Raw genomic sequence first — 57,671 nt, 5'->3', positions numbered from 1 at the left:
TCGCTATATCCGTAGTGATGGATGGCTTCTTTATTTACAGCAAGAAAACGTAATGTATCTAGTTCATAGATCCACATGGGTAGCGGGACTAGGTCGAATATGGCCCGGTCGAAATCGGATCTTTCGGTAGTTACACTAAGCATATAGATTCATGGGTATACTTATACACAGTAAAAAGTTGTGTATCTAAAAATAGAAAAAAAATAGATAGATTATATCAACCGCGGTGAAAAAATCGTATATCTGCATCGAATTTGATCTTCGCCATTACCAACCTATGGTTCGGTTGTCGTCTTTGACAACAGTCCACGATTCCTGTGGTGCTACACTTTGAAAAGGCTGAGGCTGAGATGCTGCTGCGATTCGTTGCTCTGACTCGATTTCCAGTGTAAAAACGCGCGGGCTGACACCATTATTTTTATTGGTATAATCAAGCATAGAAATTAACTACATGTAATCTTTTTTCTACCGCTACCTGCTCCGACCATGGAGTGATAATGTTAAAACCGCTTCTGAATTTTTGTTGGGTAATTGTATTGTAAAGAGCTGCCCAATCTATTTGGACAGCTCCTGATCTGTATGAGATTACCGCGTTTGTGCGGAAATTAATGGCAGGCTACGGGCTCTGGGTAATCGGCTGTTGCCATTCCTTTGACCAGCTCACCACACTTGCGCATCGACGCTGCATACGGATTTTCTATCGTCTTGTCGTAACTTAGCCAATAGCCTTTTTCCATAGGGCAATACTGCAGGTACATCGCCTCATCGGTACATTTCATCGTCTCCATAATGGTAAATAGGGATTGTGTGACTGCAGAAAACGACGCTTTCATAGCCGTTAGATCTTGTGCGGCTTTCAGGCCGGCTGCATCGGCCTTCATGGTTTGGCTTACCTTCTTTAGACGCATCATATCGTCGAGCTGCAATCCTTTCAGCCGAAAGTTCTGCACTTCTTTTTCCAGCTGAACGGCATGTGCTTTGCCGCTGGCAAAGTTGTCTGGATTAAATCCGTAACAACGGCAGGGGAGTCCGTTATGTAGACAAGCTTGTGAAGGTATTTTTAAAGGATGGCCGCGAACAGTTCGTACTCTGCCATGTGAGATTCAGAGCAATAAAGGCAGGGGAGATTTGGCCGAGCGTATGTTTCGCTATTTTTATAGAATATGGGATCGTTACAAAGTTCCAATTACAGCTATTGCAATTTTGGCAGATGAAAACAAAGGCTATCGACCAGTGGTATATAGCCAGGAGTTTATGGGAACTTCATTACGCTACGATTTTAATAGCTATAAGATCCTCGATCAGGAAGAATCGGAATTGCGAGCAAATGAGAATCCATTTTCAGTGATTGTCCTTACTGCACTTTTGGCTGTAGTAAACAAGAAAGTGACCGATGATGGACTGAAAGAAATAAAACATGATCTGTATGATGAGATGATGAAAAGGAAGATGGATAAGGATACCCGACAGGGGCTATATGATTATCATTGATTTAATTTTTTTTAATAGGAAATGATGCTGTAATGAGCATAGCTCATTGCGGTTCCTTACTTACTACGTAAGTTTTGATAATGAGGAAGTTTTAAGTATATTTCCTCAATATATTAATTCTCAATGGCAGAGGAGAGATCGATAAATTGCTTTTTGTATACAATTTATCTAAGTTTGAGCAAGAAATTAAATCAAAAATAGGAAGGAGCGATACAATGGGCACTCAAGAATATTTTTGACTGGGCTAAATTCAGGAGCACCAAAGGTGCCGTAAAGCTGCACACTGTCTTGGATTATGATGGCTGCCTACCTGTTTTTATGCAGATTACCGATGGAAAAGTACATGAGAGCCAGCGAGCCGGTAGTTACAGTTTTTCCAAGGGAAGCGTGGTGGTAGTGGACCGTGGCTAGGTGGATTACAGCTGGCTTGGGGATTTGGACAGCAGGGGGTGTTACTTCGTTACCAGGAGTAAAGTTAATATGAAGTACAAGGTTATCAAGTCCTATCAGAGTGAAGCACTCATGGAAAAGGGGATCCTTAAGGATGAGCTCATTGAGCTATCCGGTGCTGCCTGCAATAAATACAACGGCAAGCCGCTACGCCTAGTCCACTTTTGGGACAGCACCACTGGTTGAACATCGGGAATTGGGACCCGCAGCTAAGGTAAATACCTATAAGTTGGTCAATGGAACGCTGAGTGGAGATGATATCATGATCGGTGCCGAAAAAGACGGTTTGGGAAATCCAATTAATGGCGAACGTCAATGGGCTTCAGGCCAGTACAATCTGGTGATCTTATATAAAAACACAACCTTTAATATGAGTACTTTCAAATCAATTCCTATTACTATATTGTACGAATAAAGCTATACTTTAAAGGAGACCAGTTATATTCCTAATAATCTATTATACATTAACGAATCTATATGTGCCTTGGGTGAGCTTAAAAAGGCTAAACTTTTTCTGTTGCAGACTTGTTGATAAAGTATATGAAAAATATGATGTTATCCTATCCCCTTAGAAAGTGGGTTACCACCTATGTATGCGGAAGCTTCCTCGCGATTGTTATGCTGGCGGGTTGTCATGACCGTAATGCCAAGCAGCAGCCGAAAAGTAAAGCAGAAAAGACAATGACCGAGCAGGCGGAAAATACTGACTTTACCCTAGCCTGGCTCAATGCTCTTTTTTATGAAGAAGATTTCGAGCCCGCTTTAAAATCGGATCTGCAGCTCAATAAAGAACAGATCAAAGCCTTAAAAGAGGCGGCGAGTGCCGCTGTTGGAAAGCTAAGTGAGGACGCTGAACCCTCGACCAAATCATTTAAAGAATCTATCAAACAGGCGACAACAGAGATTGTCCGGATCCTTGGTGAACAGAAAGCTGGTCAGTTCTTTCATTTTATTGCAGCACGTTATACGGACGAGCAGAATACACTGCCCTTAGAACCCAATCAGGTACCCGAAGATACACGGGTAGTTGTGAATGCACCTGCCTTCCGTATGGATGTATTTCAGCAGGGCAAGTTGATCAAAACCTACAAGGTGGGTGTCGGCTACCCGGAGTTTCCATTGCCGACAGGCGTACGTAAGGCAACCAATATCATTTTTAATCCGACCTGGACACCACCGGATGAACCTTGGGTAAAGGGCAAGGTAAGTCCTGGTGAGAAAGTACCTGCCGGAAGCAAATTAAATCCACTGGGACCGATCAAAATTCCCATTGGCATGCCATCGTTGATTCATGGCGGAAAAGATGTGTCCAAACTTGGTGCTTTTGCTTCCCATGGTTGTGTGGGCCTCACGGATGGACAGGTGCAGGATTTTACCCAGCAGCTTGCTCAAGTATCGGGAAGTCCAATTTCAGCGGAGAAAATTGCCGACTATGAGAAGAAAAACACCAAAACAGAATCGGTCAAACTTACACAGCCGGTGCTGGTAGAACTGCGTTATGAAACCATCGTTGCGCAAGATGGTCAGCTGCATATTTATAGAGATATATACGAGCGTGGTACCAATACTGTCGAAAATGCGACCCGTGTACTCGATAACTATGGCGTCAAATTTGAAAAACTCAGTGAGCAGGAAAAAAATAGCCTGACCCAAGCCTTGGCGGAAATGAATACCGATGCGCGTGGCAACAAAATTGCCGGGGCTGATCATCCCGATCAGGCCACAAAAGGAGACAGTGCGCAGAAAAGAGATGCGGACAAAGAAAACCGGAAGGAAAAGGGGCAGGTGACCAGGAAAGTCATCGGTCAGCAGGAAATGGCTATACCCATTGCCGCACTACGTGGAAAGGGCTATCCGATTCCGGTTGCGTACAATATAGGAAAATAGTTTCCAAACATAGGTTGCTTCTGGTAACGGAAGCAACCTATATTTAAAATAGAAAATTTTATTTGACCTTGATCAATTAGATAATTAAACACTCAACTCCGCTTTATTAGATAAAGCTGAAAAAAAAGGAATTCAGAAAGGCATTGAAAAAGGTCTTAAGACTGGTATTGAAAAAGGTAAGCGTGAAGAAGCTATTGCCATTGCACTAGAGTTTAAGAAAATGGGTTTACCTATTGCTGATATTGCCAAAGGAACCGGGCTTTCGATCGAAGAAATCGAAAAACTGTAATCAAATACTTTTAAAGTTTATAGATATTTATTTTAAGCCATTTCCGAAAGGGAGTGGCTTTTCATTTTAAAGATGTTATATGCTCAAAAAAACTCCCCTTTCGTCGCTGATAAAAGGGGAGAAACTTTATAAATCTAAATTATGAAAAATCTTATCGTTAATAATAAAGCGCCCTAATAAATAAGGCGCTTCGCTAGATGTTGGTATATTTCAACCGGCTGATCTAATATAGAAATAATTTTTTGGAATTGGAAAAATAAAAATATTTTTTTATGTCTGCTTCTCCATTTTTTTTGGCTGGCTTAGCTTAACCCAATTATTGGTCGCTCGTCATCGCCGTGGAAGTAGTCAAAAAGTTGACTTGGTTTTATTTGTAATATTTTTGCTAAAGCATACACTTGATAGGGGTAAAAACCGGTATCATCATTTTCATGTCGGATTTTTCTTATTGGGTACACTTGAGGTCCAATTTTCGGTGTCATATCTTTATTTTTACGGCTGGCAACGAAAATTACCTTAGCGAATTTACTTAAGCTTTCATTGGTTTGTGAATTTTTCCGTACCCGTCATTGGCTAAGCCTACACGTTCAATACCAAGTGATGTGTTTCTATTTTTTATCAGATAGGGCCTCTATCAATATCTTTTGTGTAGAAATTAATTCCTTTTGAGTATGTATAGTTTCATCCTGCATAGAGATTAATCGATTAGCCTGATCTAATTGCTCGTTCAGAGAATTGATTTTTTCATTCCATTGTTTATACTCTTCCTCTCGATAAGTTTTAAATGGCTCATCGTTATAGTAATATTGTATGAAATTATGGTCTAATGCCTTTGAATAGGTTAATAGTTTATCAATGGAAAGAGAAGATCTTTTATAATCATTTCCAACATTTTGCTGGTTTTCATTTATCAGATCACCAACCAATTTCTGCGACAAGTTTTTTCTATCCGCGATTTCCTTAATCTTTTCTCCGATATTCATTAATTTTATTTGTTGTTTTTACAAAATATTTTGTTGATAATTTTTATTTAATTATATTTGTATCATAATCAGGTAATCTGATTTAGTCTCGGATATCGAAACGGCAAATTTCAAATGACACGAGATGTAGGGTTTGCGAACCCCCCAGCTTTTTGTATCTTTACAACAAGGAGGGGCGAGCACTCTCTATTGGAAACTGTGTCAAGGCTCTTTGCCGTGCCCGATGTTCGGTGGAAGATAGTGAGGCTCGCCCCTTTTATATTTAGCCATGCCTTTCATATCTTCCCCCCTTGAGACTCTTTTTGTTAACCATATTGTAATATTATGAGATCAAAAGAGCTAAGAACATTTACAGAACGACGGCAGATCAAGGATCAGCTTCGTCGGCTTGCAGTATCACTGCTCATCAAGAACAAATACTGCCCGCCAGAATAGCTTCTCAAAAGCTTAAAATCAGCAATGGCCCTTTACCTCGGATGAGGAATGTGCATACAAAAGCCAACAAAGGCCTGTGGATAGCACCGCCACTGTTGATTTTGCCGACCGGTACTTTTTTAAGATCTATGCCCCAAAAATGCACGGCTCCCTTCTCTTTTATCTTCGCACTTTAAAAGTAAGGGTTTCCGAAATCAAAAGCAAAGATTAAAGAAAAATACGATTGTAGATTATCTATATATAAGGTCGGTTTTTTATTTTACCAACGGACGCGGTATCGTCTCTATCAAATTACGTGTAACTGTCCTGCACCGCGCCCGATAACCTATTTCTTATTTTTTCACCGCTGTGACCTGAGTTCATTCAGGTTCCCGCAAAAAACTGATTTCGGTCGGACAGGGAGAGCTATGTGCTATGGTTACAGCCAAAAACTAAACACATGAAAGCCATTTATGAAGATCTCTTGCATCTTGACAGGCCATTCTATGAGATCCATGAAGACAGTTACGATCCATTGAAATGTATCGAAAGCTTTTGGGATAATTATCCGCTAGTCACGATACGCGAATACCTATATGCTTTGGATTTCAAATGCAAAACCCTCGGCGAAGCTACCGAATGCAAATTAGAGGCTGTACAGCAAACGCTGTTTTTGGCCGATATTCTACGTGCTCTGATGGCGTATTTCCTAACGCATAGCCGCCATTTAGATACAACCCAATTAAAACTGTCAACTCTGAAAGCCAATATGAAGGAACTCCTGCTGACCAAACAAATCACCGATTTTTTTCAATCCATTAACCAACCAAAACCTTAAGATGATGAAAACAATACTATATAATTTGTACAAGGCTTTTAAGAGCAAACGAGCACGAGCGATACTGCTGTGTTTGGTTTCTATGTTTAGTTTATCTGCTCAGACGCCCCGCAAGGACAGCGGGGCGGATGGGGCCGATATCGTTGAGCCAGTACTCGTCGGAAATAAATTACCCCAAGATTTCTGGTCCAGAAAAGTAAAAATCTATAATCAAGGGGATACAGCACTTGTAGAACTATCCAAATACAAAGGCAAATCTTTTCTTCTTGACTTTTGGTCTACCACCTGTGGTACTTGTATTAGTGGTATGTCAGATTTGATTAAAATCCAAAAGAGTTTTGGAAAGGAGCTTAATGTTTTGCTCGTAAACTCATATGGAAAATTAGACACCTATCAACGTATTCACAAGATGCCGATCGATGTTCTGCGAACAAACGACCTCAGCACTGTGTATGCTGATGATTATCTGATAAAGCTGTTTCCTCATCGTACGTTCCCATTTTATGTTTGGGTGGACCAAAATGGTACAGTGGTAGCAGTAACCTTAAAACGGTTGGTTGAAATGGAAAATGTTGAAACATTTATCAAATATAATCGTCTCTATGAAAAGTCTAATTAGTTTGATCTTAATGATGGTCTGCTGTAAATCAGTCTTTGCGCAGGGTAAATATAGAGGAAATGTTATTGATCAGGATCATAATCCCATTGCTTTCGCTACGTTTAAACTGGATGGAACTGCCGCTGCTTATCGGACTGATTCCTTGGGTAGATTTGAGTTCTCCACTTCCAATGCGATAAGGTTTGTTACAGTTTCGGCGCTGGGATTTGAAACCAAAAACATAAACTGGGATACCAATGTGACAAATCGAACCATCATATTGAATAGAAAAGAAAATAGACTCGATGAGGTACAAGTGAATACGGGATATCAGGCCATCCCGAAAGACCGGACGACGGGTAGCTTCGGGTTGGTATCTAATAAAGACTTCAGTAAAATCCCGAGCAGAGGGATCTTGGACCGTATAGAAGGTAAAGTTTCTGGACTGCAGTTTGATAGAAGGAGTGGAAAGTCGGTGCTAAATATACGGGGGATAAACACCTTTTCTGAAATAGCGGCCCAACCCCTCATCGTGGTCGATAATTTCCCTTACGATGGTACATTGGATGATCTTAATCCTAATGATGTGGAATCTGTCTCCGTATTGAAGGATGCGGCTGCTTCCAGTATTTGGGGGTCCCGAGCAGGAAATGGCGTGATTGTCGTGACGACCAAAAAAGGAAAGGCAGGCAATAAGCCGATTATCAATTTTACAACGACAACAATGGTCAGCAGAAAGCCTGACCTGTTCTATAACAAGACGATCAATAGTAGGGATTTTATCGAAGTGGAGCGTTTTCTCTTTGATAATAAGTATTATGATGATGCATATAATAGCGCCTATAATCAGACGACGATATTTTCGCCTGTCGTGGACATGCTGTATGCAAATAAAGCGGGGAGCTTGTCGGATATTGATCTGAATACGCGATTGAAAGCGCTAGAAAGGAACGATTACCGAAATGACCTGCTGAAATATGTTTATCAAGCTGCGGTAAATCAACAGTACTTTTTGGATATTTCCGCAAGTAATGCAACCAATAGAAATCGCTATTCGGTTGGCTATGATCGCGGTACAGGGGATACAAAAGGAGCAAATAATGACCGTTTAACTTTGAGGGCTACAAATAGCTGGAAACTCGGACAAAAGTTGTCTATAGAAAATATGATTTCTCTGATCAATGGACGGGATCGGGTTTTCTCTTCGACACCACGCTATCCGATGATTCCCGGGGGTGGAAAAAATAATTTGTATCCTTATGCCTCGCTAGTGGATGACGAAGGTAACTTCCTGTCGATCCCGAGATTTTATAATTCATCTTTTCTTGAAAGGGCAAATGCTGACGGTCTATTGGACTGGACCTACCGACCTTTAGCGGATCGGGATAAGTCGACTTACAAGTCCTGGAATCGGCATCTTTATTTAAATTTTAACTTGCATTATGACATCCTCCCCTTCTTAAAGGCCGATGTGATCTATGGTTATGAGAATAGTAGTAGCAAATCAGAATCGCTTTCCGGAGAGGATTCTTTTGAGGTGCGGGATTTGATCAATAAGTATACGCGAATTGTCGATGGGGCAAAACTGTACGATTTTCCATTTGGTGCTATACTGCGAAATGGTGATAATGAGATGCAATCGCATCGGGGAAGGGTGCAGGTGAGCCTCAACAAATCTTTTGGAGACGAGCATACCCTGAATGCGTTGATCGGTACAGAGCTGTATACCAGGAATATCGACCAGCGCTCTTCGGGCTCCTATGGTTACAATGCCGAAGTGCTCAGCCGCAAAAGTGTTGATTACAACACCATCTATAACTTGTATGGAGGTCTGGGATATGGGTATATGACACCCTTGGATGCTTATTCGGGTACATTATCCAGAACCTTATCAATGTATTTTAATGGTTTGTATGAATATAAGGCTAAATACGGGCTTTCTTTTTCTGCCCGTAAGGATGCTGCGAATTCGTTCGGAACGAATGTCAACAGCCAATGGAATCCATTATGGTCGGCAGGTTTACTTTGGCAGGTGGCAAAGGAAAAATTTATGCAAGGTGCAGATTGGATTGATTATCTTAAACTACGGTCAACCTTTGGCTACGGCGGTGTACAGCCCGCTGGAGCCCTCAATAAAACTGTGATCGGTTATGTCGGCAATGCTAAATACTCAAATCTACCTTACGCCTTGATCGGAAGCCCGCCAAACCCCGGGCTCAAATGGGAAACTGTACGTACCTTAAATTTTGGGTTGGATTTCTCAATATACGATGGTAAATTAACGGCTAATCTAGACTATTATCGGAAAAAGTCTTTCGACCTGCTTTCTGATGACCCCTTTGATCCGACTTCAGGTTATTCCCTGTTGACAAAAAATGTTGGTAAAATAGCAACCCATGGGATCGATTTGACCATCGCCTCAAATGGTAGGTTCGGAAAAGGCTACTGGCAGTCTTCCATCAATTTTTCCTATAGTAAAAATAAAGTGACTGATTATAGAGGGACCATCGGAGCGACAAGCCTGTATCTGGATGGGGGGAGGACGCTGATGCCGCTATTGGGTAAATCTCTGTACCCTGTTTTCTCTTATAAATCCGCTGGACTGGATCCCGTCAATGGCGATCCAAGGGGATATAAAAATAGCGAAATATCGAAAGATTATCAGGCGCTGACCACGGATTCACTGCAATACCTAAATTATCATGGTACAGCCTTACCGCCAATATACGGAGCATGGAATAATACCATCGGCTATGGCAAGTTTTATCTAGATTTTAGTCTGCTCTTTAAATTTGGACACTATTTTAAGAAGAAATCCATTGTCTATGGTAGTTTATTTGACTCATGGGATGGACACGCTGATTTTGCCAAAAGATGGCAGCAGCCGGGAGACGAATTGGTGACAACAGTTCCAGCGATGCAATACCCCAACGATAGTAATCGCGATCTGTTTTATCAGCACTCTTCGAATAATATCGTCAAAGGTGATCTCATTAGGGTGCAAAATATTAGACTCGGCTACAGCTTTGCGATAAGCAACAGTAAGATAAAAGGCCAACTTTACATTGGAGCAAATAACGTGGGATTGATCTGGCGAAAAAATAATGAAAATCTCGATCCTGATTATTTGGATTTGCCTGCTCCGCGCGTAATTTCAGTCGGTGGGAATATTAATTTTTAATACTTGTGACATGAGACAATATATTTACAAACTACTCATAGTAAGCCTATTTTGTATGGCTTCATGTAATAAATTTCTGGAGGATAAAACAAATAAAACAAGTACAGTGCCATCCACATTGGAGGATTTGCAAGCTTTGTTAGATGCAGGAAATCAGCTGAATCTCGGAAGTTATCCTTTTTTCTTGGAAGCTTGCACGGACGATTTTCTCCTTACGGATGCTGGTTATAATAATCTTGATGTGTTTGACAGACAGGTGTATACCTTTCAAAATCCAGAAATATATTCGGCAACGGAGAAATTGATATTATGGCGGGATGCTTATAAGGCCATTGCTGTTGCCAATACTGTATTAGACGAATTGTCGGATATTAAAATTTTAAAGGGCCTCGATCCTGACAATATTAAAGGACAAGCACTATTCCATCGAGCTTTTATGCACTTTATACTCTTGCAGATATATGCTGCACCCTTTGATCAAAAAGGCAATAATAATGTACCGGGAATACCCATCAAGTTAAGCTCAGATATCAATGACAAAACCAAGCGGTCAACAGTAGGGGAATGCTATCGTTCGGTTATTCAGGATTTGGAGGAAGCAGCTGGCTTGCTTCCAAATGAATTAGGGATAGTGACACGACCTAATAAAATTTCGGCTCATGCTGCACTCTCAAGAGTCTACATGGCGATGGAAGATTACGAAAATGCAAAGAAATATGCTGAATTGGTCTTGATACGGTACGATAAGTTGATGGATCTCAATACAATGAGTGTAGATGCATCTTTTCCTTATCCAGCTATGAATGCAGAAACTTTGTTTTTTGCGTACTCAAATGGTACAACCATGTTTGGTGGAAGCAGAGGCTCCTATATGACTGATGATTTATTGAGTAAGTATGATACTCATGACTTAAGGTTTCGGGCGAACTATAAAAAAGGAACCGATGGACGCTACACGTTTAAGGGTCATTACGTAGGTTCGGGAACCTACCTTTTCTTTGTTGGACTTACAACTTCTGAAGTCTTATTAAATGCTGCTGAAAGTAATACGCGACTGGGCAATGCGACGCTAGCTAAGCAACAACTCAATGAGCTCTTACAAAATCGGATTGAGAAGCAATTCTTTGTGCCAATAACGGAAAGTAACATCGAAGCCTTATTGAAGACAGTTATTCGGGAAAGGCGCAAAGAATTGGTCCGCAGAGGGCTAAGGTGGTCGGATTTGAGACGGCTAAATAAAGACGAACGTTTTAAAAAGGAAATCGTTCGCAAGGTCACGATTGACGGAAAGATTCAAGAATTTAGCCTGAAGCCCATTAGTAAAGACTATATTTTTAATATTCCCATTGAGGTTAAAAATATAACTGGGATAGAATAGATAAGAAAAGTAGCGAAGGAAATTTCCCTCGCTACTTTTTTGATGTCCAGCTTACATTAAAACGGCCTGAAATCGGTGACAGTTTCATTTGGTGTTTTACTACTATTGGCAGTGCTGATGCGAAGTGCGATAGTTGTTGGTGTAGATGATCCCGATGGGGTAACAAGTGCCGTCATATCGGGTTGTGAGGGATTTGATGGATTGGCAGGGGCATTGATCTGACAAACAGTTTGTTTAGCACCTTCACATTCTTCACTTGGCCCCAAGCTGTATTTGCTGGGATCGGTAGGAGAGTCTGAGGACGTGCCATGGTATGACCACACCTGATTCGCCGCTATTATCTTTACTTCTTTCTCTCCTTTAACTTCTTTTTCACTTTGAATACTTTGCGCATTTGCACTCAACGAAATTCCTAATGCCATCACACCAATGCTCATGGTGCCGATGATTCTTTTTGCTAATGTTTTCATTTCTAATGTTTTTAAGTTTATTATTTTTGCTTATCCTTATTATCCTCCTGGATCGGCCGTGGAGGTGTTTCCTAATGACCGGACGGGCATCTCCCTGTCCTCCGATCTGTTATCTTATGCTAAAGTTAGCGCAGTAATTTTCGAAAGATGTTTGAATTTTAGGTAGGCCGTTGTATGATTTTTTGTGCGGTGGTGCCCCGTCTTTTCTTCGAGTTTGTATTTTTATTCTTTAGTGGAAGAGCGCATTTTTGGGACGAAATGTCTGATACAAGGGACGAATGCCGAATATTGGGGATAAATAGGCGGTTTTATTATTTATATGCGCTCGGACAGACGCCCGTATGTTTCCGAAAAAAAGCTGAAAAATTCTGCTGGGATCCGTACCCGCAATAATTGCTGACTTCTTTAACCGAATGTCCTGCCAGCAATAACTCTTGTGCTTTAAGGATAAGATGCCTAGTCCAGGTCTGTTTCGGACTTTCACTATAGATGGCTTTATAGATTTTGTTCAATCTGCTCATGTCTACCTGCAGCTGTTCTGCAATCGCATGAATGGAGCAGCTGCTAAAAGTCTGCGTCACCTGATCCCTAATCATTCTCTCGGTCCTTTCGGCTAGGAATTGAACGGAATCTATCTTTTCATAGTGTTCAAAATTTTTATAAATGGCGATATCAAATAGGTCATAGACAAGTTTTACAGCCATAGCTTCATTGTCTTTATGATAATTGAAAAAATGCTCTTCAATTCTAGAAAGCTGATAGCTTGTCTTTTCTTTGATTGGCCATAGTGCACTTTGGTAGAGCCGCTTTTTGTCGCGTAAATGTGATGTACTGAATTTAAAGAGGAAATGGTCTTTTTTAAATATTGCTGATCGAATATACCCTATATCGACCAGAACTCCGTAGATCAAATATTCTCCCTGCACCAGAAGAATTTGCATCTTCCCTTTGGGAATGTAGGCATAAGTATCATATCCAGAAGGCAACTGCACGTGACTATTATCTGCTGAATGTTCTATGTTAATGGTCGAAACGGAATACCTATTATACAGCAGATGATAATCGGATTTATCGGTTTGCACGGACAATTGAAACGTTCTTTGTACCTGGGCCTGCACGCGATAAAATAGGACGCTATGGTAATCAATATATTCTTCTAGCAATTGGATGCTCGCATCCTCATAGCGCTGTAACTGTGAATCGGGAAGCTTGGGCAAAAATGCTCTTACTTGCTTGGTAAATTGGGGCACCTGGGGCAATATAAAATGAAAAGTTTTGATCATTGGATATGCAGTTAATCAGGTTTTATAAAAGGCTCAATCCATGTTTATAAAAGTAAAATCGAGGTTTGAGAAATACTTAAAAAAATGATAGATGACCGATTTCTATCGAAATCATGCAAAAAAACAAGGATATCTGACCTCTTTTCTTATCCCTTACCTCGGCGAAGGCAATTAGCTTTCTTTTTGGGTAACATATCATTCTTTTCCTCTTTTTTAAGGATTTCAGCCATATTTGATCGTTAGCTAATACAATTTTAGTGCATGTACAGCCAGCGGGAGTGGCCTGACCCGTATCGTTGCAGGCCGATGTTTAATTCAATTCAAACATGAACGACAACATACAGACAAGTGATCTTATCGTCGAACTGGGGTTAACTTTGCCTCAGATGATGCAGCTATTTCCGGAAATGGGAGATGTCGTTGACGATGAAAAATGCTGGGTAGAAATACCTTAACGCTAATTCAGCATCGCTTTCTGCCTGGAGGCGATGCTGTTCACTGATCGAATAATAACCTAATTTTTTTTAGACCACAATTTAAATGAACAATAATCAATTGACCAAACCGTTTTGGTTTGCCAACGTATGGAATTTTTTTCCGGAATTTACGGTAGAAGATCTTGAAATAAATTACCTGAGATGGAGCGCTTACCGAAAGTCTTTTGCCAAGATGCTGCAACCCTTCCAATTGGACCGAATGTTGGACGCCTCTTGTCTTGAAATGCTTCCAACTGATCTTACTGGGATTGTCATCTCTTTCCATTATGGCCCATACCGTCTGATACCGCGCTATCTGCTTGCAGCAGGCTATAAAATCTCTGTACTAGCTTCGCCCAGTATTATACAGAAGGAACAAAAAGAGGCTGCACACCTGCTACAGTTTAACAACCTCGAAGCAGATTGCTTACGTTATATCGACGCCTCAAGAAGTACAGTGCTCAAAAATGTCGTATCCGATTTGAATGAGAAGCGTTTGGTTCTGGTATACCTTGATGCGGACGAAGGGGTGAATCGCCTAGCTGCTAAAGGGAGCCGATCTTTGCTCAACGTCCCCGTCGCAGCTAGTAGACTGTATTTCCACGCGAGTATAGCACAGCTTGCCTTCCGGTTTCATATTCCCCTCGCTTTTCTACTGATGGAAAAAAGTGAGAACAATGGACTATGGAATCTGGCTTTATCAAAAAGGCTGCGCTGTAAAAGAGCGGAGCAACTTGATGGATATATGAAAAGGTTTAAGGGAAAATTAAACAGGGCGATAAACCGCATCCTCATGAAGGAATGGACAGCATGGGAAAACTGGCCCTTGATTCATTTTTATCGTCCGGATCTTGAAGAGAAAAAGGTCGTTTCACAAGATGCGCTCACGTGGGTAATGCCTATATATTTACAAGAACGTGCCTTTTTTTTCGACGTGAAAAACCGTCAATTTTTCGAACTAAAAACGGATAATTTGCTAAAAGGGTAAAAATTATGAAATCAAGTAAGTGAGTTGATATAGAATTTCTTGATAAGGATGATGTTTCCTTTTGACGAAATATTATTTTTAATTAATTTATTCTTTACGCTTTGTTTTTTGTAATTTAAGTGTTCAAAGTACACCAATTATAGAAAAAACAATTTCGCAATCGTTTTAAATAGGATATAATGGAAGATAGACGGACCAAAATAACCCAGTTTTTCACGCGGAGATACATCTTATTTTTTATTGGAACAGGATTCCTGCTGCTGCTGCTACTCAAAATGAATATTCAGGTATGGCATCGATTGACCATGCGACATCTGTTGGCCTTAACCGGACCATACCTGCTTTCATTCGCTATGTATTGGCTGGCCATAAAATTATTGCAATTAAGTTCTATTTATCTTAAACTGGTAATATTACTTGTGCTGGCCTGCTGGCAATACCTGAGTATAGATTTCTGGGTGGATTATACCTACTCGTGGCTTCCTCTTCACGGCATTTCATTTGCCGGAAAGCTGACGGATTATCATTTGATGCAATTCCACAATCGGATCATGGTAGGCAATTTATTGGCACTGGGGACAGCCTTAATTGTACACGTCGTTTATAGAGATTGTTCCTATTGGCTAAGGTTTCAATTGCTCACAATGGAATTGAATGCCGGCAGGCTGGCGGGACGTCTCTCTAAGCATTTCGTGAAAGAATGGATCAAGATCGTGCAGCATAACAAATTGCTGTACCGAAACGATACACTGGAACTATTTCGATACATCATCGCAGTGACGGCAAACCGAAAAGTAAAAGTAGCTATTGCTGAAGAATGGAAGCAGCTCAAGGTGATGGCCTCCTGTTTTACAGACCGCTTGATGCTATTTAAGGGGGAAGAAGTCCTCTTTGCGACCGATTGGAGCCGCTCTATCATTGCGGCATCCATGCTCTCGTGGTTTGAAAATGCCCTGAACTATAGTCCTCCGGGAGCACAGGGTCAAATTATCATGGAATGGACCCGGGTAGATGGTCAGTTGCATTTCCAGATGATCAATTACGTCAGCGGAAAGCGCTCAGAGGGGCATTCAGGGGTGGGCAATAAGTTGCTGCAGGAACTATTCGATGCGGTATTGCCCGGAACATATCGGATTGAATATCGCGAACAAAATCCCATTTTCAGCGTCCAGCTTACGCTGCTCCAAAACTACCGGAAAGCGATTTAACTGAGTATTTTACAAAATAATACCATATGCCAATAATCCCTATTCTTATCGTTGAAGATTTTCGACCTGATGCTGAAAAATTAAAAACTCTTTTAGAAGAAACAGATTTGGATCTCCTTATCGATGTGGCGGATAATAAAAAAGATGCCTTACAGAAAATCAACTCCGGCAAGTATGATGTGCTTTTTATGGATGTTGTGCTGGACCAAAGGGCCGACGATACCTTGCTCAATGGAATGGATCTTTACCAGTCTATCGATGCCAAGAAAAGGCCTGAGGTCGTATTTGTGACGGAGCATGAAGCGTTTTCGCTGCGCTCTTATGATTTGGATGCGGCCGACTTTATGCCTAAACCGGCTACGTTTCCGATGGTCTGCAGAGCGCTAGAAAATGCTTTTCGCCGTTTGGCTGTTCCGATCAATCTCAAATTTGTGCCACAGCCTGAATTTGCCTTTATCGAAATGACCGATAAAATGTGTCAAAGAGTACAGTTTAGTGATATTTACTTCGTGCAGAAAGTGAAAGGGGACAATGAACTGGCTTTTTTTGAAAGAAATATGAAATTGGATGTGTTTGGCAAACCAGTTCCGCGAAAGGCAAAAAAGACCATAAAAGAAATTGTCGATTTTTTACCAGCAACCGAATTTGTTCAGGTGGATCAATCGACCCTAGTCAATATGAACTTTATTGTTTCCTTTTTGAAGCGTAAAATTGTGGTGAGCGAGGGCCCTCAGCGCTCGTTCGCTGTGACCCGCAGCTATATCAAGGAACTCCGGCAGAAGCTGCACGTGTTTGAATGAGCAGACGGATAGTGGGGATGAATTAAACTGAATTAATAAACCGAATGATAGTCAAAATAAACTAAGATTATGGAAAAATTTTTTGAAGAAGTAAGATCCGAACTACGCGCGCTCGTACAGGCGGTGCAGGTGATCGCCAAGGAAGCGCGCCAGGTAAGCCAAAACCTGATCAATACAACGTCCGAACTATTGGATAATACCGATATAAAAGAATTACTGCATATCAGGGATACCAAATTGGGGCAGATCAAACCCCAGCTCCCGGGCTACAATCTGGACGGTAAGGATTATTACTTTAAAAATGAAATCATTGCCTATATTAAGGCAAATCCCAAAAAGTACAAGTAGCGTGGAAGAGACAATTGCCCGGATTTTATAAGTACCGGATCTGGGCAATTTTACGCTCCACTCTAGCTTGGCACAAGAAACACACTACCTCGACTAAACGATCACCCTACCTTATCCCTTGTTAAGCTCAAGGATAACCCATGTGCAGGTGTCGTTTTTAACCGTTTTCCATCGTATTCCGCCGTATTTCACCGCAGTTACCTGTAGCTATTGACATGGCTTGATTTGGCCTGCATATTTGTATCGTCAACGCAATGATGGGCGCCCTTTGTTGTGACAGTCAACAGATTATTTAACATTTAAAAACACAAGTAATGGCAAAATCAAAAGGTAATGTCGTCATGGAGGGAGCATCAGGGACAGTAGGCAAGATGCTCGTATTTCGGCAACGTGGCGATCAGACAATCATCGCCCGCAGACCGACTTTTCACAATAAAAAAGCACCCACAGTTAAACAGCTTGATGTACAAAATCGCTTTATGGATGCTTCGTTGTATGCACGTACGGCGATACAGGATCCTGACCTAAAGGCGGCCTATCAGGCCAAGGCTAATATCAACCAGACCGCCTTCAATGTAGCCTTTAAAGATTACTTTACGGCACCGGTCATTCGTCGTTGGGACGATAGTGGTTACCAAGGCAATGCCATGGATCAGATTTTATTTATGGTAAAGGATGTGATGAAGGTGGTGAAAGTACAGGTCGGAATTTTCGATGCAAATGACTTGGAGCTGGAAGTAGGGATGGCGCAGGACATGGACGGACAAGGGATATCTTGGATGTACCAGGTGCAGGCCGATAATTCGAATTTCGAAAACGCGAAGTACCGGGTAACCCTAACGGATACGCCCGGGCATGAATATACCTATGAATTAGTATATGGCAATCCGTAACGTATGGAACTGACACTCAAACGTGTTCGGCAGGGGAATAATAGTACCCTGTCCGAACTCTACATCAACGGAACCTTCCAGTGTTATGGTCTTGAAGACACCGTGCGCGATGTAAAGATAAAGGGCCGGACAGCTATTCCTGCGGGAACCTACAAACTCGGGATCAACAGGAAGGGCGGGATGAATACCGCTTACAAAAAGCGCTTCCCGGATATGCACGAGGGGATGATCGAAATTAGTGCTATCCCCAATTTCAGTCTCGTTTATATTCATATCGGCAATACGCATGAAGATACGGAAGGCTGCCTGCTGGTCGGAACCTATTTTCATAAAAGTAATGACGATTGGGGTGTCTATCAGTCGGCCGAAGCCTATAAACAGTTGTATGAGACAATTATTGAACAGGTAAAAATGGGGCAAGTCACCTTAACGATCGAGAACAAGTTTACAGCCTAACGCGAGTTAAATACAAATGAGATATGAAAAAAATCATAGATAAAATTACAAAGGTCCTACAGGTGATCCTGCTGGCGCCTGTTAAGTTGCCAAATAAGGCGTTGAATATCGCTAAATATATCGCGCTCGGGCTTGGTATTGTGGACTCGGTCCTGGAAAAGGATACGGGCGAACCAGCGACAGAAGAGCGGACAGCTTCGGCAAATATGCCGGACGGACGGAGCCAAGTTGATGTACTGGATTATAGCCCACAGGCTGATCATCCCGATATGGATAAAAAGGCGGTTAAACGGACCCGCAGGAAGGGAGGGGCAGATGCGCTGGAGTGATGTTAAACTTTCAACAATTGGCGGCACTATTTGCGGGCTATGGGCTTCGTTCTCCGTGGGCGGACTATTGTACAGTGCATTGACTGCCCTTGTCGGGACACTCGTCAGCTTTCTATTGAGCCGATGGTTAAATCGTATGTTCAGGAAGAAATAGCTTGTATTGGACTCCACCAGAATTAGAATCCACCTTAAAATGAACTTTTTAAGGTGGATCTTAATCTTTAACTCTTTTTTGCGTATCGTGGTTTTTTGAGGATATTTCGTAGCTCCTCTTCGGAATATGCTTTGCTTCTTGCTGGTATTAGTTCGAAACCGCAGACCAGACGTAGTCCATTCATATTAAAAAAACGACTTTCGTAAATATCTCTGGTGTAGCCTGTTAGTTCGGTTAGTTTTGAGCGTGGCATACCGTTGGTGTAACCATGTTCGATACTTTTACGTTTATAGAGGTCGGCTAGCTCTTTTTTGCTCAGTTTGCACTTACAAGGGGACTGGCGGGCTGGTTTCAGACCAACGGACTGCAAAAATTTATTGAGTGGAAGGCCTGTTTTCCAGACCATAGCTCCTGAGGTAACCCCCATTTTGGCTTCTAGTTCCTTAGTCGTTGGTGTGCGCTTCAGTTCTTTTGCCAAACTCAGATAATGATCTTTTATGCTGAATTTGGTGACAGGAATTTTTGTTCCGGCTATATAACATAAATTATTCCATCCGAATTTTTCTTTAATGTACCACACGGATGGGTAATTATCGGGTTTAAGGCGTTGGTAATCTTTGTAATATTTAATTTTATGTTTTTTTATCAACCTGATCACATTTTCTTTCGCCTCAGATTCCGTCATGGTGGTTAATCTAAAGTAGGCGTTCAATCCTGCATATTCAAGGACGTCGGCCCATTTATTGACTTTAAAATGGGTAAAGTATGATTGATCATTATATAGTCCATTTTTACGGAGACAGTCTGAAATAGTTGGGGAGCGATGGTGTTTGATATAGAATCTGACCAGTGAATTTTTGAGTTTTCCGATAGATGGTACCCGACGGTCATTGGGATCAAAACCTCCCGCTGCAATAAATTTGTTCCATGAGCCGAAATATTTATTGATGCTTGTGGCTTTTGATGAAAACTCCTTGTTCATCGGTATGCGGCCCTGCTCATTGTAGAAGTCGTTTAATAAGGCCAATAGTTCGGGTTTAATTTGTTCGGGCGTCTTGTTTACATTGGGTTTAAGACCAGCCGCAAGAATAAAATTGTTCCAGGTGCCAAAATGGCGCCGGGCAATTGTATTGATATTTTCCATTTCACGGCGTACAGGGGAGCGTCCATGCTGCCTATAAAATTCCTGCACTTTTGAAAAAGCATCTTGTATTGTCTTCTCCTCAATAGGTGTCAAATTGTATTTCTTTTTAGTGGTTTTTAACTATGGTTTATTTTATTAAATATAATGATTGATTTTAAAGACATAAAATTTTACTGGTAGAATTGTGTTCATGTTCGAACGAGAACTAATGTCATCCCTGCTGATACTTCTTTCGTGCGGACGATGCTACCAGAGGTACAGCTGTAAATTGAGGGGTGAATGGCAAATATGAGGGGTGAACAGTAAATATGAAGGGCGAATGACCACAAAAAACAAATGCCCCTGTTTCTACGCAGGGGCATTTGCTTGTTAAGTAGATGTAGGTCGGTTACATTAATTTGCCGTCAAAGCAACGGTGTTGAGCTGTCTGGAAGTTCCATCTGGACTCACAGCTACTATGTTGTCGCGGATCACGAGGGTGCCTGAATACCGCTTTAAGGTCTAAAATAGGTGTTACCTTAAAATGTAATGTTTTTTAAGGCGATGAATCTGCTAAATGGCAACTTTAAGGTCTAAAATAGGTATTACCTTAAAATATAGTGTTTTTTAAGGTAAGCTTGGTAAATTTGTCATATGGCATTATATTATTAGTCCCGATAGAAATACCCCATGGAATGGGCTTCCTGAATTGCCGATAGCTCCCGAATACTATCAGACTGTCGAAATATATGAGCAACTGGGAAATGCTAAAGCGGCAATAGGCCGTCTACAGGGGCGAAGTATTGTCATACCAAACCAGGGTATTTTAATCAATTCCATTAGTTTGCAAGAGGCTAAGGCGTCGAGTGCGATAGAAAATATCTTTACGACAGACGATTAATTGTATCAAGCATTCAGTGAGTCTCAGCAGCAACAGACGCAGGGAGCTGCTAAAGAAATTTTAAATTATCGCGAAGCACTGTGGGATGGGTATCATTATCTATCCAATGGGGGAAATCATTGAGCGCGATTATTTTATCCGCATGTATCGCATCGTTAGCCAGTTTTCCGCACAGTAGTCATCGAACCGCCTGTTTTACCAGCAAACTTGGCAATAGTGTCTGGAATACGATCATCCTTTGTCTTGGAGTTTCTCTTCTTAATGCCATTGTTTTTGATTTAAGTGATACAAGAATTAATTACACACGCGGCTGATTCATCGCGCTCAACATGTTGCCATAAATGGCATTCAAGGCATTGAGGTTTTTCGCAAGCTTGCCCACTTCATCTTTAAATGCTTTGGAATCATCCAGCGATTCGTTGAAGTTTTGCATAGTAAAGCGTAGGTTCTCATAAAACTTGTTCATCGATTGTAAATGTGAGGCCGAATCGCGTAGTTCACGCTCGTACATTGCATTCAATTGACTTAGGTTGGTTGTTAGACTTTTTACCTGTTCGTGGTAATTGGACGTATCGCCAGAGGTATTCGACATGGCGACTAGGTTTTGCGAAGCTTTTTCAAACGCTAGGCTCAGGTTATCAAACTTAGACGTTGCTGTTCGGAGCCTATTGGTGAATTCTCCTGTCGCAAGTGAAACATCTGAAAGCTTATTCATAACAGATACTTTTTCGCTGAAATCACGCAGCCCAGTGAAATTATCGTCCAATTTAGGATAGACACATGTCCAGTCTGGTTCTGCAGGAGGGGGATTAAAGCCCATTAGAAAGAATAGGAAGGCTTCTACAGCCAAACCGATTCCGATCATATAATTGGCTGTGGTGCCACCGATATGTAGAATCTTTAAGTTAAGGGGATCAAATTCTTGGACATATTTGTGGTGATTTGCTAGATATTGATTGGATTTTGCTGTAAAGAATGTTCAAAGAACATATTTTTTGATGGTTAAATATAAAATAAAAAAAAGGTTTTCAATCGGGGAGATGAAAACCTTTAAATAACCAATTATAAACCTATTAAGGTGTTGTAAATATAGGGTATATTATTGTTTTTGCAAAATTTAATCTGTTTTTATTTGATTTTTTTGGTAAAATTTATTTTTATTTGATTTTTAACCTCTTTTTACCTCTATTTCTTTTGTTTTAGCATATAATTTCTGTTTTTTTCATTTTATTTTTCCGTTTATGCTTATTAATATTGGTTTTTTTGTTTTATCACTTTATATTATTGTGTACTACTGTTTTTTTTAATTTTTATTTTGAAGAATTCTTGATTTTTGGTATTGTGAATGCCTTTTTATTATGGCGCATCAACACTCATGTGCTTAGCAAAGTGCATGGCCGTATTCTTTGCTGTTTATTTAGCCAATCTTTTTCAAAATAAAACAAACGTTAACCCTGCTGAGCAGTTATACTTTAATAAAGACAAGTGTTAACACAAAGAAAGAATAGTATGATGAACGAAACATTAATTCAACTTTCACAGAAATGGCCCGCATGGCTCTGGAATATTGCATTAATTCTATTTTCATTTTTGATTGGTATTTTGATTAAGCTGATATTTATTCCTTTATTGCGCAGGCAGGCCATTGAACAGGAATCGTATTCCCTTTTCCGTTCATTTATCCGTCGCTTTAACCGTGTGCTGAGTGTATTTATCCCATTAATTGTTTTTAACAGTTTGTTGCCTTTCGCACAATTTAACGAAAGGACCCTCCGCGTCGTGACCAAAACCAATGAACTTTTATTGGTCGGTTTCTTTGCTGTTGTGCTGATACAGGGGATTAAGGTTTTTGAAGATTATCTCTATCATCGTTTTGATATCAATAAGGAGAATAACCTGCGCGAACGAAAGATTAGAACGCAAATCGTCTTTATCCGGAAAGTGGTCGTCACCCTGATCATCGTGATCTCCCTTGCGATAATCCTATTAAGCTTTGATAGCATGCAGAAAATCGGTGCTGGCTTGCTTACTGGCGTGGGGGTTGGCGGTATTATCATCGGTTTTGCTGCACAGAAGTCCTTGGGGAATTTACTTGCTGGCTTTCAGATTGCTTTTACACAGCCTATCCGAATGGATGACGTCTTGGTTGTTGAAGGGGAATGGGGCCGCGTGGAGGAAATAAACCTGACCTATGTGGTCGTCAATATTTGGGACAAACGCCGTTTGGTATTGCCCATCACCTATTTTATCGAAAAACCATTTCAAAATTGGACACGCACGACTTCGGAGATATTAGGAACCGTATTTATCTATACCGATTTTACCGTACCTGTAGGGCTACTGCGTGAGAAATTGACAGCCTTACTTACCGGGCATCCGCTTTGGGACGGGAAAGTTAATGTGCTTCAGGTGACAGATTTTAAAGAACGTACCATGGAGATCCGATGTCTGGTGAGTTGCCGCAATTCAGGCCAGGCTTTTGACCTACGCTGTTATATACGCGAACAGATGATTGCCTATATCCACACGAATTTCCCGAATGCATTAGCCAGAACACGGGTAGATTATCAGGAGAGCGAGCAATTGGGTATTTAATAGCTGAGGAGCGCTTGATAAATGATGGTCTCTTGAAAATAGTAGGGGTAGGTGATGGATGATCTAGAAATGTGTTTTAAATGCTCTACTCATTAATTCTTTTTCTGCTCTTGATATGCCAATCTTATCTGCAAATCAATATCATACAAGAAGGGGGCTTTTCGCCACGCTCTTTCGCCAATTGAGCATCGCGTCTTTTCATGAGTGTTCGCCCCCAAGTGTCGGGCATACTGTCTAGAAATATACCGAAGTTTCCTTTTTCGCTAGCATATTGTGTTCCTGAAAAAAACTGTATTTCAGGGTCTAAGATTTGAAGTTGCTCCGATTTCAACCATATTTTATCGTATTCAAAACTGAATGCCTTTTTACCTTTAGCAAAATGTGCTGAGAGGGTCCCTATAAGTTTAGGCTCCGCCATCCCTTTCCAGTGCGCATATACGTATATATCAAACTTGTTGTGTGCCATTGATTGCTACTTTAATAATTCGAGATCTTGTAGTTTTCTTCCTAAATCATCGTCTGCTGCTAATTGCAAGACATCATTTTGTAGCCCCAATACCCGGAGCACATTTAAATATGCGCCAAATGCGACGCTTGTATCTCCTTTTTCAATAAGGTATAAGGTTGAACGCGCAATTCCAGCTCGCTCTGCAACTTGAATAGTTGTTAATTTACGACGCTTTCTTGCTAACTTAATATTTTCGCCTACTTGTTCCATAAGTTTGGCTAACTTAGGGAAAATGATTTGTTTCTTAGAGCTCATATATTATTTTTGTTCGCTATTATAAACAAAAGTAGTTAAAATGATTGAAATAGCAATCATTTTTTATTTTTAGCTTTGTTTTATCTAAGCTGTTATATTCGGGAACAAATGATTGCGTATATCCACACGAACTTCCCGAATGCATTAGCCATGACACGCGTGGATTATATGAAGGGCGAGCAATTGGGTATTTAATAGCTGAGGAGCGCTTGATAAATGATGGTCTGTTGGAAATAACCGTAATTTGTTTAAGTTTGTTTAAAATGTTTGCTCGAACGATATGCTGATTTTCTATACTGTTTTCTCAGGGTTATTAATTTTACTGAGTATATTACCCTTTGCCCAAAGCCAGCATTGGATCTTTCGGGTAGCTGAATTTGTGAAGCTGCAGCTGCTGGTATTTCAGGTGCCCACATTGGCTTTGGGCTTTTATCTTGTGACTGAAGACCCCTGGCTATGGTGGTTGCAAGGTGTACAGTTGGCGTTGATTGTATACCATGCCTATCTATTGATACGTTACACCAAATTTTGGCGTCGCGAAAAATATGAAAAGGGCAAGGATGCTTCTGATAGTATCAAAGTGATCTCCTGTAATGTACTGCAATTCAATACGGCTTATGATCGCTTTATTGACCTTATAAGGGAAGAAAAGCCAAATATCTTTTTGACCATGGAAAGTGGTGCCGCATGGGAAAAAGCCTTACGTGTACTGGAAAAGCCTTATCCCAATTTTGAGAAGGTTACGCTGGACAATACCTACGGAATGCATTTTTATACCAATCTTAAGATCAACAAATGTCAGGTGCATTATTTTGTAGCAGATGATATTCCCAGTATTGAAGCTGAACTGGAAACTGCCGATGGACATCGTTTTGTCTTTTTTGCTGTGCATCCACCGCCGCCGAGTCCGACAGAAGAGGAAACTTCCAAAGAAAGGGATGGCGATCTGCTCAGTGTGGCTAAACGGGTGCGCGATTACAAAATGCCCGTAGTTGTCACGGGAGATTTTAATAATGTGGCCTGGGCCAAATCTTCGCTTTTGTTCAAGAAAACCAGCAGATTGATCGATGCACGCATCGGACGTGGCGTTCTTTCCACCTTTCATGCCAATTATTGGTTTTTCAGAGTGCCTCTGGATCTATTGTTTCATAGTCCGACCGTATTTATCGACAAGTTGTTTATTTATCCATCTGTGGGGTCTGATCATTTTCCGATGGGCTGTACATTCTTTATTGATCGCTACTCCGAAGAGCAGGCGGAAGATATTGAACATTTGGAAGCTGGGGATATGGCCGACGTCAATGCGATGATTGCTGATGGCAAAGAGGAAGTAAGTGATAATCGGTGTTAACGGTTAATCGTGCCAACATTTTGCGCTGCATTATTGTATGTTTGGTCGGGCTTATGATCAATATATCTTAAGGAATTATACCTTGCTATTTCTTTACTGAAGCAGGAAAAGAACATTCCCAAGTCTTTCCATATTTCACATCGAGGTTTGTGATATGGAAAACAATAAACTTACATCTCGGTGCTTGCGCGCATGTTTATTTATATGTGCCCTCGTCACTTCAGTTGCTGGCCTTGCCCTAGAAAATAAATCCCTGCCCGATAAAGTACATCATGCCGAACCTTTATATAATGATCTTGTACGGGATCTTGGCGCGCGGAAGGGGGAGAAGGACAGACAGACCATTTTATCGGTATTGAGGTCAATCAGGAAATTTCTTCCGATGAGATAAGAACAATTTTGCATCCCCAGATTAAGTTAGGACTTAACAACAAATTGGCTATCGGTATGGCTGTGGGATTGCCTCTTAGTGGCTTTTGGAGGCTGATCTATCAATTATAATTTGTGAAAAATAATGTATGAAATGTGCTTCTGATGACGTGAATACCTGCTTCCTTACCGTAAGGTTGCCTTGAAAATGAAGACAGATAAAACTGTGATACAATATGAGGCGAGTTTTTGTGTTCGGGATTTATTTACTAAATTGCTTCACGCCTAAGCACGTAAAATGTTTTTCAGGCATTACATGCGGTAAATAATTATTATGGAATTTGGAGTTCATCGGGTTATTGGTGTAGAACGGGAGTCTTCGGAAATTAAGGATGCAACAGCAAAAGAGAACTATGTCGTTCTTTTTGTGTCAAGTGGCGGCTGTAGCATGCAGATCAATAAACAGATCGCTGAGATTGAGGAATATAGTCTAGTTTTGATTCCGCGCGGGATACAAATCGAAGCCAATACAAATGAACAGCGCCCATTTTTGATTATCTATTTTTCGGAAAGTTTTTTTGTACGTACCGAGGTTGATACGGCCTTCCTTCGAAACTTCAAGTCATTTAACAAAAGTGAATATACCTATCGAACACTTAGCGTGCCCAAAGAATACGCGACCTACTACGAATTTGTAGGCATGCAGCTGAAACTGTCCAAGCAGAATTATAATAAGGCAATTTATCGGGATTTGGCACATAATATCGTGAAGCAGATTGTGCTTCTGGCGGCTATATATGCAGAAGATCGTCAATCGGGCGAACTGCTGGGGCAGCGGACGGAAGTATCATTGGTGCGACGTTTTCAGGAGCTTGTTGAAAAACATGTAAAAAAGGAAAAACAGGTTGCTTTCTACGCGGATCAATTAAATATAGGAAGTAAAAAATTGACCAATCTCACCAAGGAGACGCTGGGTACCACACCCAAAGAACTTATCACCAAAGAATTGCTCCGTGTCAGTAAGAAGCTTCTTGTGGAATCTTCACTCAGTATCAAACAAGTAGCTTGGGAATTAGGGTATAAAGACGTGAATAACTTTAGTACCTTTTTTCTGAAAGAAACATCCCTCACACCAACAGAATACCGTAAGCGCTGGCAGCAATAACTTTTCTGTATTAAAAATATTACATGTTTTCCTATTAAAAAGAATTGTTCTTATTCTTTCGTTTTTTTTATAAAAGGTATATTTATAGTAAAGCAACGAAAGCGTATGAAATATTTACGCGGTGAACATTCACGTTCTTTTGGCGTCAAAATTTGATAAAGATTCAATAAGAAATGAGGCTGTAGGACAGATTATCATAATATCATGGATGGTTCATGCGATTGTAAGGATAAGATAGTAGGCTATGAAAAAGGGAATATTGTTTTTGGGATTGGTTCTTTTAGGAGGTACAGCCTTCGCACAGACTGGCGTGAGATTGAATATTGAGCTCCACGATGTGCAGCATCTTGTTATTAATCCAGATCAATCGATTGTTACCTTGGCCTACCATACCTTAGCCGATTATCAAAATGGCGTTGAGTCTATCCAAAAAGCACATCTTTCGGTATTTAGCACGTCGGGCTATGAAGTGAAGGTCAAAATGGCCAATCAAGATTTTATAAAGCTCGGTCAGGCACAGACAGAAAAAATTCCCGCACCATTGATTCGCGTTAGAGCTACTGCCACTCATATAGGGCAAGCCGTAAATACAGCTAGTAGCGTCCTTTCTACCAATAAGGAAACCATCATTTCTTCAGATTCACCCGCCCTCAACGGACTGTTCGATGTTACCTACACTGGTCCCGGAGCTGACGACTTAATGCAATACGTAGAAAAAAATAACACGGTTACTTTTACAAACGATGTTATGTATAGCATCGAAACAAGATAATATTCCCCTTAATTCAATTCTTTTGCCGTAGACACCCCGCGCTGTAGTGATCACGCTACAAGCTTTTGTAGCTGTACAGCTACAACATTTCACGCGCTCCCTTTTTTATACTTTTTGGACTCAAATTCATACTTTTTGCCTCATTTCCTGCTGTACTTTTGTTTTGTCCAAAGAGGATAAATAATAACGAATAAGTCATATTAAATTATAAAAACAAAATGAAAAAAATTACTTTCTTCGCAGTAGCAATCGTTGGTTCAGTAACTGCAGCAAACGCTCAATCTCAATCACAAGCAAAGGTAAAAGTGAATGTTGAATTGAATCCTTTTCAATCTATCGAAATTGGTAGCGGTGCAGGACAAGATGGTCCAGTTACATCGGGTTATAATGACGAAGTAACCTTGAAATACGAAAAGGCAGCTGACTATACCAACGGGGTAAGTAAATCGATTGCAAAACAATTGAAAGTGTCTTCGGTAGGTTCTGGTTACAAAGTAAAAGCAACTTTATTGACTAATGGACAATTCAATAAAGTAGCTGGAAATGGTGCTAATACGTACGATGCTAAAAAATTAATCGAAATTCAGGTAGATGGTAAAACTGCTTCAACAGATGTCAACATGGAATTCGGTCCTTTTGGAAGTACAAGTACAGCAGAAGCTTCGGTATTGAACAAAGAGTTGGATGTAAAATATATCGGTAAACCACTTAATGAAGCAACAGTAAAGGAATTGTTGGGTAATGGTGGTAAAGATACAAAAGCAAAATATACCATCGATGTGGTGTACACTATTGCAGCAAACTAGTAGATCGTATACTACGCTATGAAAATCATATAGATGCAGGTATCGGAAGATACCTGCTTTTTTATGTATTTTTATCCCAAATATATTTTTATGAAGAACCTGATTGCCTCATTTTTTTTGCTTTTTATCGCTACAGTAGCCTTTTCTCAAACAGGATTGACCGTTGGGCCGCCGCGCTTGTATTTTGTGGGTGATGCCGGCCAGGCACAAACGCAATATGTTGATGTGACCAATCCTAGTAAAGATTATACGCTCGAACTGGGTGTTTCTTTTGAGGACTGGTCTTATTCCGAGTATGGTGATAATGTATTGAGTCCAAAGGGAACCTTGCCGACGAGCTGTGCAAATTGGCTGTCGGTATCTGAGTCTTATTTCTCGCTGAAACCCGGTGAATCAAAACGATTGCAACTGAATATGCAGGTGCCCAAGGATGCAAAATTCACGGCCGAAGTACCCGTTCATACGGCAATGCTCTTTGTAACGCAGTTGAACCCTAGGGCAAGAGAAAAACAGGAAGGAGCTAATATCCGTTTGGCCGTTCGTTCGGGAGTAAAAGTTTATCATCGTTTCAATGGGAGGGAAACGCCGGATCTTGAAATTACAAATCTGGTTTATAAAGATGTGGATTCTGTTGGACAGTTTCTGGAGGTCAGTTACGATGTGACCGGCAATATCTGGTTGGAAGGAAGATTGCGTGCCGAGTTTTTAAATCAGGAAACAGGTGAAAAAGAAGTGGTGGACAATCTTAATTTTTACTGCTTGCCCGGCGATAAGCGTAAACAGTATATTGCAATTCCCAAATCGTTGAAATCTGGGAATTACCTCGTTTCAGTATTGGCATTTTATGGCGATCAGGATGTGGTGAAGATCGCGGAATTGGAATTTAAACATGTGGCAAAGAACTAAAATAGCAGTACTCTTGATTTGGGGCTTGTTTTCAGCCTTACCTCTTGTTGCGCAATTGCGTTTTTCAGTCTGGTCGGACAACTATTTCGAAGTGACATCCTACTTGGGCAAAACAACGCCGGATCGATTCAATGTTTTTCAATTTGATTTGAATGGTCTCAATGTAAACGAGAAAAATTGGTCGCTCGCCGTGCGCCTGCTAGCTCCAATACGGACCATTGCCGGTGGGAAGAATCGCAGTGGCAATACATTTCCCGTCGACAAGATCAGTCTGCGCTGGACCGGAGACAACAATGAAGCGAATTTTCGTCTCGATGGTATCGGCGCAAGCCGTACGCCGATTATTTTGCAAAACAGTAACGATGTGCTGCTGATTAATCGGGCGAAACAACCCATTAGCTCCAATGGAAACTATTACCAGCAATACCAACTTTATAGTGCGCTGACTGTTGCGCAAGGTAAATACCTGGACGACTATCTAAGTCCTGATCAATATACGTACCTGAAGTACCGCATTCCTCTGTTGTTTACCCTGTATAGTGAAAGCGGAAAAGTGCTGGGGACGCAGGAGATTAATTATGAAATGCAATTGCCGCCGCGTCTGACTGACGGTGGGATGGTCGATATGGAGCCTGATTATAGCTTGGAGATTGCCGCGGATGCCGCTAATGCCACCTTGCAGTTTTCGACACAAAAAGACTACATGCAGGGAGTAAGTTCGTTGGTTGCAAATGCAATCCGCGTGAACTCTATAACGGACTACGAGCTCCGTGTTAAGTCGGTCGATAGTGAGCTTGTTCGCAATGGTGGCGGAACACTACCATTGTCGACACTGTCACTTCAATTAACTGCGGGAACGGGAATAAACAGGATAAGATCCAACCCCAAAGTATTTTTAACGACACAGGAACAAGTTGCTGTATCGGCGGCTTCGGTGGATAAAAAGCAGGCGCAGACCTTTAATGCGGAGTATAAAGCGAATCTGACGGCTGATCAGGTGTCGGCTTCTAAATCTGGAAGCTATAGCGTGTCTCTCCTTTATTTATTGATTCCACAATAGTTTGATCCCCATCGCGTGTTTAAATGCTCTTCTCATAAGATTAGATTTACAGTCTTCGTGCTGTTATTGCTGCTGATCAGGTTCGTTTGGGCACAGCAGGAAAAACCTGTGTACCTGATTTTGCCTGATCAGCTGCGTTTGGAAGCAGGTCTCAACAGTATTGATCTGCAGCTGGTCAACACGAGTGAAAAGGATTTTACTGGAGAAATCAATTTGGTGTTGCCTCAAGGTTTACGCGCTCTTGGTTCGGATCGTTTAGCGTTTACCGTACCCGCGGGAAAAAAACGCTTTATTACCCAACGTTTACAAAGTCAGACACCTGCACAGCTCAGGGGGCAGGCAGTAGTTGTTCAGCTTCGGGATCCACAGGGGCATATAGTTGACAACAAGATAATGGCTATCGATGTGCCACCCAAAAAAGCAGTGATCTTGCAGGATGTTTCGGAACCGCAGTATCTGAAGCACGTGGGTGACTCCATCTTTATCCGGACACGGGTGATAAATAATGGTACAACGGACGAACAGATCAAAATCTTGTTTTCCTCCCCGGATCGAATCGGCAATACCAAATTTAAGGAACAGGACCTTTTCCTTCCAGCCGGGCGTGATACGCTTTTCATACTCCGTTTTGCTGTGGAGAAATACATGTTAAACCGGGCGCAGTACACTGTTAATGTCACCGGTTTATACGAGAATGGCGATGTATTTGGGAATCTATCGCTGCTCTTGTCCAATATTGCAGCCGATCGAAATTACCAGCAATTATTTGACAACCGGGGTAATTTGGCCGCGTATTCGCGTAATTTTTTTGATTTGCAGCTCGATAACCTGCTAAGTGAACAAAAATCATTTTATTTAAGGTCGGAGGGGGAATATCGTCTAGCCGGTGGACAGCTAAGATACAGTGCTTATCTGACCAAAACGGGTGGGATGGATCGGCCTACGCTGAGCAATACTTTTGCTAGCTTCCAGAAGGGGAACAATATCTACACGGCCGGAAATTTGCAGGAAAGTATGGAGGCTTCGGCCTTTGGAAGAGGTGTCAAATTTGACCATATCGATACGGCAAGGGCCGCCAATTTTACAGTAGGCCTGTTGCAACGTGCTGTGGATCTGCTGGATTACAGCTCTTCCAGCGACCCCGGTTATACAGCTTTTGGAAAGGTGGTGTTGGGGGAAAATAAGCCTGAGCACCGGCGTTATGAAGGTCAGCTTTTTTACGATCGCAATGGTTTGGATAGTACAACGAGCCTGCTATGGGCAAATTCTTTTGACTTTCTGAAACAAAAATATGCAGGCAACACCGTGCTTCGCGGTTTTGTCGCCGCTGGACTTCAAAGCCAAAATGGCCAACAAGTAGGACGGGACTCATCCATGCCTTCATGGGCATTGGGTATGCGAATGGACCAGCGTTTTGCCAAATGGAGTTTTAGCTCCGATAATTTTTATAGCTCCCCTTATTATACAGGCAATCGTCGTGGTTCTTTGCAGTTTGTCGAACGTGTAAATCGAAATTGGGGTAAGTTATCGGCGGCACTAAGTTATACCTTTTACCGCTATAACCCAAGCTACCTGAATACACGTTTTCTCAATTACGCAAGCCAATCTTCGCGCTGGGATTTAAGTATGTATATGCCCTTGAGTTCATTTGTGACGCTTTCCGTATTGCCAAACTATAATCGTGAGATTGGAACCTATATGTTTGCCGCAGGCACCCGTGAACTGAAGTCAACCTCATGGCGTCTATTGTCAACGGTGAATGTGCGGTCGCGTAACCTGCAGCACAACTTGAATGTAACTACTGAGGCGGGGCTTGTGTCAATGAGCGATCAAGTTGATGGGCTTTTCGCGGTACGGACAGATTTAAATTACAACTACAAAAGTTTGGGACTTTCAGCTTCTTACCAGCAGGGCGCTTTCCAGATTTCAGATCTGGTAAGTGCACTCTTAATAGGACGTTCGTTTGGAAAGCGTTTTTCTTTAGGGCCCCGTGTAAGTGGTACCCTATTGCAGGAGAGATTACAGTGGGTGGCCAATGCCCGGGCGAATCTGAGTAGCAGTTATGGGAATAGTTTTGGAGGGAACGCGAGCATAAATTACCGTGTGCTGAAAAATACCTTACTCACCGGTCTTTTTCAATACAATTATAGTGTCATGAAAACCGGATATGACTATGATTTTAACAATTTGCGCATTGGTGTTCGGCAAAACTTAAAAGGATCAAATCTTGATCGTCCAGCAATCAAGACCGGGAATGCGCGTTTTTTCTGTTTTCAGGATAAAAATTTTAATGGAATATTTGATAAAGGGGATATTCCGATGGTTGACCATAGCTTTACGGTAAAAGGGATCCTTTTTGTAACAGATAAAGCAGGATATGCTTCCTTTAAAAAATTACCATATGGATCATACTTGTTTTTTTCGCCAAAGCAGGGGCAGTATATGGCGGTTTCGAAGGTGATCGCGATACAGCAGTCAAATCTAGAAATCCAAATTCCGCTCCAGCGCGGTGGAATGGTACAGGGAGCTGTTCGTGTCGAGTATACCCAAGGACTTAGCTTGGAGACTGATCTGAATTTGGATATTTACAAAGTGTTGGCAAAAGACAATAACGGAAGCGTCGTCGAAATGCATACCGATAAGGATGGACATTTTGAGTTTGGCCTGCCAGAGGGCACCTATAGTTTCTATTTGGATAATGCGAGCTTCCCGGCAAATGTATTTACCGATCAAGAGGCGCAATCGGGAACGGTAAAACTTGATGCCGACTTGGTCCTTGAGCCTTTTGTCTTAAAAGTGAAGTCAAAAAAGGTCAATGTCAAACGCTTTGGACAATAAATTCTTATCCGGCGATATGCTGAGATTTGACATCGCTGATATGATCTAATAGGGACTGGTTCAAAATGGGGGATGTTTTCAACATTTCTCGCACGGGATATTTTTCAGCAATATCTGTAAGGGCTTTAAGATGTTTTTCATGGTGGAGGTCAGTGCCCACAAAATCATACATACCTGATTTCAATAAAGTCATCGCGATTGCTTTGACGTCGACGCCATAATAACGGCATCTGCGTTATGCGATTGATGCCGGGAAGATCAATCAGGAGTCGCTAGGTCGGTATAATAGGTGCTCCATTCAAGTTTATCTGTCTTGAGATAGAGGTAGCTCAATAAAATGTAGGTATTGAAAAGATCAACATCCGGCGCATTGGCTTTACAGAACTCTGCCGTTTTTACTAAATAATCGATGGCATGCGCTACATCCTATTTCTTCTCTCCATTTAATGCGTTTTGGGCATATCTATATTCCCAATATTGGTCGATATATTGGCTCGATTCCTCGTTTCGAGCAGTTCCTTTGCAAGGTCTAGTGCGCGTTGATAATATTTTAAGGCCTGATCGGGGTCGTAGCTCTTATTAAACACATTTCCTATATTCAGAAAAGAAAGCATCATGCCTTTTTTGTCGTTGCGTTCTTCTCGTTTTTTGAGTACGTTGAAATGGGGTTTTACACTTTCATCGAAGTTATTTATCTTCAGATATATAACTCCCTATAAATTTAATAAATCAATTTGCAACGTCGCAAACCTTTTGTCCTTAGCGAGGCTTAATCCTCTGGAAACGATTTCTTGCGCCTCTGTGGGATTGCTGCGATAGATTTCAGATGCTACTTTGTAATAAGCTAATATTCGGGTCGAATCGTTACTTGCCTCCGATAGCTGCTTATCTACCTTTTCCCAACCACTGTTTTGGGAATATGCATGATGGGTGAAGAACAATATGGTAAAAAATAATAGGATGGTTAAACGATGCATGGCTAGTTTGTTTCAATAAAACAGTAAAAATAAAAAAAACTATTAAATACAATGAACTTCACGAATATAAAACCATGCTGGACAAACAGGGAAGATAATTGATTATATTTACAGCCAAATGTCTGAGTCCAAAAGAATTTACCAAATCGATCTGTTTCGTTTTATCGCAGCATCTGCCGTCGTATTATATCATTATTTATATCGGGGGTATGCAGCCGGAAATATGTCGCTATTGGGTTTCGATGGCGTCGGAGAATATTTTAAATACGGCTACCTGGGCGTAGACTTATTTTTTATCATTAGTGGTTTTGTGATTGCTTTTTCCATCAAACATCTTTCACTGCGTAAGTTCTGTTATTCCCGCTTCAAGCGTTTGTATCCGATGTATTGGATTTGTTTGCTGTTGACTTTTATCGTTTCTTATTTTTGGGGCGCACCGCGCTATCATGTCACATTTACCCAACTATTGGCCAATCTGACCATGGTGCAAAAACTATGGGGACAGGGGGATGTCGATGGCGCTTATTGGTCGCTCTATGTAGAGTTGAAATTTTACCTGATCATCGCTTTGTTTCTAATTCTGAATCGATTTAAAAAAATAAGCTTGGATTACTTGGTTTATTTTTGGTTGCTATTGTCCAGCCTACGCTTTTTTGTTGGGCCATCGGAAATTTATGACGCAATCCATGAGTCTTTTTTACTCGACTGGAGTGCGTATTTTATTGCGGGAATTATATTCTGCCAGATTTTTCTGCATGGACCAAAAGTCCAGCATTTTGTCGCTTTACCTTGGTGTTTGTACATTTCCATCGATGGTGCTGTGGGGCGTATTCATTGGCTGGAACGCACTTTTCATAGTGACTTTTCACCTTATATTATTGGTGCGACCATCGTTGTGTTTTACCTGCTCATGTTACTGGTTTCCTGTAAAAAGCTCCAGGCGATCAATTCGTCCGGATTTGTTAAAATTGGCATGTTGACCTATCCGCTGTATTTAATCCATCAACACATCGGCTTTATTATTTTTAATCACCTGTATCTGAATAAATACCTGCTCCTTTCAGGTGTTATCATTCTTATGCTTGCCCTGGCTTATCTGCTGAGCGATCGGATTGAACCGCGGATCATGAAGCATTTTCGTAGCATATTGGCGTTTTTACCTCTCCTGGTGAGCTGTAGGATTTGTGGGCCCGTGGACGACAGTAGACTCGACGGACAGTAGTTAAAATCTGGAGAATATCGGCTAAAATAAACCTATGAAGACCGTTGCAAAATAATGTTGATATTTTCTGATCGGTTATTTTTGCTTTTTTTTGCAGTTTTTTCCGATTTGGATTCGGAAATCTAGTTGCGTTTTCTTGAAAAATCCTCTTTTTGAGGCCTTTTCAACTGCTTAATTTGTGTTTTTTATTGCATTGGACACAAGTATCCCAGGTGATCTGTAAAGATTGTACGCCATGGCTTCCATTAGATTTTGTGTATGCATTTTGGCGATCCCCTTATACCTTGCACAGCTTGAGTTGAACCATCGCCGGATGCTCCCGAAGGTCCGTTCAACTTTGAACCTGATCTTGCCGATCAGTTTGTTTCTTAACTTCTCTCTTTCGGTTAACGCTGTTTCTTTCTTTGCCTTATGCAAGATCCTGCTTTTTAGCTTTCCTGATTTGATCAATTCCTCATTTTTAGAGGAACGATATCCCTTGTTAGCATAGATATGGATGCCCTTTGGAAGGTCAGCCGAAGATATTACCTGTTGAAGATTGGCAATTTCATTTACATTTGCTGGAGTGATTACCACGCCCAGAACCAGGCCTTCTGTATCGGTGACATAATGCTTTTTATAGCCATAACGTGTTTTCCCAGCCTTCTTTATCCAACGAGCTTCATGGTCAACACCCGGGCTCTCTTGTTGGATCAATAACTGTTCACTATTCTCTTTATCCAGCTCAGAATCTTCGCGAGGATGTTCACTACGGTCACTTTCGATCTCGTAAATAACTTTGCCTTTTGGTTTTAGCGGAGAATCAACAATACTGGCATCAACGATAGCTCCACGTTTTACCAATATTTTATGTTTATTCAACTGCTTGTTCAGCTCCTTGAATAGATTCTCATAAACACCCTTTTCTTTCAGCGAGCTGCGAAAACGGCTAATAACACTGTGATCGGGAACCGAATCGTCCAAACTGATGCAAACAAAGCGACTAAAGGAGATACTGTCGTTTATACGGTCTTCTACTTCGTAGTCACTCAGACCATACCAGGTCTGTAGAAGTGTCATTTTGAAGAGGATAAGACCAGAATAACTAGGGCGTCACAATTTGCTTTCCCCTTTGTGGTAATGCTTGTTGATAATATTTGAAATCGGACGCCAATTTACCAATGTATTGATCTGATCGAAGAATTCCTGCTTGATTTTCCGTCTTTGAACCATGTAATCAACAAAGCTAACTTTTTCTGTCTTTTCCATACCTTAAATATAACGAAAATCAACAATAAACAAATTAAAAACTTGAATATCAATAAAATAAAAACCAAACACTTTTGCAACGGTCTTATGTAGTTTTTGAAGACTATCCTGAAATAATATGGAGGAAAAGTTTTTATTGCTTTTTGTAAGATTCGTAGTCGTTGGTCAGCAGGCTGCCATCTTCGGAAACTTTATTTAATGTCCGGCTATTAGCAAGTATATATCTATAGGATACTTTTTGATCTTGTTTTTTTGTTGTTAAAACTATTTCTTTGTTATCAGTTACAGTATATGAACCTTCTTCTTTTAAGCCCGTTAAGCGTTCTCCTTTCATTGTAACGATTTCATAAATTTTTCCTTGCTGGAAATGGACACGCAAATAATTGTCTCCACCGCCATAAAGTAATTCCGCTTCCATGTTTTTGCGTAACCAATAAGTATCGGTCAGTATATCCTCTTCCGTCAATATAGTTTTTTTAGAAGAACCGCAACTGGTTAATAGAATTGCTATTGTTATTAAGCAATATAATAATTGACCTGGTTTATGGAATTTAATATTATTGAACATTACTTTTATTTATTAGGAATTCAATTTAGTATAATACATGTTAAATTTACTATTGCGAAGATGAAAATATTAATGCGTAAACTAAATAGTCCCTAGGGTTCTATTTGAACTTAATTTTGACAATTACATTGGTACATGTAAAGAAAATATACTGCCAAGGCCAATCGTACTGGAAATACTGATCCGACAACCTATTCTTTCTGCAAATTCTTGTGATAACATCAGCCCTATGCCCGTGCCCTTTTCTTCCAATGTGCCTAAAGTGCTGAAAATGCGTCCTTTCCGCCTTAAGGCGGCTAATTTAATTTCATCTATTCCGGAGCCTTGGTCCTCTATGGCGATAATCACTTCTCCGTTTTGTTCCTTCGCGTTTATTTTAATAGGCTTTCCTATAAAACTGAATTTGATCGCGTTGTTGATCATGTTACGGATAATGAATTCCAATCTTTTGCCATCAGTGTATACAGTGATGTTTTTATCGATATAATAAACAACAGTTAGCTTTTTTAGCCTAATTCTATCTTCAAAAAGTTGCACGCTTTGCATAACAGTATCATAAATTGATATCGTTGCGAATTCGATCTGCTCATTCGACATCTGCTGAGATGACCATACAAGTAATTCCTCTAACATTTTCGATGCCGTTTTCACTTCCTGTCCAATGCTCACCAGCGAGCTTTTTATTTCTGATTCGGGTATGGAGGCAATTTTTGTTAAAGAAAGCAGAGCATTAAAATTTGCTATGGGCGTTCGTAGATCATGCGATATGACAGAAAAGATTCTTGAGCGGAAATGATCAGCCTGTATTAAAGAAGCATGTTGCTTTTCGATCTCATGGCTTTGGAATTCAACTTTTCGCTTTTCCAAAATCAATAGCTTATGTTTATTATAAAGTAAAAGAAGCAGCACCGAAAAAATGAGTAAGAAACCACAGGTCCATAGCCATGCCGACCTATTCCATTTGACTTCTTTTTCTATGGCTTCGTTGTGCAATTTTAAATTTTTGTTTTCGAGCTATTTCTTTGTCGTTTCATATTTTTCACGAAGTTCTTCCCTAATTTTTGTGCGTATCAATTCCGAGTTCTTTGTGGATTCAGCTGATGCACTATCTATATCGGATAATACCAGTGCTGTATTGCTCATTTTTATAGCTTTAGCAATCTTTTCAAAATCCCCGCTTAATTCTTCATTAAGTTCCTTGAGGCCGCTCCTCGCTATAATTTGTTTTATGATTGAAACTTCCCTTTTGGCTAGTTCAAATTTTTTTTCTTGAACAAGTATATTTGCTCTGTTAATTCTCGCGTAACTTTCTCCAACTGGATCTTTTTTCTTACTCGTAATATCGACTGCTATGTCGGTATAATGTGAGCTCAGATTAAATTTTTCTACCTTTAAATAAAGATAGCTTAATAATATATAAGAATTGAACAGATCAATCTGCGGTGTGTTTTTTTTGCTGTATGCTACAGTTGTTAAAAGGTATTCTATTGCTTTATTTGCTGGTTTTTGTTCTGTTCCGTTCAATGCCCGCTGTGCATTTATATTTCCTATGTTCAGTTGTATGTTTGTCCGATTTGGGGCGTCATTGATTTGTTGGGCAATTTTTAGTGATTTAAGATAGTAAATAAGGGCTTGATCAGGATCATAACTTTTATTGAATACATTTCCTATATTCAATAAGGACAACATTTCACCTTTTTTGTCTTGGAGAGCTTCTCTTTTTTTGAGTACTTCAAAGTGTGTTTTTATACTTTCATCAAATTGGTTTAGTTTTAGTAGTATGACGCCTTTTAGATTAAGGAGGTCCACTTCCATTTCACTCATGTGATGAAGTTGAGCTAGCGAAATCCCTTTTTCTACGATATTTTGGGCCTCCTTTGGGTCACTGCGATATATTTCTTTTGCTTTGTTATAGTACTCTTTCACCTGTGAGGAATCAATTTCGATAGGAATATGCTGTTGCTGATGGATAAATCTGCAGTATGCTCTAGCCTGCAATTTTTGTGGATAGCTTAAGACAAGCTGTAAAAATAGGGGAAATAACAAAAAGATTAATCTATTCATGTTGTATTATGATTATAACCTTGAATAATAATATAAGATCCTAGTATACGATCGGGGCCGAAAAATATTATTCTACTCTTAGTGTATCGAATTATTAACAATGGAGAGGGATTTACGTAATATAATTAAAGAATTGAAATATTTTTTGCAATTTAACAAAAAACAATGTAAAATAAATGTTGAAATTTGAAATATATGATTATATTTGGGATATGTAAAAAATAAATTTCATTTTTGAATAAAGCTAATATAGTTTTTTCAAAATCGGAATGCTTATGATTTACAGTTTGAAAAGCCTAGCTTTATGCTATTAACTTATAATAATCGAAGATTGAATTTTTAAAATAGCCTTTCAGTTTATTGCAAAAGGAGGATGAACAGATTATCTCATTTTAAAAATAGCTTTTATTAGAATATATATTATCTAAATTGAAATTTGAAGTTGTTCTGGTGTATTGTTTGAAATCTAAAAAGATAGAACATGTGTTAAATTTTGATTTATTACTGTTGATAGTTTTTGCGGATGATTTATTCTCAGGTAGGATATTCGATTCAAAATGTCGCCAAATCTTTTATCTGGAATATTATAAAGGCCTCAAGTGTTAAGCTTGTGATTGTAGATGAAATACTCCGATTGGTTGGACCGGCCGGAGATTTCAGAAAGATGAGTAAAAATATTTAATTTGATATAAATTAACAATTAATATAAATCCTCATGTGGTCTATTTTTAATAGAAAGAGTCAACCTTATGACCTCAGTTGGATGGAGGTTGATATGCATTGCCATGTTTTGCCTGGATTGGATGACGGTTGTGCCAATACAGCGGAAAGTATGAAGATATTGAGCCATCTAGCTGATTTAAATCTGAAGCAGCTATAGTTTACACCCCATGTGTTTAAGGAAATGTATCCCAATACCGTTTCACATATAGAACGAGCATTTGCTCAGTTATCTATCGGAGAATTCGCCGGTTTTCTTGGGGGATATGCCGCGGAATATATGGTTGATAGTCACTTTGAGCAGCTTTTAAAAGCTGATGAGAAATTGTTAACATTGCCCACTAATTTGATTTTGATCGAAATGTCCTATGCGCAGGAATATAATCAAATTGAACGAATGATTTTTGATTTGTTGATCGAGGGATATAATCCCATTTTGGCACATCCTGAACGCTATAAATTTTACCATGGCAATGTGGATCAAATCAGGCGGTTACGTGAAATTGGTTGTTTATTGCAGGTTAATCTTTTATCTGTTAGGGGCTACTATGGGATGCACGAAAAGCGTATGGCAAAATATCTGGCCAGTGAGGGGTTAGTGGATCTTGTGGGTACGGACATTCATCATGAAAGACATGTTATACGAAGAGAAGATTGTAGTGAACCTTCATGTAATTTAAAGGGCGAATATCTTGGCGTTAACTAAGTCAGGATATTCGCTCTTTAAATTTCTAGAAAAGCAAGCGCCAGTTTTTTAATATTAGCCCGAGCGTTTGTACAATATAAAGAAGAGTGTTAAATGGGCTGTAATTATTTTTATTTGTGAAGCAGCTGTGATATTATAATAAATGAAAAGAATAAAAAAGATTGCTTGTATTGGAGCAGGCTATGTTGGGGGGCCAACAATGTCGGTTATTGCTCAGAAAAATCCCGCTATTAAAGTTACAGTAGTTGATATCAACGAAAAGCGCATATCGGCATGGAACGATTCTGATTTAAGCAAAATTCCTGTTTATGAGCCAGGCTTGGATCTTGTTTTGGCTGAATCAAGGGGCAGAAACCTTTTTTTTAGCACAGATGTGGATGCTGCTATAGAGGAGGCAGATATGATCTTCATATCGGTAAATACGCCGACAAAAAATTATGGAAAGGGTAAAGGTGAAGCGGCCGATTTAAAGTATATTGAGTTGTGTGCTCGGCAGATTGCACGAGTAGCGTCATCTGATAAGATTGTTGTAGAAAAATCTACTTTGCCTGTTCGTACAGCGCAAGCATTAAAAAGTATTTTACATAATACAGGTAATGGCGTAAGTTTTCAGGTTCTTTCCAATCCCGAATTTTTGGCTGAAGGAACAGCGATTGCCGACTTACACCATCCTGACCGCGTATTGATAGGAGGAGAAGATCAGGAAGCTATTGATGCACTTGCTCATATATATGAAGCTTGGGTACCTAAAAAACAGATTATAACGACGAACTTATGGTCCTCTGAATTATCTAAACTTGTCGCAAATGCTTTTCTCGCCCAACGCGTATCTAGTATTAATTCGATATCTGAGCTTTGTGAAGTAACAGGAGCTAACATTGATGAAGTGGCTTATGCAGTAGGTCAGGACAATCGTATCGGTTCAAAATTCTTAAAAGCATCTGTTGGTTTCGGTGGATCCTGTTTTAAAAAAGACATTTTGAATTTAGTCTATATTGCGAGATCGTATAATCTTTTTAAAGTTGCAGACTATTGGGAGCAAGTCGTTGCCATAAACGATCACCAGAGAGCACGTTTTGCAGAAAGAATTGTTAAGACAATGTATAACACTGTAAATGAGAAGAAAATCGTGTTTTTAGGCTGGGCATTCAAAAAGGATACAAATGATACACGTGAAGCTTCTGCTATCTATGTGGCTGATCATCTGCTTGATGAGCAAGCCCAAGTTGTTGTTTACGACCCAAAAGTGAAAGAAGAGCAAATTTATAGCGATATTGATGGATTGAATAGTAGATCGCCTGAGCAGAATAGAAATCTTCTTAAGGTCGTGAACGATCCTTACACTGCTTTCGGAGATGCATATGCCGTAGCGATATTGACTGAGTGGGATGAGTTTAAGGCGTATGATTGGGCTTTGATAAAAAATCTGATGAAACGTCCAGCTTTTGTGTTTGACGGACGTAGAATATTGGATGCTGTTAAAATGGCTGATATGGGATTTGAATATTATTCAATTGGAGAATAATAATTAAGATATTCATAAATTTTTAAAAATTATGAATTTTCATTGTTACTTATAATTACGTATATTAGATACACTCATTTGATTATTCATAAATATGAGTGCATTCCAGCCTGTAGATTGAAAAATCTGCAGGTTTTTTAGAAGTCAGTTTTCATTTTAATTGTATATGGTTTGTTTTTGCACGTTTAGTAACTGAGTAAAGTTAATTGAAGATTGATTTGTAAAGGCTATGATAGTAATCCTAGCCTTTTATTTATTCGTCAAGTTGCTTTTAACCTGACGAAGCAATATAATCAATTCGCTAATTTTTAACTAATCCAATGCGGAGTTAAATTAAACTTATATTCAGTAATTATTGACACTGAATAATTTTTTTGTCAATGCCATTTTCTCTTATCTTGTCGTGCCAGCAACGAATTGATCTAATGCTCGGTAGCCTGGCCGTATACCTGAGATGCAAGGATCGACCCCACCGATAAAATCAATATTGGTTTTAGCCGCTTTCTGGAGATAAGGCGCCAGCATTCATACTCTTTACACCTCCTGGGCGGCGTCTTACAGCCTGCCATTTGTCGCTATAATAGGTCTTATCCAAATGGATATGCATATCTTTAAAAGAATGCAGCATCAAAAGTCCTTTTGCATCGATCGCATCAGCACTGTTGCTGTTGGCACTGATATTTTTGATTTTTCCGTTTGCGATCTGAATACAAAAAGACCGGTCTTTGTTGCGGTTACATTACCATCACCACCGTACTCAAATCCGGTTTCCAACAACACGTTTTTCAGCGTATAACTTTTTTTACCTTGGTAGCCGCTCAAAAGTTCTTGATAAACCGCATTAGGTTGATTTTCTGCAAATAGCATTCCCCGGATAAATGTTGCACCCGCAAGAGCCAGAGCAGAGTTTCTGATAAAAAAATCATGTTTATGCGGTTTGTCGATGAGCCGTTCGCCATGCAGTTCATTAAATAGGAGTTCGTCGCGCCCTGCAGTCTGTTCCTTGCGGAAACCATCCAGACTGATCACTGGTGCCCAAATTTTTGAATTTCGTTTATCCAAAGTAGATCATATCGAATCTAAAATACAAAATACCGAGGAGTAATCGGTCATGGCGGGCTGAGTTTCCATAGGTTTGTATGGGCATCGTTATAGTGGTGTTGGTACCTGCTCTTAGTATGGGCATAGTATAGTGGTGGTGTTACCTCTGCTAGGGGACAGGAGGAGTTGTGGGCCCGTGGACGACAGTAGACTCGATGGACAGTAGTTAAAATCTGGAGAATATTGGCTAAAATAAACCTATGTATAATGATGTAGAGTCATTAATTTTATAAATGTCAAATAGACAGCAATACAGAAAATATTCTTCGATTTTGGAAGCTTATTAATAGGGATTGCTTTTCTTCTTGTTCGTCATCTGTTGAAGACAATCAAGGAAAAGGATACGGTACTAGCTTTCACCGGGCTAGAGGGTGATCTTTAAACAATAAATCATTAGCGAATAAAAGATAGCGATATGAAAAGATATACGATATATTTTGCAGCAATTCTCACAATTTTTATCAAAATGACAGCTGTAGCTGTGGCACAGGGTGGGGATCAGATCCTAGATGGTATTGGAGAGACAGGCATGGTGGCCCGCTATGTCTTTGATGGGGATTTTAAGGATTGGTCGCGCAATGGGCTACATGGTAAATTCCAGGGGACAAAAGCTTCATTTGTGTCAGATAAGCAATTTACAAAGGTGCTTTCTCTCGCTGGAGGAAAGGACGATTTTGTTGTACTTCCAGCGCAAGTACTCGCTGATCTCGAGTCGATCAGCATTACAGGTTGGATATATTTACGTGCAGCGCAGTCTGGCCAGTATTTATTCGATTTTGGACAAGATATCACCAGGCATTTTGCTGGAACACCAACAGGTACAGCGCTACAAAATGGCTATATAGGGATAATCGCGCAAAAGAAGGCCGAAGTAAAAAATGCGGTCTCTTCGGCTGTGCCTTTAAACAAATGGGTGCACTTGGCCATCGTAGTTGATATTGCTACAGGGACCATGCAAACATATTTAGATGGTATGCCCGCTGGAGAAGTTAACGACATCCCACAGGAGCTGACCGAGGTTTTTGGACAGGCAGGTAGCAAGAGGACACTATACATCGGAAAATCCCTGTCGGGTGGCAATGTAAGTTTAAATGCACTGTTGCATGATTTTCGCATTTATCGTGTGCCACTGAACCGGAGCCAGATCAGCACGGTATACGGAAATGCGCTGAAAGGTGTGCACGAAGACCGTAGTGCTAAAGGTAAAGCCGAGGACGATCTGCCTAGCTTTCCAATGAATAAAGCAGCGCTTTATAATGCCTTCTTAACAGGGGTTGCAGATGTCTCCGTAGAAACAGCGATAGGCGAGCTGCCACGATTGCCGAGTTATGTCGTCGGTACATATAAAGACGGTATGGTGGGACCAAAAGTGCGTGTGTTGTGGCCTGCGCCAACCGACAATAGTGCAGTCGCGCAGCAAACAGCTTACACCGTCACGGGGCGTGTTCCCGGGACAGATCTGAAACCCAAAGCCATCATTACAGTAAAAGGGAAGGTAAAGTCCAAGATGCCTAGCTTAAAATTGGAGGCATTTCACTTGGATCAGGTTTCCCTTAATACGGATGTAAAGCAGCATCAAACGAAGTTTATTGAAAATCGCAATAAATTCATTGATACATTAGCAAAATCGGATCCCAATTCATTCCTCTATATGTTTCGACACGCGTTTGGGCAAAAACAACCGATCGGTGCGCAACCTTTGGAGGTATGGGACAGCCAGGATATCAAACTGCGCGGTCATGCTACAGGACATTACCTGACGGCAATTGCACAAGCTTATGCGAGTACAGGCTATGATAAGGCACTCCAATCAAAATTTTTGGGGAAGATGGATACCATGGTCAACGTGCTTTATGCCTTGTCAAAGTTGTCGGGTACACCGAGACCAGCGGGACAGGCTTCTATTGCAGATCCTGCTGCGGTACCTTATGGCCCCGGTAAATCAGCTTATGATTCTGACCTGAGTGACGAAGGAATCCGTACAGATTATTGGAACTGGGGTACTGGCTTTATCAGTGCCTATCCCCCGGATCAGTTTATTATGCTTGAACATGGCGCAAAATATGGCGGGCAGAAGAACCAGGTTTGGGCACCTTATTATACGCTGCATAAAATCCTGGCCGGCCTGATGGATGTTTATGAGGTAAGTGGAAATAAAAAAGCATTGGAGATCGCAGAGGGAATGGGCAATTGGGTGTATACACGCTTAAATAAAGTCCCGACAGAGACATTAATCAAGATGTGGAATACGTATATCGCAGGTGAATTTGGCGGAATGAATGAAGTGATGGCAAGGTTATATCGTATAACAGGTGAAGAGAACTATTTAAAAACTGCCCGCTTATTTGACAATATTGATATGTTCTACGGCGATGCCGCGCATACACATGGACTGGCCAAAAATGTAGATACTTTTAGGGGCTTACATGCCAATCAGCATATTCCTCAAATTGTGGGTAGCATGGAGCTTTACCGGGTGTCCAATGAGCCCCAATATTATAAAATTGCGGACAACTTTTGGTATAAGGCCACCAACGATTATATGTATAGTATCGGTGGTGTGGCTGGAGCCAGAAATCCAGCCAATGCCGAATGTTTTATTAGTCAGCCGGCGACATTATATGAAAATGGATTTTCTGCAGGTGGGCAGAACGAAACCTGTGCAACCTATAACATGCTGAAATTGACAAGTGACTTGTTTATGTTCGATCAGCGCGAAGAGTTGATGGATTATTATGAACGTGGATTATACAATCATATCTTAGCTTCTGTTGCAGAAAATAGTCCAGCAAACACGTATCATGTGCCTTTACGCGCGGGATCTATTAAGCAGTTTGGAAATGCCGATATGAAAGGCTTTACCTGCTGTAATGGTACGGCTATTGAGAGCAGTACTAAATTGCAGAATACAATCTATTTTAAAAGTAAGGATGACCAGGCGCTGTATGTCAATCTGTATATTCCTTCTACCCTACACTGGACGGAACGGGGAATCAGCGTCGAGCAACAAACCAGTTTTCCGAAAGCGGATCAAACAGCGTTGACCATACGGGGGAATGGCAAATTTGAACTTCATGTGCGGGTGCCAAGCTGGGCAACAAAGGGATTTTTTGTTGCAATAAATGGAGTCAATCAAAAAATTAAAGCTGAGCCGGGCACTTACCTGACCTTAAACCGTACCTGGAAAGATGGGGATGTGATCAACCTTAAAATGCCATTTCAGTTTCATCTGGAGCCAGTTATGGATCAGCCCAATATTGCCAGCCTATTTTATGGGCCGATCTTATTGGCAGCTCAGGAACCTGCAGCAAGAAAAGACTGGCGTAAAGTAACTTTAGATGCAAAGGATATTGCTAAGTCTATTAAAGGAAATCCCGAAACATTGGAATTTTACATTGATGATGTCCTTTATAAACCTTTTTATGATACTTACGGACGTCATTCGGTTTACCTGGATGTCAGTTTAAAATAGGAGGCTAGCAGTGTATTCCTAAATCTTTCCCAAATTCAAGGTATCTTTGTCAGAAACAATTGTGTGTGTGAATTGTCATTTAGCATGGACAGAATACTATTGTTTACACAAGTTTTCCGCTAAATAGAATTAAGAAGATGAAAATATTGGTTATTGAAGACGAAGCGGATTTAAGGGAAATTGTGAAGGCATCTTTACTTAAGGAAGAATATACGGTAGAAACTGCCGCTGATTATGGATCAGCTCTTGAAAAAGTCGCTGTTTATGATTACGATTGTATCCTGCTCGACATCATGTTGCCTGGAGGTAATGGTTTGCAGATCCTCGATCAGCTCAAAAATGAAGGTAAGTCCGATAATGTGATCATTATCTCCGCGAAGGATTCTCTGGACGATAAGCTAAAGGGACTCGAGCTTGGAGCCGATGACTATTTGACAAAACCCTTTCATATTGCTGAGCTGAATGCACGGATTAAAGCTGTGTTACGAAGGAAACAACGGGAAGGTAAGCATACATTGGAAATGGGAAACATCGTGCTGGATCTCAATGAACGCTGCTTATTTATTGCACAGGAGCCTGTGCCGTTAAATCGGAAAGAGTTCGATATGCTCAACTACTTCTTATTGAACAAAAATAGACTGGTCAGCAAAAGTGCGCTGGCAGAACATGTATGGGGAGATAATACGGACCAGGCGGATAATCTTGATTTCATCTATTCACAGATAAAAAACTTGCGCAAAAAATTCTTGGCTAGTCATGCTGATGTGGATTTTGGTGAATAGTTTCCAACAGAAATTTCCAAAAGCCAAAAAAGTAGATTGGGAATTGAAGGGGAATGTTTATGAAGCTGAGTTTGAAACGGATTTATTTGGCATTGACCAGGAAGCTTGGTTTCAGCATAACGGAAAACTTTTGCGGTATAAAACTGAAATCAACAAAAGAGAACTACCGAAGAGTGTGCTGGACCGGGTGAAAAGAGATTTTCCGGGATATCGTATTGAAGACGCAAAAAAGATTACCGCCTAGCAGAAAGTGAGTTATGCGTTTGAAGTGAAAAGTCGAAAAGAGGAGTGGAAGCTGGTACTCGATTCAGAGGGAAATGTGCTTACGAAAGTAAGGGACTAGGCCGATATTTCTGTACAAATAAGAAAACCTTCATGATTTTACATGCACTCATAGCGGCGAAATCATGAAGGTTTTTTTGGTAAGTAGGCCGAGTTTATTGCGCTAACTAATCTTCTCCTTCCTCTGCGTGGAGTTCAAAAGATAGTTTTATGAGGTCTTGACCAGCAAACTTAGTGGCATAATCCGATAAATTCCAGTCAGTACGGGTAACTTTTGCCTTTGTGCTGGCATCGTTAAACTTGCGAAGTACAAAGACTACATTTTTTTCGCCTTCATTATCTTTTCCTGCTGTAAAGTACGTGATGATTCCTGTTGTCTCCGTTGCTCCATTGACTGCAGAGCCATCACCGTAGGTAGTTTCTTTCGTTTGAAAGATTGCACCATTTCCTGTACTGCTATTCGGATTTAAAACGAAAGAACCACCCGTAAGGAATGCTTTGTAGTAATCTGCAGTTGCTTTATTGCTGATGTATTGGCCCTGGATTTCTTTTGAAGAAGCATCAAATTGTTTTAATTCAATTTTATAGATACCTGCGGGATTGAGGTGAGCATGTCCTCCAGCCAATGCTGTTCCCTTCTCATCAAAGCTGATAGCAATTGGCTCTACTTTTTCTTTGTCGGCAAGATCATGGAAATGGTCTCCATGGACTTCGCCGGCTACTTCTGTAAATACAAGCTTATAAGCAACTTTGGCATCTGAACCTTGTATAGTCAACGGTGATTCAGCTGTAGTCGCATTTCCGGCTTTGTCGGTTACCGTAAAATGAAAATGATATGCCCCGGCGGGAGCATCAGCGGGAACATCAATATGTTCATGAAATGCCGCATTTTTCACGCCAATGTATTTTCCATCCGTATAGGCTTTTGTAAACTTATACTGACCGCCACCTTCTTGATGTACCTCAATTTCGATTTTAGCAATCAGTGCTTCGGCAACAATATCACCTTCAAGATGAAGATCTGATCCCGCTTGGACAGTTTTATTATTGCCACTGCCGATTTCAAGTGTGCCTATCTGGGGTTTTGCAAGTGCTGGAATTTCCTCGTTATCTTTCTTACAGGACGATAGGAAGCCTAAAAGAATTGTACTTAACAGGAAGAAGAAGCGAATGTTTCTAGTTTTCATGTAAAATGGATTTAATTAAATTGAGTTGATAAATATGTATGGTATTACTCGAGTATACGGATGCTGATTCCCTTCTGGCTGCTCCATCCCGCCAGGTCAGTCACCTGAATCATAAAATGATAATTACCCGGATCGATATCTGCTGGCACATCGATTTTTAATTCGGCATCATATTGCTGTGGCTGCCCCGGAATATTAACTGTCTTGACCAAAGTAAATGGCTTGACGGGTGTTTTTATCGCCTCAACCGTGCATTCACCGATTTCAGTGCTATGCGAATGATGGTCAAAATTATGGTGTACGTCGATGCTATAGCTCCCGAGCGCGACATTATCAGATAGCTTACTGCGGAAAGTAAAACTTGTGCCTCGTTTAATTGTGCTGCATTGTTTTGGGAAAGCCGTTTCCGAATCGATGGCGATGGTCGGTTTTTCGGTATCAATGCTTTCCTTATCTTTTTTACAGGCAACAGTCATGGCAAGTAACACTGTAATAAGTGTGTATTTTTGAAGTGTTTTCATCTATAAATTTTATTCATTTGTGTATGTGTTAAGCGATATTCATAAGCTTGCGATGCTCGTATATTGCTCAACGGTTGTTTATAGGGAGCAAAGGGTTTAGTTTTAATAATCTTATGATCGGGACTGTTTTCCAAAGGGAACTCCAATGGATAGCATAAAATTCCTTCCCTGTTCAGGCAAAGAGATCAGCCGATAAAAGCTGGTATGATCCATATATTTCTTGTCAAAGAGATTTTGAACCTGTAAGCGTAATTGGAGGACAGATCCCGAAAACCGAAGTTGTGTTCCTGCCCGGAAGTTGAAGACCTGATAATCTGCTGTGGACTCTTCTGGTGGAACAACATGATACTGCGCTGCTGTCCATTTGCAATCGACGGAAAGGTAGGTCTCTTTAAAATGTTTGCTATTTTTTGCTGTCCAGCTGATGTCCATCAAAGCTGAAGGTGCCGGAGAGAAAGGAAGTGTATAGCCTTTCTTTGCGCCCGATAGTTGTTCCGATCGAACATATTCACCCAATAATTCTACTTTCCATTGTTTCAGAGGCTGATAGCTGAGCTTCAATTCTGCTCCATAACGGCGAACACGACTTTCCATATATTCAAAGATTTGATTGCCGGCGCCATAATATTGATCGTAGCTTGACGTAGGATTGAGGTAGATATAATTGGAAAAGTAATTAAAGAATGGTGTAAAGGCAACAAAGACTTTTCTAGGGCTCCAGGTCAATGATAAATCCAGTTGATAGGACTGTTCGGGAGACAATGATTGATTGCCTCTTTCATAACTGAAGTAGTGATAGTTGACACCATTGGCGGCAAGTTCCTGTGCAATGGGGGCCCTGAAACTCTTGCCGATATTGATTTTTGTTTCCAGATCGCCGAATTGATGTGCCGCTCCTATAGACCAAACCAGACTATTGAAACGGCGACTGAGCGCCGAAGCCCGGACTATTCTGCCCGACTGATTATCTTCCAGCTTTGATTCGAACCAATCCTGATAAGGTGATGTCTGAATATGGCTGTAATCGTAACGCAATGCCCCATATAGCATGGTTTCGTCCGCGAGTTTGTATTGATCATAGACGAATAGGCCCATTGCCTTTTGGCGAAAAGTGGGGATAAGGAAGCTCCAACCATCAATACGGTTATCCTGATACTCTCCATTTGCGCCAATGGTAAGTCGATGTGTGGCCAAATCAAATTGGTCTTTTACAGAGATACTATAGACCTGTTTGTCATATAACCTTTCCAAATTGATCGGGATAGTCATATCTTTTGGATAAACAGGTGGCATATAACCATGCGCGGTGTAATTGTTATATTCTTGCCGGTAATTTTTCTGATAGCCCAAGTCTATCCAAAGCTTGTGCTTATCCAGATCGATAAAGTTGCGGTTAATAAGTTTCAGGTGATTGACCGTCTGGCTTGGGAAACCAATGTCACGACTGGATTTGTCATAAAGTGCTGTATCTACGCCCCTTGGTTCCAAGCCGTGCGCATTGGCAAAGAAGCCAAACTTTGTATGATAATTACTCAGGTAGAAAATCGAAGAAAAACGATCCGATAGATATCCGCCGCGTAGTTGAAAATGTGTCTCTCGTCCCGCAGTGTTGCGAACATGCCGATCTTTCAGACGTACCGCATAATTGTAAACATAGACTGTATCTGTGGGGACACGGTAATCGCCATATTCCAGATGCGTGAATCCTCCTCCAAATACCCAATTCCCTTTTCGGCCCTGTGCTTGTAGCGATCCGCCAAAAGTAGCGTTGTTTGACTTTGTCAATAGGTTAAACTGCCCCTTAAAACCTGTCTCCTGTAGTTCCGCTGGCGGTGATAGCCGAATGACACCACCAATGGCATCTGAGCCATACAAAAATGAGCTGGCCCCCTTTAGTACCTCGGCACTCCCTACACTGAATTGATCGATTTCCAATCCATGATCCAACCCCCATTGCTGGCCTTCATGTTTAATGCCATTTTCTACCGTGGCCACACGATTAAATCCGAGCCCTCTAATCTGCGGTTTAGACTGATTAGCACCTATGCCTATGGCACTGATACCGGGAAGCCTGCTTAATGTCTGCATTAAACTTCCCGCCTGGTATTTTTGTATAGAGTCGGCAGTCAATAGCTGGATCGATAATGCTCCTTCTGCTGCCCGGTGATAACGTCGCCCTCCAACTTTTACTTCTTCAAGCTCGATACTATTTTCCTGTCCATAACATGGGAAAAATAGCTGTTGTGCTGCGATAAGTGAAAAAATGATATACCTATTCATCTATGTGGATTCGATTCGTAAAGCGTAATTCGTGCAATACATATGGTATTCCAATTAATATATATTGCAATTAAGTTGCAACAAATATAAGGAAAAAGATTTTAAAAGCAATATAGTTGCATTATAAGGCTTGAAGAAACAAATCCCTGATTTCAGCGATAGTAATATTTTTCGGCTTCAATTATCTTTGATTTAGAGTGTTATGCATTGGTGAGTGATATTCATAATTAGAAAAAGGCACTGGTGAAATAGCGGTTGCTAGCGTAACCTAAACAGATTTTTGATGCACTAAAGCTTGTCCTATGGATGATGTGGTGTTGCTATTTTTACGAAAAATGAGGAAAAACAAATTATAAAATAGATCAATATGATTAAACAATTTATTACGGGCATGATGACCGCAGCGGTTCTGAGCCTGTCAAGTTGTGGTTCGGGAGAAAAAGATCCTGCAGCATACAACAATTCAATTATTACCGTTATAAATAGTAGTGAAAAACATGTGACAGACATGAATGCCGCCATGAATGGCTCCGAATATACGAAAGCCGAACAGGTCCGCGCAGATTGGGAAAAATCTTTGAATGATGATATCAAGAAAGTCGAAGATCTGGGAGATTTCAAAGGCGATGCGACATTCCAAAAAGCCGTTCTTGATGGCTTAAATGGGTATAAAAAAATCGTTACGGAGGATTATCCGAAATTGATTGAACTCCGAAAAAATAAGACACCTGATGCTGCTAAAGAGTCTGCATTGCTTGAAAATATCAATAAAGCGTTTGAAAATATGAGCAATGGTGTCAATCAAGCATCCACAGCATTTGAAAGTAAATATAAAAGCTAATCTTTTTGCATAAACAATAAGCAATCAGTTAAGCCACATCAGCAAAAAATGATGTGGCTTTGTTTTTTGCAGTACAGCTGTTGTTGCTTGAGAAATACGGCTGTATTGACTGTATTATTAGGGATCGTTTTTAGGGATCTTAAAATCTTTGCACAGTATTGTAGGAATGCCCTAGCAAAACAAAATGCTAACAAACGTTAAAACTCCGAAGGCCGAACTTGAATTTCATATTTTTATGTAGCTTTACCTTACGTATAGTAGCGCATGCCATGGGATTTAAAAATAGTGCAAAACAAATGTTCAAATGAAAGCCATATCAATTTTAACTGCTGTGTTTTTTTCTTGCTTCGCCAGTATACTAATGACAGCTCGTGCACAGGAAGCCGCAAAAAAATTAGATTACTTGGTGCTTATGAACGCAGATACCCTTTACGGAAAAATCTCCTCCATCAAGGATCACAAACTCAAATTTGAAAATCAACAGAAAGAGAAGCTAACTTTTGCCCCCGGCCAGGTGTTTCGTGCTTACTGGGAATCTAAAAGAAAAGTTTATGCACCTTCTTATGTCGAAAATGGCTTGGAGCCCGTTCAGGGAACTTCTCCACAAGTATTTCAAATAGGTCGATATTATACGGAGGAGCCAACTTTTGCTGAAGTGTTGGTTGATGGAGAAATAATGGTTTATTATGTGTCTAATTTGAACCTTGGTGGTGGCGGAGGAATGATGTTTGGTACGGGTGGTGGTGGTACAATGTTGTCCATTGGAATCAGTAAGTCTAAATATGCTTATGCATTAAAAAAGTCAACCGGTGAAGTGATTGAAATAAGTAGTAATACGAACGAACTTTTTAGCAACAGCAAAAAAAAGCGGACAATTGCTTTAGGGCGTTTGATCAATGACGAACCGGAGTTGTTTGCTGAGTTTGAAAATGAGAAAAAGTATGATTATGATCTTTTTATAAAATACGTTATGCGCTATAATGAGCTTCAACTTTCAAAAATCTCTTCCGAGGAGAGAAAGCAACTAATTATTTATTGAGATTTTTTATTCACTGATACTGCATTTAAAACAATTTTATGATACTTACCATCTTTATTGTATTGACTATAGTTGCAGCCTATGGCTTTTGGTTGCTATTTGAAAAGGCAGGACGCAAAGGTTGGGAAGGAGTTGTTCCTGTCTATAGTCAGTTTATCCAATCGCGGATACTCGGCAAGAAGACCTGGCAGCTTATCCTTTTGCTTGTTCCGATCGTCAATGTTTTTATCTTTTATAATCTCTACCTCGATTTTATTCATTGTTTTGGGAAAAGAAGGTTTTGGGAAAATTGCGCTGTTGTGCTGGTTCCGTTTATCGTGCTACCACTTTGGGGCAGAGATAAAAATGTGCAATTTATGAATGGGCTATATGCCAAAAATCTGAAAGTAGCGCATGCCGAAGGTCGCCTGGCGACAAAGGAATCTGAACTGGAAATTGCGCATCAATCGTATATAGACTATAAGAAGAAATATCCCTATAAAAAATCGATGGTACGAGAATGGGCGGATGCGATTGTTTTTGCGACTGTCGCTGCAACCTTGATTCGTGGTTTTTTATTGGAGGCATTTATGATTCCTTCGGGGTCTATGCAACAGTCTCTCCTCATTGGAGATTATCTTTTTGTCAGTAAACTAAATTACGGGCCCCGTATTCCAAATACACCTATAGCGTTTCCTTTTGCACATCATACGATGCCATTAGTAGGAGGAAAAGCATTCTCCGAACTCATTAAAATTCCTTACAAACGATTGCCCGGATTTCAAGAAATAAAACGGAATGATGTGATCGTTTTTAATGCACCTGCCGGTGATACCGTTGCTGTCGAAAATCAAGACTCGCCCTATTATGACTTGGTGCGTAGCATGGGACGTGAAGCAGTACATCAACAATTTACAATTCAAACCCGTCCAGTGGATAAACGCGAACATTTAATTAAACGCTGTGTGGGAATGCCTGGGGATAAAATCAGCATGACAGAAGGAGTATTGTTTGTGAACGACCAACCAGGTTTTGTAGCCCCGGAAAGCCAGATGGATTATACCGTGATCACAGATGAGGCAGGTCTGGACGAACAGCGCCTAAGAGATATGGGAATAGAAGTCTCTGCTATTCAGCCCGGAGTTTATGTAATCTTTTTAACGAAAGATCAGGCAGCCATGGTGAAATCCTGGTCCAATGTCAAATCCATGCAAATGAACTTGCGTAAACCTGGGGAAGCCGAAGCAAATACCTTTCCGAACGACCCACAATACAAATGGAATTATGATAATTTCGGCCCCTTTGTTATTCCTCGAAAGGGGATGACTATTCCACTGAATGCACAGACCTTGCCACTCTATGAGCGAGCCATACGAGTGTATGAAAATAACCTGTTGGAAAAGAAAACGGATGGGCTTTATATCAATGGAAATCGAACAGATTCCTACACCTTTAAAATGGATTATTATTGGATGATGGGAGATAATAGGCACAACTCGCTCGATGCTAGGGATTGGGGATTTGTTCCTGAGGATCATATTGTCGGAAAAGCATTATTTACCTGGATGAGCTGGAATGCAGATGGTAATGGACTTTCCAAAATACGGTGGAATAGAATTTTTAAAGGTATCCATTAGAAAAGAAAGCTTCTCGCCACCACTATTAATACCACCTAGATCTACCTGCACGGGAAATTGATTGATAATATAGTATTTTAATCCCGCTTTATAAATAAACGAATGTGTAGAATTCAATTCGATTTTTTGGCCATCAAAATCGAATACATATCTTTGACCAGTGAAACCTAATCCTGCTTTGACAGCTAGTTTATCTTGGAAAAAATAACCTGCTTCACCGCCTACAGACCAGAGCTGGGCGCCATTGTTGGAATAAAAGCTAAAGCCGGAAGTAGAAAGGCCGGTCAGTGGCGAGAGATTCGTTTCGACCATCCATTTTCCTTTAGAGATCGCTGTTGGAGTTTCTTGGGCCGATACAGTTTGCAAACCCAACAGGGTAAGCATTATAAAAAGACTCTTTTTGGGGGATTCTGTTTAAATAACGAATAAGAAGAGATTATTTTTATTTTTTAATACAACGAACTTGAACGGTTGCATTTTGATTGAGTGCTGCAATTTGTGTAAAGTATAACAACAATACCTTTTGTGGCTGATTTGTGGCTTATGTTTTTCTCGCGCGCTCATTGGCTATTTATGGTGCTAAAGCTGCTACAGGGGTAGTTGCCATTACCACCAAAAAAGGAATAGGCGATAAACCCGTGTTGACGGCGAATATCAACTGGAGAGTAGCTCCGCTAGTACGTAAGCAACGTGCTTACGATGGCTCTGGTTTTCTGAAATGGCGAGCAGATGTGGGGCGCGCTGGTGGTAAATACAATCCGGATGGCACATTAAGGCGGATTCCGACAGGTGATAGCGGATTGAATGCCCGTAATCCTTTTCTAAATATGACCTACAATGACCGGATGAACAAGCAGAATACCCTTTTTGCAAGTCTCTTCGCAAAAGTTAACTTGCCTTTTGGTATTACTTATCAGTTCAACTTTAGTCCCGGAATTGAGGTAGGTCACGTACACCAGACACGTCCATTGTTTAATTTCCATCAGCAGAATATGAATAAACCGAGAAGACAGCGTTCGGATTGGAGCTCCGATCGGATGATGGGAGAGCGTAATCCTGCCGTTCATCAACTGAATTTTGTTAAAACAGCCTGCGAAGTGGCCAAATTGGATTTGACGGATTTCTTTGATAAATACGGATTCTTTTTTGTTGGTACCTTGGAATACGACGATTATGGAAAGTATACCTATACCATGACGCAGGAAATGGTTGATGCCTGTCGCCTGGCAATTAAAAACATGAACTTGCCCAAGCCTAAGGCTGATCTTACAGCATTAAGAGATTAGAGCATGTAAACTATAATAACGTCTGACGCTCCGAATCATCTAAATTGATTCGGAGCCTTTTGTTTGGTTGTTATGTTTTTTGAACTTAGTCGTTATTCTAAACGTGTTACAAGCTGAACGCTTTCTCTTGCTCATTTTCTTTGATCCCATAAACCCTCCAAAAATGCCTATATCATGGTGATTCTGGTTGAATGCTGGGACGCTTGTAGGGTTATTTACATAATGTTATGTTTATTCGCTTTTATTTAGTTCTTCTTTAAGTTAGATTTTAATTAGTATTTAGTTAGCTTTTGGTTAGGATTTATTTAGCTATAACCTAAGCTATACCTAAACAAACCCTAAGTAAAGTAGTAAAAGAGTGTGATCATCTAATGGGTAATCCGGAGCGGTGTATGCTCTCATTCTTTTGCTGTGCTGCGGTATTCTTCTGTTGTTCTCTGTTCGGGTATGTTTGCGTTTTCCGATCTCCCTTTGCTATGCTGTGTCGGGGGAGCAGTAGACCCGGCAGGTGCATTTCAGCATGTTTTCGTTGCCCGATGCCGCTATCTGGCCAAATCTGGTGGCCGGATCAGCCATCCCAGCCTTCCGATCACCTGTTTTACAAAAAGAATGTCGCACCGTTACAGGTAGTTAAGGACAAAATGAAAATAATAAGAACAAAAGGCTTGGAA

The 57,671-nt window shown here is 40.6% G+C and carries 57 protein-coding genes and 2 pseudogenes (1 of these 59 running past the window's edge); 35 read left to right on the top strand and 24 right to left on the bottom strand.

Translation table 11 applies throughout. The annotated features are described in order from the left end of the window. The 3 genes from B4Z90_RS23770 to B4Z90_RS23760 form a co-directional block, all read right to left on the bottom strand. A protein-coding gene (locus B4Z90_RS23770) for a PAS domain S-box protein (protein ID WP_286803504.1) crosses the window boundary here: on the bottom strand, positions 1-143 show its 5' portion. The gene continues 2,098 nt to the left of window position 1, outside the view; 143 of the gene's 2,241 nt are visible here — the first part of the coding sequence; it begins with the start codon at positions 141-143; the stop codon falls past the left edge of the window. 124 nt (positions 144-267) lie between these two features. Continuing rightward, positions 268-438: a hypothetical protein gene (locus B4Z90_RS23765; protein WP_167450423.1), complete on the bottom strand. Its 171-nt coding sequence runs from the start codon at positions 436-438 to the stop codon at positions 268-270. Positions 439-605: 167 nt separating this feature from the next. After that, positions 606-950 carry a hypothetical protein gene (locus B4Z90_RS23760; RefSeq protein ID WP_236590827.1) on the bottom strand — a complete coding sequence of 115 codons (345 nt, stop codon included), beginning with the start codon at positions 948-950 and terminating at the stop codon, positions 606-608. 190 nt (positions 951-1,140) lie between these two features. Between B4Z90_RS23760 and B4Z90_RS23755 the strand changes: the two genes are divergently transcribed. The 4 genes from B4Z90_RS23755 (at position 1,141) to B4Z90_RS23740 (ending at position 3,828) form a co-directional block, all read left to right on the top strand. Further along, positions 1,141-1,491: a hypothetical protein gene (locus B4Z90_RS23755; RefSeq protein ID WP_286803501.1), complete on the top strand. Its 351-nt coding sequence runs from the start codon at positions 1,141-1,143 to the stop codon at positions 1,489-1,491. Positions 1,492-1,971: 480 nt separating this feature from the next. Further along, positions 1,972-2,127 carry a hypothetical protein gene (locus tag B4Z90_RS23750; protein ID WP_167450422.1) on the top strand — a complete coding sequence of 52 codons (156 nt, stop codon included), beginning with the start codon at positions 1,972-1,974 and terminating at the stop codon, positions 2,125-2,127. Between the two features lie 10 nt (positions 2,128-2,137). After that, on the top strand, positions 2,138-2,356 hold the full coding sequence (locus tag B4Z90_RS23745; protein WP_070569994.1) for a hypothetical protein: 219 nt from the start codon (positions 2,138-2,140) through the stop codon (positions 2,354-2,356). A 125-nt stretch (positions 2,357-2,481) separates the two neighbouring features. Beyond that, complete coding sequence (locus tag B4Z90_RS23740) at positions 2,482-3,828, top strand: L,D-transpeptidase (RefSeq protein ID WP_070569995.1); 1,347 nt, start codon at positions 2,482-2,484, stop codon at positions 3,826-3,828. Between the two features lie 897 nt (positions 3,829-4,725). On the opposite strand, the gene B4Z90_RS23735 is transcribed toward B4Z90_RS23740, so the two are convergent. Beyond that, the gene (locus tag B4Z90_RS23735; RefSeq protein WP_070569999.1) at positions 4,726-5,100 is read right to left on the bottom strand and encodes a hypothetical protein; all 375 of its coding nucleotides are present in this window, start codon (positions 5,098-5,100) and stop codon (positions 4,726-4,728) included. A gap of 874 nt (positions 5,101-5,974) precedes the next feature. Here B4Z90_RS23735 and B4Z90_RS23730 point away from each other — a divergent pair. Genes B4Z90_RS23730 through B4Z90_RS23715 form a run of 4 tightly spaced genes read left to right on the top strand, consistent with a single transcriptional unit; the run spans position 5,975 to position 11,509 of the window. Next, a complete protein-coding gene (locus tag B4Z90_RS23730) occupies positions 5,975-6,352 on the top strand; it encodes a hypothetical protein (protein ID WP_286803498.1) in 378 nt (125 codons plus the stop codon). A gap of 1 nt (position 6,353) precedes the next feature. Beyond that, positions 6,354-6,971 (top strand): TlpA family protein disulfide reductase, encoded by a 618-nt coding sequence (locus B4Z90_RS23725; RefSeq protein WP_236560097.1) that lies wholly within the window; start codon positions 6,354-6,356, stop codon positions 6,969-6,971. Continuing rightward, complete coding sequence (locus B4Z90_RS23720; RefSeq protein WP_286803497.1) at positions 6,955-10,131, top strand: SusC/RagA family TonB-linked outer membrane protein; 3,177 nt, start codon at positions 6,955-6,957, stop codon at positions 10,129-10,131. Before B4Z90_RS23725 ends, B4Z90_RS23720 begins: the two co-directional genes overlap by 17 nt. A gap of 55 nt (positions 10,132-10,186) precedes the next feature. Next, a complete protein-coding gene (locus B4Z90_RS23715) occupies positions 10,187-11,509 on the top strand; it encodes a RagB/SusD family nutrient uptake outer membrane protein (RefSeq protein WP_286803496.1) in 1,323 nt (440 codons plus the stop codon). Between the two features lie 56 nt (positions 11,510-11,565). Here the strand turns inward: B4Z90_RS23715 and B4Z90_RS23710 are convergent, their stop codons facing one another. Both B4Z90_RS23710 and B4Z90_RS23705 read right to left on the bottom strand, forming a co-directional pair. Further along, positions 11,566-11,946, bottom strand: coding sequence for a hypothetical protein (locus B4Z90_RS23710; protein ID WP_070570010.1), 381 nt, complete (start codon positions 11,944-11,946; stop codon positions 11,566-11,568). Positions 11,947-12,290: 344 nt separating this feature from the next. Continuing rightward, positions 12,291-13,262: a helix-turn-helix domain-containing protein gene (locus B4Z90_RS23705; RefSeq protein WP_286803495.1), complete on the bottom strand. Its 972-nt coding sequence runs from the start codon at positions 13,260-13,262 to the stop codon at positions 12,291-12,293. Positions 13,263-13,588: 326 nt separating this feature from the next. On the opposite strand from B4Z90_RS23705, the gene B4Z90_RS23700 reads away from it, so the two are divergent. The 8 genes from B4Z90_RS23700 to B4Z90_RS23665 all read left to right on the top strand — a co-directional run bounded on the left by B4Z90_RS23700 (position 13,589) and on the right by B4Z90_RS23665 (position 18,760). After that, the gene (locus B4Z90_RS23700; protein WP_262511799.1) at positions 13,589-13,717 is read left to right on the top strand and encodes a hypothetical protein; all 129 of its coding nucleotides are present in this window, start codon (positions 13,589-13,591) and stop codon (positions 13,715-13,717) included. Positions 13,718-13,802: 85 nt separating this feature from the next. Continuing rightward, entirely contained in the window at positions 13,803-14,726 is a 924-nt protein-coding gene (locus tag B4Z90_RS23695) for a hypothetical protein (protein ID WP_286803494.1), read from the top strand. A 179-nt stretch (positions 14,727-14,905) separates the two neighbouring features. Beyond that, complete coding sequence (locus B4Z90_RS23690; RefSeq protein ID WP_286803492.1) at positions 14,906-15,934, top strand: hypothetical protein; 1,029 nt, start codon at positions 14,906-14,908, stop codon at positions 15,932-15,934. A 26-nt stretch (positions 15,935-15,960) separates the two neighbouring features. Further along, positions 15,961-16,734, top strand: a complete 774-nt coding sequence (locus tag B4Z90_RS23685; RefSeq protein WP_286803490.1) for a LytR/AlgR family response regulator transcription factor — start codon at positions 15,961-15,963, stop codon at positions 16,732-16,734. Between the two features lie 69 nt (positions 16,735-16,803). Beyond that, the gene (locus tag B4Z90_RS23680; protein WP_145328136.1) at positions 16,804-17,082 is read left to right on the top strand and encodes a hypothetical protein; all 279 of its coding nucleotides are present in this window, start codon (positions 16,804-16,806) and stop codon (positions 17,080-17,082) included. 314 nt (positions 17,083-17,396) lie between these two features. Next, positions 17,397-17,975 carry a hypothetical protein gene (locus B4Z90_RS23675; protein WP_115045848.1) on the top strand — a complete coding sequence of 193 codons (579 nt, stop codon included), beginning with the start codon at positions 17,397-17,399 and terminating at the stop codon, positions 17,973-17,975. Between the two features lie 3 nt (positions 17,976-17,978). Further along, positions 17,979-18,431, top strand: coding sequence for a DUF5675 family protein (locus B4Z90_RS23670; RefSeq protein WP_201639822.1), 453 nt, complete (start codon positions 17,979-17,981; stop codon positions 18,429-18,431). 23 nt (positions 18,432-18,454) lie between these two features. Further along, positions 18,455-18,760 carry a hypothetical protein gene (locus B4Z90_RS23665; RefSeq protein WP_201639821.1) on the top strand — a complete coding sequence of 102 codons (306 nt, stop codon included), beginning with the start codon at positions 18,455-18,457 and terminating at the stop codon, positions 18,758-18,760. Between the two features lie 221 nt (positions 18,761-18,981). Here the strand turns inward: B4Z90_RS23665 and B4Z90_RS23660 are convergent, their stop codons facing one another. Further along, the gene (locus B4Z90_RS23660; RefSeq protein WP_147281975.1) at positions 18,982-20,151 is read right to left on the bottom strand and encodes a homing endonuclease associated repeat-containing protein; all 1,170 of its coding nucleotides are present in this window, start codon (positions 20,149-20,151) and stop codon (positions 18,982-18,984) included. A 595-nt stretch (positions 20,152-20,746) separates the two neighbouring features. On the opposite strand from B4Z90_RS23660, the gene B4Z90_RS23655 reads away from it, so the two are divergent. Continuing rightward, on the top strand, positions 20,747-20,938 hold the full coding sequence (locus tag B4Z90_RS23655) for a Fic/DOC family N-terminal domain-containing protein (protein WP_286803486.1): 192 nt from the start codon (positions 20,747-20,749) through the stop codon (positions 20,936-20,938). Between the two features lie 298 nt (positions 20,939-21,236). Here B4Z90_RS23655 and gldL read toward each other — a convergent pair whose 3' ends face one another. Next, positions 21,237-21,827, bottom strand: a complete 591-nt coding sequence (gene gldL / locus B4Z90_RS23650; RefSeq protein ID WP_376745400.1) for a gliding motility protein GldL — start codon at positions 21,825-21,827, stop codon at positions 21,237-21,239. Between the two features lie 620 nt (positions 21,828-22,447). Here gldL and B4Z90_RS23645 point away from each other — a divergent pair. Next, positions 22,448-23,533, top strand: a complete 1,086-nt coding sequence (locus B4Z90_RS23645) for a mechanosensitive ion channel family protein (protein WP_286777017.1) — start codon at positions 22,448-22,450, stop codon at positions 23,531-23,533. Between the two features lie 124 nt (positions 23,534-23,657). Here B4Z90_RS23645 and B4Z90_RS23640 read toward each other — a convergent pair whose 3' ends face one another. Further along, entirely contained in the window at positions 23,658-23,999 is a 342-nt protein-coding gene (locus B4Z90_RS23640; protein ID WP_286775332.1) for a HipA N-terminal domain-containing protein, read from the bottom strand. A 6-nt stretch (positions 24,000-24,005) separates the two neighbouring features. Next, the gene (locus B4Z90_RS23635; RefSeq protein ID WP_070570037.1) at positions 24,006-24,296 is read right to left on the bottom strand and encodes a helix-turn-helix domain-containing protein; all 291 of its coding nucleotides are present in this window, start codon (positions 24,294-24,296) and stop codon (positions 24,006-24,008) included. A gap of 280 nt (positions 24,297-24,576) precedes the next feature. Between B4Z90_RS23635 and B4Z90_RS23630 the strand changes: the two genes are divergently transcribed. The 7 genes from B4Z90_RS23630 to B4Z90_RS23600 all read left to right on the top strand — a co-directional run bounded on the left by B4Z90_RS23630 (position 24,577) and on the right by B4Z90_RS23600 (position 33,563). Continuing rightward, positions 24,577-25,647: an endonuclease/exonuclease/phosphatase family protein gene (locus tag B4Z90_RS23630; protein WP_286710120.1), complete on the top strand. Its 1,071-nt coding sequence runs from the start codon at positions 24,577-24,579 to the stop codon at positions 25,645-25,647. A 703-nt stretch (positions 25,648-26,350) separates the two neighbouring features. Next, entirely contained in the window at positions 26,351-27,181 is an 831-nt protein-coding gene (locus B4Z90_RS23625; RefSeq protein ID WP_070570043.1) for a helix-turn-helix domain-containing protein, read from the top strand. Between the two features lie 244 nt (positions 27,182-27,425). Further along, positions 27,426-27,953: a hypothetical protein gene (locus tag B4Z90_RS23620; protein ID WP_070570045.1), complete on the top strand. Its 528-nt coding sequence runs from the start codon at positions 27,426-27,428 to the stop codon at positions 27,951-27,953. 218 nt (positions 27,954-28,171) lie between these two features. Further along, the gene (locus B4Z90_RS23615) at positions 28,172-28,759 is read left to right on the top strand and encodes a hypothetical protein (protein WP_112375383.1); all 588 of its coding nucleotides are present in this window, start codon (positions 28,172-28,174) and stop codon (positions 28,757-28,759) included. A 90-nt stretch (positions 28,760-28,849) separates the two neighbouring features. Next, on the top strand, positions 28,850-29,665 hold the full coding sequence (locus tag B4Z90_RS23610) for a fimbrial biogenesis chaperone (RefSeq protein ID WP_070570062.1): 816 nt from the start codon (positions 28,850-28,852) through the stop codon (positions 29,663-29,665). Beyond that, the gene (locus B4Z90_RS23605; RefSeq protein ID WP_159332692.1) at positions 29,649-30,725 is read left to right on the top strand and encodes a hypothetical protein; all 1,077 of its coding nucleotides are present in this window, start codon (positions 29,649-29,651) and stop codon (positions 30,723-30,725) included. Before B4Z90_RS23610 ends, B4Z90_RS23605 begins: the two co-directional genes overlap by 17 nt. A gap of 57 nt (positions 30,726-30,782) precedes the next feature. Then, complete coding sequence (locus B4Z90_RS23600) at positions 30,783-33,563, top strand: MSCRAMM family protein (RefSeq protein ID WP_286803483.1); 2,781 nt, start codon at positions 30,783-30,785, stop codon at positions 33,561-33,563. 4 nt (positions 33,564-33,567) lie between these two features. Here B4Z90_RS23600 and B4Z90_RS23595 read toward each other — a convergent pair whose 3' ends face one another. The 3 genes from B4Z90_RS23595 to B4Z90_RS23585 all read right to left on the bottom strand — a co-directional run bounded on the left by B4Z90_RS23595 (position 33,568) and on the right by B4Z90_RS23585 (position 34,540). Continuing rightward, positions 33,568-33,756: a hypothetical protein gene (locus tag B4Z90_RS23595; protein ID WP_159332694.1), complete on the bottom strand. Its 189-nt coding sequence runs from the start codon at positions 33,754-33,756 to the stop codon at positions 33,568-33,570. A gap of 250 nt (positions 33,757-34,006) precedes the next feature. Then, positions 34,007-34,180 carry a tetratricopeptide repeat protein gene (locus B4Z90_RS23590; protein WP_159332695.1) on the bottom strand — a complete coding sequence of 58 codons (174 nt, stop codon included), beginning with the start codon at positions 34,178-34,180 and terminating at the stop codon, positions 34,007-34,009. Positions 34,181-34,276: 96 nt separating this feature from the next. Continuing rightward, positions 34,277-34,540 (bottom strand): hypothetical protein, encoded by a 264-nt coding sequence (locus B4Z90_RS23585; RefSeq protein WP_159332696.1) that lies wholly within the window; start codon positions 34,538-34,540, stop codon positions 34,277-34,279. 118 nt (positions 34,541-34,658) lie between these two features. Between B4Z90_RS23585 and B4Z90_RS23580 the strand changes: the two genes are divergently transcribed. After that, complete coding sequence (locus B4Z90_RS23580) at positions 34,659-35,762, top strand: acyltransferase family protein (protein ID WP_286803480.1); 1,104 nt, start codon at positions 34,659-34,661, stop codon at positions 35,760-35,762. Between the two features lie 171 nt (positions 35,763-35,933). Here the strand turns inward: B4Z90_RS23580 and B4Z90_RS23575 are convergent. The 5 genes and pseudogenes from B4Z90_RS23575 to B4Z90_RS23555 all read right to left on the bottom strand — a co-directional run. Next, positions 35,934-36,842: pseudogene (locus B4Z90_RS23575) on the bottom strand (IS5 family transposase); the annotation flags it as partial. A gap of 12 nt (positions 36,843-36,854) precedes the next feature. Beyond that, on the bottom strand, positions 36,855-37,010 hold the full coding sequence (locus B4Z90_RS23570; RefSeq protein ID WP_201303450.1) for a hypothetical protein: 156 nt from the start codon (positions 37,008-37,010) through the stop codon (positions 36,855-36,857). A gap of 133 nt (positions 37,011-37,143) precedes the next feature. After that, complete coding sequence (locus tag B4Z90_RS23565) at positions 37,144-37,578, bottom strand: hypothetical protein (protein ID WP_159332698.1); 435 nt, start codon at positions 37,576-37,578, stop codon at positions 37,144-37,146. Positions 37,579-37,701: 123 nt separating this feature from the next. Further along, a complete protein-coding gene (locus tag B4Z90_RS23560) occupies positions 37,702-38,571 on the bottom strand; it encodes a sensor histidine kinase (protein ID WP_286803478.1) in 870 nt (289 codons plus the stop codon). A gap of 21 nt (positions 38,572-38,592) precedes the next feature. Beyond that, positions 38,593-39,402: a tetratricopeptide repeat protein gene (locus B4Z90_RS23555; RefSeq protein ID WP_286803476.1), complete on the bottom strand. Its 810-nt coding sequence runs from the start codon at positions 39,400-39,402 to the stop codon at positions 38,593-38,595. Positions 39,403-40,357: 955 nt separating this feature from the next. Between B4Z90_RS23555 and B4Z90_RS23550 the strand changes: the two are divergent. Next, positions 40,358-41,068 (top strand): annotated as a pseudogene (locus B4Z90_RS23550) (tyrosine-protein phosphatase). Positions 41,069-41,210: 142 nt separating this feature from the next. Then, positions 41,211-42,593 carry a nucleotide sugar dehydrogenase gene (locus B4Z90_RS23545; RefSeq protein ID WP_159332702.1) on the top strand — a complete coding sequence of 461 codons (1,383 nt, stop codon included), beginning with the start codon at positions 41,211-41,213 and terminating at the stop codon, positions 42,591-42,593. 493 nt (positions 42,594-43,086) lie between these two features. Here B4Z90_RS23545 and B4Z90_RS23540 read toward each other — a convergent pair whose 3' ends face one another. Together B4Z90_RS23540 and B4Z90_RS23535 are read right to left on the bottom strand one after the other, a co-directional pair. After that, positions 43,087-43,221, bottom strand: a complete 135-nt coding sequence (locus B4Z90_RS23540; RefSeq protein ID WP_262511798.1) for a hypothetical protein — start codon at positions 43,219-43,221, stop codon at positions 43,087-43,089. Continuing rightward, the gene (locus B4Z90_RS23535; protein WP_286803474.1) at positions 43,221-43,655 is read right to left on the bottom strand and encodes a hypothetical protein; all 435 of its coding nucleotides are present in this window, start codon (positions 43,653-43,655) and stop codon (positions 43,221-43,223) included. Before B4Z90_RS23535 ends, B4Z90_RS23540 begins: the two co-directional genes overlap by 1 nt. A 454-nt stretch (positions 43,656-44,109) precedes the next feature. On the opposite strand from B4Z90_RS23535, the gene B4Z90_RS23530 reads away from it, so the two are divergent. The 3 genes from B4Z90_RS23530 (at position 44,110) to B4Z90_RS23520 (ending at position 48,192) form a co-directional block, all read left to right on the top strand. Further along, entirely contained in the window at positions 44,110-47,166 is a 3,057-nt protein-coding gene (locus B4Z90_RS23530; RefSeq protein WP_286803473.1) for a beta-L-arabinofuranosidase domain-containing protein, read from the top strand. 137 nt (positions 47,167-47,303) lie between these two features. Continuing rightward, on the top strand, positions 47,304-47,948 hold the full coding sequence (locus B4Z90_RS23525) for a response regulator transcription factor (protein WP_145330908.1): 645 nt from the start codon (positions 47,304-47,306) through the stop codon (positions 47,946-47,948). Further along, entirely contained in the window at positions 47,923-48,192 is a 270-nt protein-coding gene (locus B4Z90_RS23520) for a hypothetical protein (protein WP_286803472.1), read from the top strand. The genes B4Z90_RS23525 and B4Z90_RS23520 overlap by 26 nt, the downstream gene beginning before the upstream one ends. 205 nt (positions 48,193-48,397) lie before the next feature. Here B4Z90_RS23520 and B4Z90_RS23515 read toward each other — a convergent pair whose 3' ends face one another. The 3 genes from B4Z90_RS23515 to B4Z90_RS23505 all read right to left on the bottom strand — a co-directional run bounded on the left by B4Z90_RS23515 (position 48,398) and on the right by B4Z90_RS23505 (position 52,218). Next, on the bottom strand, positions 48,398-49,417 hold the full coding sequence (locus B4Z90_RS23515; protein WP_286803471.1) for a DUF4625 domain-containing protein: 1,020 nt from the start codon (positions 49,415-49,417) through the stop codon (positions 48,398-48,400). Between the two features lie 44 nt (positions 49,418-49,461). Next, entirely contained in the window at positions 49,462-49,938 is a 477-nt protein-coding gene (locus B4Z90_RS23510; RefSeq protein WP_115045816.1) for a DUF4625 domain-containing protein, read from the bottom strand. A gap of 111 nt (positions 49,939-50,049) precedes the next feature. Further along, positions 50,050-52,218, bottom strand: a complete 2,169-nt coding sequence (locus tag B4Z90_RS23505; RefSeq protein ID WP_115045814.1) for a TonB-dependent receptor — start codon at positions 52,216-52,218, stop codon at positions 50,050-50,052. 367 nt (positions 52,219-52,585) lie between these two features. On the opposite strand from B4Z90_RS23505, the gene B4Z90_RS23500 reads away from it, so the two are divergent. The 3 genes from B4Z90_RS23500 (at position 52,586) to lepB (ending at position 55,714) form a co-directional block, all read left to right on the top strand. Beyond that, on the top strand, positions 52,586-53,059 hold the full coding sequence (locus B4Z90_RS23500) for an LIC11966 family surface protein (protein WP_115045813.1): 474 nt from the start codon (positions 52,586-52,588) through the stop codon (positions 53,057-53,059). Between the two features lie 304 nt (positions 53,060-53,363). Then, the gene (locus tag B4Z90_RS23495) at positions 53,364-54,098 is read left to right on the top strand and encodes a hypothetical protein (RefSeq protein WP_145330920.1); all 735 of its coding nucleotides are present in this window, start codon (positions 53,364-53,366) and stop codon (positions 54,096-54,098) included. Between the two features lie 38 nt (positions 54,099-54,136). Next, a complete protein-coding gene (lepB, locus tag B4Z90_RS23490) occupies positions 54,137-55,714 on the top strand; it encodes a signal peptidase I (RefSeq protein WP_286803469.1) in 1,578 nt (525 codons plus the stop codon). On the opposite strand, the gene B4Z90_RS23485 is transcribed toward lepB, so the two are convergent. Beyond that, a complete protein-coding gene (locus B4Z90_RS23485; protein WP_115045809.1) occupies positions 55,631-56,098 on the bottom strand; it encodes a hypothetical protein in 468 nt (155 codons plus the stop codon). The two genes, lepB and B4Z90_RS23485, sit on opposite strands and share 84 nt — an antisense overlap. 152 nt (positions 56,099-56,250) lie before the next feature. Here B4Z90_RS23485 and B4Z90_RS23480 point away from each other — a divergent pair, with 152 nt between their 5' ends. Next, entirely contained in the window at positions 56,251-57,000 is a 750-nt protein-coding gene (locus B4Z90_RS23480) for a hypothetical protein (RefSeq protein WP_070570101.1), read from the top strand. The last annotated feature ends 671 nt before the right edge of the window (positions 57,001-57,671 follow it).

It is taken from the genome of Sphingobacterium sp. UBA5639 (assembly GCF_002421245.1).
In the GTDB taxonomy this organism is placed as follows: domain Bacteria; phylum Bacteroidota; class Bacteroidia; order Sphingobacteriales; family Sphingobacteriaceae; genus Sphingobacterium; species Sphingobacterium multivorum.
This window is presented reverse-complemented; position numbering and strand designations above follow the sequence as displayed.

What these genes read in the sequence shown, in the direction of transcription:
- B4Z90_RS23765 (WP_167450423.1), bottom strand. Translation starts at nt 438, where the DNA reads ATGCTTGATTATACCAATAAAAATAATGGTGTCAGCCCGCGCGTTTTT.
- B4Z90_RS23755 (WP_286803501.1), top strand. Translation starts at nt 1,141, where the DNA reads ATGTTTCGCTATTTTTATAGAATATGGGATCGTTACAAAGTTCCAATT.
- B4Z90_RS23750 (WP_167450422.1), top strand. Translation starts at nt 1,972, where the DNA reads ATGAAGTACAAGGTTATCAAGTCCTATCAGAGTGAAGCACTCATGGAA.
- B4Z90_RS23740 (WP_070569995.1), top strand. Translation starts at nt 2,482, where the DNA reads ATGAAAAATATGATGTTATCCTATCCCCTTAGAAAGTGGGTTACCACC.
- B4Z90_RS23735 (WP_070569999.1), bottom strand. Translation starts at nt 5,100, where the DNA reads ATGAATATCGGAGAAAAGATTAAGGAAATCGCGGATAGAAAAAACTTG.
- B4Z90_RS23730 (WP_286803498.1), top strand. Translation starts at nt 5,975, where the DNA reads ATGAAAGCCATTTATGAAGATCTCTTGCATCTTGACAGGCCATTCTAT.
- B4Z90_RS23725 (WP_236560097.1), top strand. Translation starts at nt 6,354, where the DNA reads ATGATGAAAACAATACTATATAATTTGTACAAGGCTTTTAAGAGCAAA.
- B4Z90_RS23720 (WP_286803497.1), top strand. Translation starts at nt 6,955, where the DNA reads ATGAAAAGTCTAATTAGTTTGATCTTAATGATGGTCTGCTGTAAATCA.
- B4Z90_RS23715 (WP_286803496.1), top strand. Translation starts at nt 10,187, where the DNA reads ATGGCTTCATGTAATAAATTTCTGGAGGATAAAACAAATAAAACAAGT.
- B4Z90_RS23710 (WP_070570010.1), bottom strand. Translation starts at nt 11,946, where the DNA reads ATGAGCATTGGTGTGATGGCATTAGGAATTTCGTTGAGTGCAAATGCG.
- B4Z90_RS23705 (WP_286803495.1), bottom strand. Translation starts at nt 13,262, where the DNA reads ATGATCAAAACTTTTCATTTTATATTGCCCCAGGTGCCCCAATTTACC.
- B4Z90_RS23700 (WP_262511799.1), top strand. Translation starts at nt 13,589, where the DNA reads ATGAACGACAACATACAGACAAGTGATCTTATCGTCGAACTGGGGTTA.
- B4Z90_RS23695 (WP_286803494.1), top strand. Translation starts at nt 13,803, where the DNA reads ATGAACAATAATCAATTGACCAAACCGTTTTGGTTTGCCAACGTATGG.
- B4Z90_RS23690 (WP_286803492.1), top strand. Translation starts at nt 14,906, where the DNA reads ATGGAAGATAGACGGACCAAAATAACCCAGTTTTTCACGCGGAGATAC.
- B4Z90_RS23685 (WP_286803490.1), top strand. Translation starts at nt 15,961, where the DNA reads ATGCCAATAATCCCTATTCTTATCGTTGAAGATTTTCGACCTGATGCT.
- B4Z90_RS23680 (WP_145328136.1), top strand. Translation starts at nt 16,804, where the DNA reads ATGGAAAAATTTTTTGAAGAAGTAAGATCCGAACTACGCGCGCTCGTA.
- B4Z90_RS23675 (WP_115045848.1), top strand. Translation starts at nt 17,397, where the DNA reads ATGGCAAAATCAAAAGGTAATGTCGTCATGGAGGGAGCATCAGGGACA.
- B4Z90_RS23670 (WP_201639822.1), top strand. Translation starts at nt 17,979, where the DNA reads ATGGAACTGACACTCAAACGTGTTCGGCAGGGGAATAATAGTACCCTG.
- B4Z90_RS23665 (WP_201639821.1), top strand. Translation starts at nt 18,455, where the DNA reads ATGAAAAAAATCATAGATAAAATTACAAAGGTCCTACAGGTGATCCTG.
- B4Z90_RS23645 (WP_286777017.1), top strand. Translation starts at nt 22,448, where the DNA reads ATGATGAACGAAACATTAATTCAACTTTCACAGAAATGGCCCGCATGG.
- B4Z90_RS23640 (WP_286775332.1), bottom strand. Translation starts at nt 23,999, where the DNA reads ATGGCACACAACAAGTTTGATATATACGTATATGCGCACTGGAAAGGG.
- B4Z90_RS23635 (WP_070570037.1), bottom strand. Translation starts at nt 24,296, where the DNA reads ATGAGCTCTAAGAAACAAATCATTTTCCCTAAGTTAGCCAAACTTATG.
- B4Z90_RS23630 (WP_286710120.1), top strand. Translation starts at nt 24,577, where the DNA reads ATGCTGATTTTCTATACTGTTTTCTCAGGGTTATTAATTTTACTGAGT.
- B4Z90_RS23625 (WP_070570043.1), top strand. Translation starts at nt 26,351, where the DNA reads ATGGAATTTGGAGTTCATCGGGTTATTGGTGTAGAACGGGAGTCTTCG.
- B4Z90_RS23620 (WP_070570045.1), top strand. Translation starts at nt 27,426, where the DNA reads ATGAAAAAGGGAATATTGTTTTTGGGATTGGTTCTTTTAGGAGGTACA.
- B4Z90_RS23615 (WP_112375383.1), top strand. Translation starts at nt 28,172, where the DNA reads ATGAAAAAAATTACTTTCTTCGCAGTAGCAATCGTTGGTTCAGTAACT.
- B4Z90_RS23610 (WP_070570062.1), top strand. Translation starts at nt 28,850, where the DNA reads ATGAAGAACCTGATTGCCTCATTTTTTTTGCTTTTTATCGCTACAGTA.
- B4Z90_RS23605 (WP_159332692.1), top strand. Translation starts at nt 29,649, where the DNA reads ATGTGGCAAAGAACTAAAATAGCAGTACTCTTGATTTGGGGCTTGTTT.
- B4Z90_RS23595 (WP_159332694.1), bottom strand. Translation starts at nt 33,756, where the DNA reads ATGACTTTATTGAAATCAGGTATGTATGATTTTGTGGGCACTGACCTC.
- B4Z90_RS23590 (WP_159332695.1), bottom strand. Translation starts at nt 34,180, where the DNA reads ATGATGCTTTCTTTTCTGAATATAGGAAATGTGTTTAATAAGAGCTAC.
- B4Z90_RS23585 (WP_159332696.1), bottom strand. Translation starts at nt 34,540, where the DNA reads ATGCATCGTTTAACCATCCTATTATTTTTTACCATATTGTTCTTCACC.
- B4Z90_RS23580 (WP_286803480.1), top strand. Translation starts at nt 34,659, where the DNA reads ATGTCTGAGTCCAAAAGAATTTACCAAATCGATCTGTTTCGTTTTATC.
- B4Z90_RS23570 (WP_201303450.1), bottom strand. Translation starts at nt 37,010, where the DNA reads ATGGAAAAGACAGAAAAAGTTAGCTTTGTTGATTACATGGTTCAAAGA.
- B4Z90_RS23565 (WP_159332698.1), bottom strand. Translation starts at nt 37,578, where the DNA reads ATGTTCAATAATATTAAATTCCATAAACCAGGTCAATTATTATATTGC.
- B4Z90_RS23555 (WP_286803476.1), bottom strand. Translation starts at nt 39,402, where the DNA reads ATGAGTGAAATGGAAGTGGACCTCCTTAATCTAAAAGGCGTCATACTA.
- B4Z90_RS23545 (WP_159332702.1), top strand. Translation starts at nt 41,211, where the DNA reads ATGAAAAGAATAAAAAAGATTGCTTGTATTGGAGCAGGCTATGTTGGG.
- B4Z90_RS23540 (WP_262511798.1), bottom strand. Translation starts at nt 43,221, where the DNA reads ATGCTGCATTCTTTTAAAGATATGCATATCCATTTGGATAAGACCTAT.
- B4Z90_RS23530 (WP_286803473.1), top strand. Translation starts at nt 44,110, where the DNA reads ATGAAAAGATATACGATATATTTTGCAGCAATTCTCACAATTTTTATC.
- B4Z90_RS23525 (WP_145330908.1), top strand. Translation starts at nt 47,304, where the DNA reads ATGAAAATATTGGTTATTGAAGACGAAGCGGATTTAAGGGAAATTGTG.
- B4Z90_RS23520 (WP_286803472.1), top strand. Translation starts at nt 47,923, where the DNA reads ATGCTGATGTGGATTTTGGTGAATAGTTTCCAACAGAAATTTCCAAAA.
- B4Z90_RS23515 (WP_286803471.1), bottom strand. Translation starts at nt 49,417, where the DNA reads ATGAAAACTAGAAACATTCGCTTCTTCTTCCTGTTAAGTACAATTCTT.
- B4Z90_RS23510 (WP_115045816.1), bottom strand. Translation starts at nt 49,938, where the DNA reads ATGAAAACACTTCAAAAATACACACTTATTACAGTGTTACTTGCCATG.
- B4Z90_RS23505 (WP_115045814.1), bottom strand. Translation starts at nt 52,218, where the DNA reads ATGAATAGGTATATCATTTTTTCACTTATCGCAGCACAACAGCTATTT.
- B4Z90_RS23500 (WP_115045813.1), top strand. Translation starts at nt 52,586, where the DNA reads ATGATTAAACAATTTATTACGGGCATGATGACCGCAGCGGTTCTGAGC.
- B4Z90_RS23495 (WP_145330920.1), top strand. Translation starts at nt 53,364, where the DNA reads ATGAAAGCCATATCAATTTTAACTGCTGTGTTTTTTTCTTGCTTCGCC.
- lepB (WP_286803469.1), top strand. Translation starts at nt 54,137, where the DNA reads ATGATACTTACCATCTTTATTGTATTGACTATAGTTGCAGCCTATGGC.
- B4Z90_RS23485 (WP_115045809.1), bottom strand. Translation starts at nt 56,098, where the DNA reads ATGCTTACCCTGTTGGGTTTGCAAACTGTATCGGCCCAAGAAACTCCA.